Consider the following 57671-nt stretch of genomic DNA (forward strand, 5'->3'; position numbering starts at 1 on the left):
GCGCTGGTCAACAACGCGGGCATCGGTTTGCTAGCCCCGGTCGAAGGCCTTTCGTTGGCCACCGTGCGCGAGGTTTTCGAAACCAACACCGTCGGTACCCTGGCCATGACCCAGGCGGTATTGCCTGATTTCCGCCAGCGACGGGCGGGTGTGGTGGTGAACGTGACCTCCACCGTGACCTTGAAATCCTTGCCGTTGCTGGCGGTGTACACCGCCAGCAAGGCCGCGGTGAATGCCTTCACCGAATCGCTGGCGCTGGAACTGGAGCCTTTCGGTGTGCGGGTCCGGTTGGTGTTGCCGGGGCGGGCACCGGACACACGCTTCGGCGACAACGCGCGGCGTCTGATGGCCGCGGACATCCCTGAAGCGTACGTGGCGTTCCGCGATCAGGTCTTCGCCAGTGTCCGCGATACGAGTACGCCGGTCACCCATGCCCGGGATGTTGCGCAGGCTGTCTGGCGCGCAGTGACCGACCCTGCCGCACCGATGCGCATCCCTGCAGGTGCCGACGCCGTGGCCCTGAGCCAAGCCACCGGCCAGGCGTGATCTGGGAACCCCGATCGATCGCCATGGGCGTCGGCCCCTGGCCGTCAGCGCCAGCGCTTCATGCGTTCTCGTTGCCGGGGCGGGTGAAGGAGTAGCGGTCGATGTCCTGCCGCAACTGCCAGCCGCGGTTCAGCCAGTAACGGGCCGCGGCATCGTTGTCCTTGAGAACGTCCAGATGGCATTTGCCGATGCCCAGCGCCTCAAGGGCGGACAGGCACCGCTGAACCAGTGCGTCGGCAATGCCACGCCGCCTGAACGCGGGCAATACCAGCAGATGTTGCAAATAACCCCGCCGCCCATCGTGGCCGCACATCACACAGCCGCACAGCCCAGCCTCGGTTTCAGCGACGAAGCTCATGCCGGGGTTGCGTTGCAGATAACGTGCCGTGGCTTCGCGCGAGTCGGCATCCCGGATAGAAATGCCGGGTGTCTGGCGCATCAGGGCGAGGACAGCATCGTAATCGTCCAGGGTCATCACACGAATGTGGGTCATCAGAGCGAGCCTCTGTAGAGAAGGGTGGCAGCGTAACAGGGCGTGTAGGACAGGTCGCCCCGACAAAAACGAAGATTCCGACACTTTTTAATTGACGCCAAACATATGACTGAATAGGATCCAGTCCGCTTGATATCACCGTGCCATTGCAAGGATGCTCCGTGGGTTTTTCCGTTCGCCGAATCGCGCTCTTTTGTCTGCTGACTGCACCGCCACTGGTCGCCAATGCCGCACCCACACCGGGCGAACAAGACCTCATCCGCGACCGTCAGGAGCGCTTGCTTCAGGAGCAACAACGCCGGCTGGACGAACTGAAGAGTTTGCCCGGCCAGCCACCTGCACCTGCGCAGCCGAACCCGGTGCCCGACACCCGCTGTTTCACCATCAACACGATCGAGCTCAAAGGCGCCGATTCTCTTTCCGAGTCCGAGCGCAATCGTTTGACCCAGCCGTACCTCGGCCAATGCCTGGGCGTCTCGCAGCTTAACGAGCTGCTCAAAGTCATCACCAACCTGTACATCGAGAAAGGCCTGGTCACCAGCCGCGCCTATCTGCCCCAACAGGACCTGTCGCAAGGCCATCTGCAGGTGCTGGTGATAGAAGGGCGGCTGGAGAAACTTGGAGGCGATGCCGACAGCGGCTTGACCGAGCGTGAACTGGCCATGACGTTTCCCGGGCGGGAAGGGCAGTTGGTCAACCTGCGCGAGATCGAGCAGATGGTCGATCAGCTCAACCGTTTGCCCTCCAACCAGGCGCAAATGGAGCTGACGCCTGGCCAGCAGGTGGGGGGCAGCGATGTGGTGGTCAAAAACACGCCGCAGAAGCCTTGGCGCGTCAACCTGTCGCGCAACAACGACGGCCAGCGCAGCACGGGAGAACAGCAGTGGAACGCCGGCCTTGAGTGGGACAGCCCCTTGGGTCTGGCCGATCAACTGAGCCTGCGCGGTGGCCACGACGCCATGACCGATTCGGCCCACACCTCGCACAATGCTGCCCTGGCTTACAACGTGCTATGGGGCTGGTGGAACTTCAGTTACAGCTATAACGAAAGCGATTACCGCTCCGAAGGGCAAGCTGACGGCTTCACCTTCAAACAGACCGGCGACAGCCAGACCCATCAGGTGCGCGCCGAGCGCGTCGTCTACCGCGATGCGCTGAGCAAGACGTCGCTCAACATCGGCGTGTCGCACGTGCGCACCAACAACTATGTCGAAGACAGCCGCCTGGCGCTCAGTAGCAACCGCATCACCGAGTTGCAATACGGTATCAACCATGGCCGCCGCATCGGCGGGGCGTTTCTCAACGTTGACCTGGGCATGCAGCAAGGCATCGGCGCCTTGGGCGCTCAAGATAATAATCACCCGGACCCGGGCGAGCCTGACGCGCGCTACCGCAAATACACCGGCACGGTCAGTTACCTGCAGCCGTTCAAACTGTGGGGCGAGAGCCTGACCTTCACTAGCCTGGCGACCGGCCAGCGCAGCGAAGACGTGCTGTTCAGCCCGCAGCGCACCAGCCTGGGCGGCTCGGCGTCGGTGCGTGGCTACAAGGACCAGTTTCTCTCGGGTGACAGCGGCGGCTACTGGCGCAACGAGCTGCGCCTGACCCGTCCGGTGACCCTGGATTGGCTGCGCCCTGTGTTCAGCGACTACGGCGCTGCGGTCGGTTACGACCAAGGCGTCATCCGCAATGATCGCTACAACGGCGACGAACACGGTCGGCTGTCGAGCAACGCCTTCGAATTCTTCGCCCGCGGCCAGCACGTCGCGGCGAGTGCCACCTTTGCCCACTCTCTGGAACGTCCTGGCGGCGTGATCGAGCGCGAGTCGCCGATCTATTTTCGCCTCGACTTCTTCCTCTGACGCTTCGCCGGAATCCCTGACATGGACGTTCGCTTCTTTGATTTCCTCGCCCGCCAGCCTTCCGCGAAACTGACCGAGCGCAGCACTTTCTGCGGCCTGCCCAAGCGCGGCCTGGCGCTGATTCTGGCCAATGCGATGTTCTGGCAACCGCTGCTGGTCCAGGCCGATGGCATTGCCGTCAGTGGCACCACCAACACCACGCTGGGCCAGGCCGGCAACGGCGTGCCCATCGTCAACATCGCCGCACCCAACGCCAGCGGCCTGTCCCATAACCAATATCAGCAGTACAACGTCGGTGCTCAAGGCGTCATTCTCAACAACGCCACTAACCGTACCCAGAGCACGCAGTTGGGCGGCATCATCGTGGGCAACCAGAACCTCAATGGCCGCGCCGCCAGCACCATCCTCAATGAAGTAACCGGTGCCAACGCCACGCAGCTCAAGGGCTATACCGAAGTGGCAGGGCAGGCCGCCCGCGTCATCGTCGCCAACCCATACGGCATCAGTTGCAACGGATGCGGCTTCATCAATACGCCGCAAGTGACCTTGACCACGGGCAGACCCGTGTTCGACAGCGCAGGCGGGATTGACCGTTTCCACGTCGACGGCGGCAGCGTTTCCATCGACGGGCAAGGGCTGAACGCTGATAACGTCGATCGCTTCGACATCATCACCCGCAGCGCAAAAATCAACGCCGAGCTGCACGCCAAACAACTGAACATCGTCACCGGCCGCAACGACGTCAACGCCCAGACCCTGAAGGCCACCCCCCTGGCAGATGACGGCAGCGCCAAGCCGCAACTGGCCATCGACAGCTCGGCCCTCGGCGGGATGTACGCAGGCGCGATCCGCCTGGTGGGCACCGAAGCCGGTATTGGCGTAAAACTCGCGGGTAATCTGGCCGCCAGCGCAGGCGACATCCAGATCGACGCCAACGGCCAACTGAGCATGGCCCAGGTCGCCGCCAACGGCGCCGTCAACGTCAAGGCCGCCAGCGCCGAGGTGCAAGGCGCGATGTACGGTAGCAGCGTCGACGTGCAGGCCCGTGACGCGTTGAACATCCAGCAGAACATCGCCGCGCGTGATCGCATCAGCCTGAGCAGTAACGGGCAATTGACCAACAATGCGATCGTCGAGGCGGGCGTGAACGCCGACAACAGCCGCAATGCGGCGGGTGATGTGGCGCTGAATGCGCAGAACCTGCGCAACGCAGGCAGCGTCACGGCCAGCCGAGCATTGCAAGCCACTGTTGCCCAGACGCTCAATAACCAAGGCGGCACGCTGAGCAGTCAGGCGAGCCTGCAGGTCTCGGCTGCGGTCATGGACAATCGGCAGTCGGGTCGCATGCTGAGTCAGGGCAGCACCGGGGTGACAGCCGCTCAGGTGCTCAACGCTCAGAATGGCTTGATCAGCAGCACGGGCCTGACGATCAACGCGAATCTGTTTGACAACCGCCAGCAGGGCAAAGTCTTCAGCACCGCCGGGTTGTCAGCCACGATCACCGGGCAAATGCTCAACGGCTTGGGGCTGTTCACCGCCAATGGCAATCTGCAAATCAGTGCCGGGGAGCTGGACAACCGTGGCGGCACCGTGCGTGGTAATTCCGCGCTGAGCCTCAACGCGACCAACGTTGCCAACGACGGTGGCAGCTTGACCAGCGCGGGCTCGCTGAGCGTGACAGCAGCGAATGCCGTTTCCAACCAGGGGGGCGAATTGCTGTCGGATTCAGCGCTCGTGCTGAAAAGCCTTTCGCTCGACAACAGCACGGGCGGCCGCCTGGCAGGCGCCGGGGTCGCTGTCCAGACCGGTGCTTTCGACAACCACGCTGCCAGCTTGACCAGCAGCGGTCGCTTGCAACTGACCGCGCAGCAGGTCAACAACAGCCAAGCCGGACGTATTGCCAGCGCCTTGGGCCTGAGCGCGTTCGTCACCGGGCTGGACCAACGCAATGGCGGCCGGCTTTACGGCAACGGCGATGTCACCCTGGACCTCAATGGTGGTTTGCTGGATAACCGGGGCGGCCTCATCACGGCGCCAGGGCAGCTACTGCTCAAAAACCTGAACCAGGTGTCCAACCAGGCCGGAGAAATCTCCAGCGCCAAGGCGTTTTCCTTCACCGCGAGCGACCTGCAAAACGACGATGGCTCGCTGATCAGTGATCAGTCCCTGGTCGTGCGCGTGAATCGGCAGCTCAGCAACCTGAGAGGCGAGGTCTCGGCCAATGGCTTGGATGTGCACGCGGGCACATTGCTGAATGACGGTGGCCGCTTCAGCAGCCAGACCAACCTGGACGGGCTCGTTTATGGGGCCATGTCCAACCGCAATGGCGAATGGTCAGCCGCAGGCAATGCCACCCTCTCGGCGGCAAGCCTGGATAACGCCGGTGGCGACGTCGGCGCGGATCAACGCCTCTCACTGAACGTGAGCACGACCCTTGATAACCGGGGCGGGACCCTTGGTGCGGCCAAGGGCATTGCGCTGCAGGCTGCTAGCTTGAACAACGCCGAATCGGGCGCCGTGGTGACTGACGGCGATCTGGGCATCGTGCTAACCGGCGAGCTCGACAATCATGATGCAGGCAGCCTTCAAAGCAAAGGTGCACTGAGCGTGCAGAGCCTTTCTCTGGACAACCGCGCCGGTCGCTTGTCGACACAAGGGGCGTTGGCCTTGCGCAGTGGCAGTGTCGATAACCGTGCCGGTGTCGTACGTGCCGATCATGACATGCAGCTGTTCATCGACACCCTGACCAACAGCCAGCAAGGCTTGATCAGTGGCAAAGGCGGCATCGCGTTCATTGGCGAGCAGCTCAATAACCAAAGCGGCTTGATCAGCGCGTCTGGCCTCCTGCAATTGCAAGCCGCCAGCGTCCAGAACGATACGGGGCGCATCTCCAGCCAGAGCGACCTTACCGCTCGTATCGACAGTCTCACTCAACAGGGTGGCGAACTGGTCGCGCAAGGTGATCTGAACCTCACAGGCAGCTCGCTGAACAACGAAGCCGGGGGGCTGGTGGGTGCCAACGGCTCGTTGAACCTGAACGTGACGCGCATTGACAACCGTGGGGGTGAACTGTCCAGCCAGCGTGACGTGGTGGTCACCAGCGAGCAACTGGACAATAGCGACGCCGGCAAGGTCATCGCCGGAACGGGGCTGAGCTTGACCGTCGAACATCTGTTCAACCGTGCCAAAGGCTTGTTGTTCGGCGACATCGTGGACGTTGACGGGCAGTCGCTGGATAACTCGGCCGGCACCGTAGCTGGCCAAAACGGTGTGCGTCTGGACCTGTCCGGCGACTGGATCAACAAGGGTGGGGCCGTGAGCAGTGAGGCCGACCTGGAGGCCAGCACTGCGTCACTGGACAATGCCCTCGGCAGCGTTTCCAGCGCAGGCGCCGTGAAGGTCACGGCGGTGGGGGGCGTGAACAACCAAGGCGGCTCGATCAGCACAGACAGCACCTTGGATCTGACCAGTGCCAGCCTCGATAACCGCAACCAGGGGCTGATTTCCGCCAAGGGGGCCGTCGCGGTCACCACCGGCGATTTCGATAACAGCCACAGCGGACAACTGACCAGCACGGACCGCCTGACCCTTGAAACGGCGCAGCTCACCAATCGGGACGGTGCGCGCATCGCCGCAGCACGGGCCATCACGGCCAATGTCACGGGGCTGGATCAGCAGGGCGGGCAACTTTACAGCAACGGCACGCTGAGCCTCGATCTGAACCATGGGCTGCTCAACAACCAGAACGGCCTGATCAACTCGCCGGGTACCCTGCTGCTGAAAAATCTGTCCAGCGTCCAAAACCAGCACGGGGAAATATCTAGCGGCCAGGGCTTCAGCCTCATGGCTGACCACTTCGATAACAGCGGCGGGAAACTGATCAGCGATCAGGCGCTGATCGTTCGCGTGGCTCAGGCGCTCGACAACGTCAAAGGCGTGATCTCGGGGGCATCGCTGGATGCCGGTGCGGCTGACCTGGACAACACCCAAGGTTTGCTGAGCAGCCATGGCGATCTGTCGCTCACTGTCGACAACGCTCTGAATAACCACAACGCCACGCTGATCGCCGACGGCAAGTTGCTGCTGAACGCCGCGAGCGTGGACAACGGCCTGGGCCAGATCGCCAGTAAACAGGACCTGATCGCCAACATCGGCGGCTTGCAGCAACAGGGTGGTCAGTTCATCGCGCTGGGAAGTCTCAGCCTCACCGGTACCCAGCTCGACAACCGTCAGAATGGTCTGCTCAGCGCCAACGGCCTGCTGAACCTGAATGTCGCGAACGTCGACAACCGTGGCGGCGAGATCTCCACTCAGGACGCAATCAGCCTGACCGCCCAGCAACTCGACAACAGCGACGCGGGGCGCGTGGTCAGCCAGAAGCACTTGGCCCTGACGGTGGATCAACTGACCAACCGCAACGCCGGTGTGCTGTCTGGCAACACCGGCCTGAGCCTGACTGGCACACGGCTGGACAACAGCGGCGGCCACCTGCTCAGCCTGCAAAACGTTGACCTGCGCCTGAACGGCGACCTGCTGAACAACCTTGGTCTGCTCAGCAGCGAAGGCACACTGAGCGTGCGCAGCGCCACGCTGACGAACAACGGCGGGAGTCTGTCCAGTGCGGCCGCGTTGAATCTAGACACAACCGGGGCGATCACCAATCAGGGTGGCAAACTCGTCACCGACGGCAGCCTGAACCTCGACAGCGCCAGCCTCGACAATACGCTGAGTGGCAGCATCAGCGGCAAAGGCCCGGTGGCGATTCGTACCGGTGCTTTCGACAATAGCCACAACGGCCGCGTGAGCAGCGCCGACAGCCTTGAGCTGACAGCGGCGCAACTCAGCAACGGCAGCGGTGGCAGCATCGGCAGCAACAAGGCGCTGACGGCCGGCGTCAGCGGGCTCGATCAGCAAGGCGGCACGTTGTTCAGCAACGCCAGCCTGACGCTGGACCTCAACCATGGCCTACTGAACAACCAGGGCGGCCTGATCAACGCCCCCGGCGCCTTGCTGCTGAAAAACCTCGCAGCCGTGAATAACCGGAATGGCGAAATCTCCAGCGCTCAAGGGTTCGCATTCAACGCCGACAGCCTGGACAACAGCAACGGCAAGCTGCTGAGCAATCAGGCGCTGATCGTGCGCGTCGCTCAGGCCCTGACCAACGTCAAAGGCATGATCGCCGCTGCCAGCCTCGATGCACGCAGCGGCACTCTGGATAACAGCGCCGGCACCCTGACCAGCCGCGGCGACCTGACCCTCACTGTCGACGGTCTGCTGAACAACGGCAACGATGGACTGATCAACGCCGCGCAAACCCTCAACCTGCGAGCCACCGGCATCAACAACGTCGGCGGTACACTGCTGGGCACCGCCGCGCTGAACCTTGATCTGAACGGCGCGGACCTGGACAACAGCAACGGCCTTATCACCACCCAAAACCCGCTGACCGTCAGTCACCTGCGTGACCTGAAAAACGCCGGTGGTGAAATCTCCAGCAGCCAGAGCTACAGCCTCACAGCCCGTACGCTGGATAACAGCAACGGCAAGCTGATCAGCAACGGGACCCTGACCCTGACGGCGGATTCGTTGCTCAACCAGTCGGGGCTGATTTCCGGTTGGCAGGGACTGACTGTCAGTGGCGGCAGCCTCGACAACCGCAACGGCGGCACGCTCTCCAGCCGCAGCGGCGACCTTGGGGTCGCGCTGACCGGCGCCTTGCTCAATACTGCCAACGGCGCGCTGGTCAGCCAGAAGGCGCTCAACGTCACAGCCGCCAGCCTCGATAACCGCGGTGGGATTCTGTCCAGCGGAGCAGGGCAGACCTATACCGTCAGCGGCCTGCTGGACAACGGCCAGAACGGCCTTATCGACAGCGGCGCCGCCCTGACCATCAACGCGGATCAACTGGGTAACGCCGCAGGCACGATCAACGCGCAACAGGCATTGAGTTTCACGGGCACCGCTCTGGACAACAGCGCCGGTAGCATCGCGGGGAACGCAGGTGTTTCCCTTGACCTGCTTGGCAACCTGACCAACACCAATGGCAAGCTCGCCAGTGCGGGCGACCTGCTGATCAGCCGCGCAGCGCAGGTCAATAACCAAGGCGGCCAACTGGCGAGCCAACGGGCGCTCACCCTGTTCACCGGTGCGCTGGATAACCGCAATCGCGGCACTGTCGCCGCCAATGACAGCCTGCTACTCACCGCCAGCGGCGCAATCCAGAACGGCAACGACGGCCTGATCTACAGCAAGAACGCGGGCCTGACGGTGCAGGCCGCGAGCCTCGCCAACGGCCACGGCACCGTGCAAAGCCAAGGCGCACTGAACCTGACTGTCACCGGCGACATCGACAGCCAGGCCGGCAAGATCATCGCTCAAGGCGGCGATCTCAACCTCACCGCCAACAACGTCGACAACCGGGGCGGTGTGCTTTCCAGCCTGCAAAACGCCTTCACCGCCCGCATCACCGGGGTGTTGAAAAATGGTTACGACCTCGCGCGCAACGGCGGCATTACCCAGGCTCAGCGCCTCGACATTCGGGCGTTGGCAGGCATCGACAACTACGGCGGGCGGGTTTCTGCGCAAAGCGGCGACGCGTTGATCAACACAGGTAACGGCAATTTCGACAACCGCAACGGCGGGCTGTACGCCAAGCAGAAGATCAGCGTCACCGGCAATCATTTCGATAACAGCGGCGACAACGATGGCCAGATCGCCGGTCAGCAAATCGACCTTGACCTGGCCGGCGCCCTTAACAATCGCCTGGGCATCATCGAAAGCGACAGCACCCTCAGTATCAAAGCGGCCAGCGTCGACAACCAGACCGGCAAAATCCGCGCCTTGGGCACTGGCGGCGTTACCCAGTTCCAGATCGGCGGCCTGTTCGACAACCGTAACGGCACCCTGGAAACCGCCAACACCGACTTGGCGCTGGGCGTAGGCAACCTGCTCAACGCAGGCGGCAGTGTGCTGCATGTAGGCAGCGGCAACTTCGGTATTTCCACCGCCAACGTGATGAACGCTGGCGGCAGCTTCGTTACCCGCGGTGCGCTGACGCTCAATGCGGACAGTTGGACCAACAGCAGCGTGCTGCAGGCAGGGACGCTGAACGTCAACGTCAATAATTTTACGCAGACGGCGAGTGGGCAGTTGTTGGCGTCGACGGCGCTGACAGGATCGGGGGGCAACTGGAACAACGACGGCCTGATCGCCAGTGACGGCACGCTGAATCTGGCGCTTGGCGGTACCTACTCCGGCAACGGTCGGATGACCAGCCTTGGAGTGCTCGGCCTGGGCGCAGGCCAATTGGCACTGGGCAGCGCGGCCAGCATCGCCGGCGGTGCGCGCACCGACATCAATGTCTCGGGACAGGCGAACAACTATGGCCGCATGACGTCAGCGGCCGACATGGTGTTCAACGCCGGGGCCATTGCCAACTACGGAACACTGGGCGCCGCTCAGGCCCTGACCGTGACGACGCCGACGCTCAGCAACGCGCAAGGGCTGATCTTCAGCGGCGCGGACATGCAGTTGAACATTGCCAGCCTGAGCAACCTGACAGGTGATTTCTACAGTCTGCGTAACCTGACCGTCGGCGGATACGGCACTGCACGCGCCAACCAGGTCGCCAACGTGTCCGGTTCGATGGAAAGCGGCGGGGCATTCTCGATCAACGCCACCGCATTCGAGAACCGGACGCAAGGTTCGGATGGGGCACAGAACTTTGCGGTGGGGCGCACGCTGATTTCAGGGTTTATCGCAACGCAATGCCTGGATTGCAGTGGCGATCACTATTCCGTCAACTTCGTTGCAAGGGAGACGTTCAACGCAGGCGAAGACAGCGACACCAGCGCCTCAGCCTTGCTGACGGCGGGCAGCAATTTCTCCTTCACAGGCAGCAGTTTCCTCAATAGCAAAAGCACCCTCAGTGCTGGCGGCAACATCTCCATTCAAGCGGACAACGTTAAAAACATCGGAGCCGTCAGCGGGACCGTCGAGCGCACCCGGACGTACTTCTATGGCGGCGACGTCAACGGCCATGAAATTACAGACGGGGATGTCAATCGCTTCATGGCGAATGTGGTCGCTTATAACCAGCGTGATAACCCTAATTTTCCATACGTCTACTACGTCGCGCCTTCAGGGGAGTTGCGCCTGGCCAAAGTCACTTTTACTAACGGTCGAGAGCCAGGGCACGACGGCGGTTTGATACGAGTCACGAACGTCACAGATTTGCAGACCAACGCGAATGTCTCGAGTCTGACGCTTTCTGGTTACAGCTTCGGGTCTCAGCCAGCTTCACAATACGACCCGAACAACCTTCTGGCGTTACCTGCCGGGCTCAGCACAATGACCCTGGTCAGCGACGTAGAAGTGGCCAAGGACGGCACCAACAGCGCCGGGCGCAGTGCGGTGATTCAAGCGGGCGGCAACGTCTCCATCAGCGCTACCCAGGATTTGCAGAACAGCGTCATCCACGAAGATTACGCCTCGGCAGGCGGCACTAATAAAGTCGGCAGCACTCAGGCGGCGGGCACCGGCAAGACCGTCGTCGTTCGCCTCAATGCTCAACTGCCTCCCAACCTCGCCCAACAGCAAGTCGACCCGACCACCTTGCCGGGCTTCAGCCTGCCGACCGGCCAGAATGGTCTTTTTCGTCTGAGTACCCAAAGTGGAACCGATGCAGCGCCGATCGGGGCTGGGTCTGGTAGCTGGACCCTCACCGGCGCCAGCGTTTCGGCAGCGCAACGTGAACAGTCAGTTCCCAATGCGTCCATCAGCCCGCTACGCGTAGACGCTGTGGGCCAATCGGCCAGTACCTCACAGCAGGTCACAGCCCTCACGCGTGATGACACGGGCGTCAATGTCAGTACAGCCGCGCTGAACACCACCAGCCCAACCGAGGCAGGCAACGCGGGCGTCGTCCTGCCGGTCCGCACCTCCGAACCCGCCAGCGCGACCAGCGTCGGCGCTGTTCCTCGCGCCACGGCGAGCGATCAAGCGACCGCTGTGCTGCCGACCGTGGGCTCCACAACCACCCAAAGCATCGCCAAGGTCCAGGGTTTGCCAAGCTCCGCCGCCAAACCCAGCACCGGCAAATACCTCATCGAAACCAACCCCGTGCTCACCGACCTCAAGCAGTTCATGAGCTCGGACTACCTGCTGGCGGGCCTGGGGTACGACCCGGACACCAGCGCCAAGCGCCTGGGCGACGGCCTCTACGAACAACGCCTCGTACAACAGGCCGTCACCGCACGTACCGGCCAGGCCTTCATCGATGGACAGACCTCCAACGAGGATCAGTTCAAGTACCTGATGAACAACGCCATCGCCAGCAAGGAACAGCTCAACCTGTCCGTTGGCGTGTCGCTGACCTCCGAACAAGTCGCCGCGCTGACCCACGACATCGTCTGGCTTGAAGAGCACGAGGTAAATGGCGAAAAAGTGCTGGTGCCGGTGCTGTACCTGGCGCAAGCCGACAACCGCCTCGCACCCAACGGCGCGCTGATCGCCGGTAACGACGTCACCCTCATCGCCGGCGAAAACCTCGACAACGTCGGCACCCTCAAAGCCACCAACAACCTGTCGGCCATGGCAGGCAAGGACTTGGTCAACAGCGGGCTGATTCAGGCTGGCAACCGGCTGGATCTATTGGCGGGTAATGATCTGACCAACAAGGCAGGCGGCATCATCGCCGGTCGCGACGTGACGTTGACCGCCATCGGCGGCGACGTCACCAACGAGCGCACCCTCACCGCCCTCGACAGCGACGCCCGCGGCCAACTGCACAAGGATTACGTCGACAATGCCGCGCGCATCGAAGCCGCCAATGACTTGAGCATGTCCGCAGGTCGCGACATCAACAACATCGGCAGTGGGCTGCAAAGCGGGCGTGACATGACCCTGAACGCTGGGCGAGACGTCAACCTCGTTTCCAGTCAAGTGGTCAACAGCCTCGTGCTGGACAGCAAGCACACCAGCAGCGACATCACGCAGATCGGCTCAACGGTGAGCGCAGGGCGCGACCTGTCGGTCCAGGCGGGACGCGACGTCAACGCCATCGCCACGCAGATCGACGCCAAACGCGACATCGCCATCGCCGCGACCGAGAACGTCACCATCGCCTCGGCGGCGGACGAAGATCACTACCTGTCCAAGAGCAAGAAACTGACGATCCAAGAGGACCACGTCAGCCAGGTTTCGACCGATATCACCGCAGCCGGCAGCCTCGCCGTCAGCGCCGGGCAGAATCTGGCCGTCATCTCAAGCCGCATCACCGCAGGCGACGAAGCCTACCTGGTCGCGGGCGACAAGCTCGACATCCTGGCAGCCGAGGACAGCGACTACTCGCTCTACGACAAAAAGAAAAAAGGCTCCTTCGGCAAGAAAAAAACCAAACGCGATGAGGTGACCCAAGTCACCAACATTGGCAGCGAGATCACCTCCGGCGGCAACATGATGCTGGTCAGCGGAGGCGACCAGCACTATCAGGTGGCCAAGCTCGACAGCGGTAAAGACCTGACCTTGAACAGTGGCGGGGCCATTGATTTCGAGGGCGTGAAGGATCTGCATCAGGAGAGTCACGCGAAGAGCAACAGCAGCCTGGCGTGGAACTCGATGTCGGGTAAAGGCAGCACGGACGAAACCCTGCGCCAGAGCGAATTGATCGCCAAAGGCAACTTGGCGATCAAAGCCGTGGATGGCCTGCACATTGATGTGAAGCAGGTGAATCAGCAGACCGTCAGCGAAGCGATTGATGCGATGGTCCAGGCTGATCCCAATCTGGGGTGGTTGAAGGATGCGGAAAAGCGGGGGGATGTTGACTGGAAACTGATTAAAGAAACTCACGACGCCTATAAGTACAGCAACTCGAGCCTGGGCCAAGGCGCGATGTTGGCGATCATCATTATCACTACAGTATTGACTGCGGGAGCCGCGAGCGGCGCGATCGGAACATTGGCTGGGGCTCAGGCTGGCGCTGGAACGGCCATGGCGGCAGCCACCACTTCTGAAGCCCTGGCTGCCGGGGGCCAATTTTCAGCAGCTGGATGGGGTAATGCCATGGCGACCGCGGCATTGACCTCTATGGCCAGTACAGGCGCTGTCAATGTCATCAACAATAAGGGCAATTTAGGGGCTGCGCTAAAAGAAACATTCAGCAGTGAAGCATTAAAAAATGCGGCTATTTCGGGAATGGTCGCTGGATTTACTACCGGTGTCATCGACGCAAAGCTAGGAGGTACAACTAAGCCATTCAACAGCCTGACTAAAGGATTCGACCTAACAACAGTTGAAGGTGTTCGAGGCTTCGCACTTCATCTAGGCGCCCAAGGTGTAACGTCGGCAGTCATTGAAACGGCGGTTAAAGGCGGAAGCCTTAGTGATAACTTACTGGGAAATATTTCCAGTCAAGCCGGCGTTGTCGCTGCCGCTGTTGGATTCAGCCAGGTAGGTGACTTCGCCCAGAAACAGTACCTGACAGCGCTCGGAAATAACGACCCGGCTGGAATGGCTCTTTGGGGTGAAGGCGGTGCCGGTAGAGTCTTCTTACACGCGCTTATGGGTGGCGCAGTGTCAGCAGCAACGGGCGGGGACTTTGCGACCGGTGCTATAGCTGCAGGCGCCAGTCAAGCCTCGGCTGGTGCTTTGAAAGCAATGTTTGACAACAATCCGGAGTTGCGCCAGGGCATGGCTCAAATTGTGGGGCTTACAGCCGCGGGCCTGAGCGGCAACGATGTGAATAAGGCGGCTTGGATTTCATTAATGGCGGATCAATACAACCGCCAAATGCACCCGGATGAAATCCCGCTGATCAAAAAAGAAGCTGCCCAATTTGCTCAAGAGGCAAACATCAGCCCAGCGGAGGCTGAACAGAAACTTGCCAAGGCACTGGTGTACTACACCGATAGGAATTGGAATGGCCTGCTGACCCAGCAGGGAGAAGTGCCGAGCGAACTGACGCTGAAATATCTGGGAATAGCGCTGGCGCCTTTAGCGGGCACCTATGCTCCTCCTGGTGGAGACATACCATCGGTGGGGCCAGAGCGAACCTATTCATCGGCGGACACGATAGTGCTGCTCGCAAACTACCGAAGCAATCACGCGGCTGAGTATGCGGATAGCTCCATTAATTTACTGAATCTTCAAAGTATCTACTCCGGTGATCTCCTTGGCGAATACGCGGCGTTCTACAGGAACAATCTGGCCGTCACGCCCGATTTCTCTTCCGCCGCATCAAACGTGGCGAATTCGGCTAGCGGAGCCATCGCAGGTGCCAATGCTGGATTTACGGGCTCACTAGCGTCGGCCTGGGCAGCACTGATGAACCCTAGTGCCGTGACAAACGGCATCATGGGACTGTCCAAAAATCCGTTCGAGAGCTTGGGGGCAGCAGTAGAGACCAGTCAGACCAAGGAAGCGCTGGCGAAGTTGTACGACATGCAAGGGAATTATTTTGCGAGCGCCGAGATCAGGGCGCAAAGCGATGTAGAATTTGCGTTGAATTTTCTTCCAGCCAATCGTATAAAGACGCTAGCTGAATTAGGGGCTTTGACGAAAGCTGATGGCGCTTACTCAGCGTCGACAAGGTTTGAAGCGGCGGGTGGTGCAAAAGGGGGCGCTGTTAGCTCCGGCGCTGAAAATGCGGCCTTGTATCTACCGCTCAAGGATCAACTCTTACAAGAAAACCTGAGCAATATCGCGGCCCAAGACTCAAGGTTAGCTGCGGCCGTGAATGGCAGTGGAACGAGAAGTCTGAACTTTTCCATAGGTCAGGGCACATCTTACGAAGCTAATCAGTTAGGTAAAATCTGGGTTGGCGATGGTGCGATCAAAACAAGTGATGGACTTGGTTTGATTAGCGCAGACGGTACTCGCGTATATAGGCCGCCAACACCAAAAAATTCATCTTTTGCGACAACAGGCGTGCAGGCAAATTTTGAAACGTACAGCGTTAACTCTGTAACAGGTCAGCGCATAAAAGTAAGTAATGGCCATCTGAATGTGGCGGATTAGGAGGAGTGATGCGTGCTGTTATAAAAGGTATTTATAATGATATTTTTGATGTTGAGACTTACAGGCCTGAGAGTGTTGATAACTTTTCTTTGAGTCTTCGTATTCGGATTGGGCTTGATGGTACACAAGGAACAGATGATTTTGAGCTTTTTATCTGCACGCCGAAGTGGCTAGAAGAGACAGTGTGGGAGGCTCGTTGGGGGAGAGGTTTATTAATGGTTCGAGAATATGACTTTTCAACTATTGTTGGATTTGTTCATGATTATGTGAGTCGCTGCGAGGGAGATAGCTGGGAAACCATCGCGATGCAACTAGGAAAGGTGTTCATTTGGGAGTTTGATGATTACCAAATTTAGGAGAATCTTTTCGATGCTGGCGTCACGCTAGTGTTGTTTTTTGCTTGCTGGAAAGAGTTGCTAAGCAAACAGCTAACTCCTACACCAATTTTGGAAATGGGCATGTGGTTGTCTATGGTCCTGAGGGACGTGTACTATATGAAGTATTTAGCTCACGGATTAAGATCGTCGAATGGATCCAAGCACTGAATGTAATGTATTTTCCTAAAAAGGAAAATGACACAAAAGCTTTTGAGGGAAATGTTCTGCAGTCGGTTCTCGAGGATTTAAGATTGAACGATGAAAAGTTATCAGGGAAATATCTCAAAAAAATCTTTGAGTCTGTTTGTTTTGGATATTGGCTCTGAGGGGTTTTTTTTCGTATGTAGGTAACCTTGTTTCATTAGAGCAGGCAATTTCTGTTCTGGGTTTGCTTTCTCCCGATTTTATTGAGTTGGATGATCACGTTTTTTGGCTGCCTAATGCCCAGCAATTCGATCCGCAAAAATTTCATTTAGAGGGGCTGGTCGAAACCGAAGCTGGTCTATTGAAAAAAAAGCAGCTCGGGTAGGGATGTTGAACGATACAAAAATCTATTTTCAATAAATCAGTTCTTTTCAAAGTGGGCAGATGCACCAGATCGACCTTTGTTCAAGGTTGGTCTCTCGAAAGAGAATTATCGTCTTTGTTATTTATTTGCTGAGCAGATCGCAAAATATTGGGGGGTGCGCTTTATCAAGCAGTTTTCCAGAGAGAGCGTTTCAGTTTGAAATTGCTGATAATCTTCTGGATGAATATGGTGTATGTCTGACATTCTGCCAGCCGTAGTTTCGCCTTCTCTACATTGGCACAGGTACATCGGTTAAAGCGGGGTTCTTCCGATAAGGCCATAAAAAGTTTTGGAAAATCTTACAAGTGGAATTCTGTCATAAACACCTGCGTATTCCCAAGGCCATGATCATTAGGGGTTCGGTGGTAGAGGCCGCGCGTAGCGTTCGCTCTGTTCTAGTCAGTGCAGGTGAACCTCGTAGCGCCTTTGAAGCGGCCCTCCCTCAGCCGGCAGGGAGGTCACCCCCCACAATCCCCAGCAACCAAATCCCCTGAAAGATCCCCTCTATCACCCCCCAACACTCCGCCTATTAGATCTCTCCGCGATCAGTACTACGCTAGTTAGCGTCGGCGCGAGCCGCTGCGCTTGACCCTGATAAGGCGATAACAACAAGCACCCTGTGCGACTGTGCTCAGTCGCCTGTTCCCGGCCTGCTTTGCAGGGGCGACGGGAGGGTGGATCCGATCAAAGGTAGATCATCATGGCTAATGAATCGAAGTGCCCGTTCAACCACGCTGCTGGCGGTGGGACCACGAACCGCGACTGGTGGCCGAACCAGTTGAACCTGAACATTCTTCACCAGCATTCCTCGCTCTCAGACCCAATGGGCGAGGGCTTTGATTACGCGCAGGCGTACAAGAGCCTGGATTTTGCGGCGGTCAAGCGCGATTTGCAGGCGCTCATGACGGACTCCCAGGCATGGTGGCCTGCCGATTTCGGTCACTATGGGCCGCTGTTCATCCGCATGGCCTGGCACAGTGCCGGGACCTATCGCACCGGGGACGGGCGCGGCGGGGCGGGTTCGGGACAGCAGCGGTTTGCCCCGCTCAACAGTTGGCCGGACAACGTCAGCCTGGACAAGGCGCGGCGGTTGATCTGGCCGGTGAAGCAAAAGTACGGCAACAAGATTTCCTGGGCGGACCTGATCGTGCTCACCGGGAACGTTGCGCTCGAGTCCATGGGCTTCAAGACGTTCGGGTTTTCCGGGGGACGCGCGGACGTCTGGGAACCGGATCAGGACGTTTATTGGGGCTCGGAAACCACGTGGCTTGGCGGCGAAGAGCGCTACGGCGCGCACAAGGACATGGAGCAGCCGGGGCAGGGCGATCTGGTTGCCGAGCCTGCTAAACACGGCGAAGAGCAGAGCCGCACCGCGGGTGATCGGAATCTGGAAAAGCCGCTCGCTGCGGTGCAGATGGGCTTGATTTACGTCAACCCGGAAGGCCCTGATGGCCACCCGGATCCGGTCAAGTCGGCCATCGATATTCGCGAAACCTTCGGCCGCATGGCGATGAACGACGAGGAAACCGTTGCGTTGATCGCCGGCGGCCATGCGTTCGGTAAGACCCACGGCGCGGGCCCGGCGGACAATGTCGGGCCGGAGCCGGAGGCGGCGGGGCTGGAGGAGCAGGGTTTTGGCTGGCGCAATAAGTTCGGCACCGGCAAAGGGGGCGACACGATCACCAGCGGCCTGGAAGTCACGTGGACGTCAACCCCGACAAAATGGAGCAACCAGTACCTGGAGAACCTCTTCGATTTCGACTGGGAGCTGACCAAAAGCCCGGCAGGCGCTCATCAGTGGCGGCCCAAGGACGGCCGTGGCGCGAACACCGTGCCCCACGCCCATGATCCGAACAAGCGGCAGGAGCCGCGCATGCTGACGTCGGATCTGGCGCTGCGTTTCGATCCGGCCTACGAAAAGATTGCCCGTCGCTTCAAGGAGAACCCCGACCAACTGGCCGATGCGTTCGCCCGCGCCTGGTTCAAGCTCACGCATCGCGACATGGGCCCGTTGGCCCGTTATCTCGGTCCGGAAACACCCACCGAAGAACTGCTCTGGCAGGACCCGCTGCCCGCGCCGCAGGGTCCGTCGTTGGACGACAGCGACGTCACGGCCCTGAAAGAAAAGGTATTGGCATCGGGACTCAGCGTTTCTCAACTGGTGTCCACGGCCTGGGCAGCGGCCTCGACCTTCCGTGGTTCGGACAAGCGGGGTGGGGCCAACGGCGGGCGGCTGCGTCTGGCGCCGCAAAAGGACTGGCCGGTCAATCAGCCTGCGCAACTGGCGAGCGTGTTGCAAACCTTGGAGCGGATTCAGGGCGAGTTCAACGGCGGGCAGGGCAAGCACCTGTCCCTCGCTGATTTGGTTGTGATCGCCGGCAACGCGGCGGTCGAGCAGGCGGCCCAGGCGGCCGGTCAACAGGTGACCGTGCCGTTCGCGCCAGGCCGGGTGGACGCCTCGCAAGCGCAGACCGATGTGGAATCCTTCGGGTTTCTGGAGCCGATTGCCGATGGGTTCCGCAATTACCTCAAGGGCAAGTACAACGTGTCCGCCGAGAAGCTGTTGGTGGACAAAGCGCAGTTGTTGACCCTCACAGCGCCCGAGATGACGGTGCTGCTGGGTGGCCTGCGAGTGCTGGGTGCCAATGTGGACCAAAGCACACACGGCGTCTTCACCTCACGGCCCGGGGTGCTGACCAACGACTTCTTCAAGCATTTGCTGGACATGGGCGTGGAATGGAAACCTGTTTCGGCGAGCAACGATACCTTCGAGGGACGTGATCGCACGACTGGCGAAGTGAAATGGACGGGCACGCGGGTCGACCTGGTCTTCGGCTCACATGCCCAGTTGCGGGCCATTTCTGAGGTGTACGGCAGCGATGATGCCCACGGCAAATTCGTGAAGGATTTCGTCGCGGCCTGGACCAAAGTGATGAACCTGGACCGTTTCGATCTGCGCTGATCGCGCTTTGAGTGTGACGCCAATGAAAACGCCTCCGTTCGGAGGCGTTTTCGTAGGCGCTGATCAGACGCAGGACACCCCGTTACGGCGTGACGTTGGCGTCCAGGAAACGATGGATCTGATCGCCGATTTCGTCGACATGGGTCTCCAGCGCAAAGTGGCCGGTGTCGTAGAAATAGACCTGTGCCTTGGCGATGTCACGCTTGAACGCGGTGGCGCCCGGCGGCAGGAAGAACGGATCGTGCTCGCCCCACACCGCCAGCAACGGTGGCTGGTGCTTGCGGAAATACGCCTGGAACTCGGGGTAGCGTTTCACGTTGTTGGCGTAGTCCTTGAACAGGTCCAGCTGGATTTCATCGTTCCCTGGCCGGGCCACGAAAGCGGCATCCAGGGTGTAGGCCTCGGGGGCGACGCGGTCCGGGTCTTTGACGCCTTGGGTGTATTGCCATTTGATCGAGGGCGCGCTGAGGAAGTCGCGCAGCGCATCGCGATTGGCCTGGCTCGGATCGTTCCAGTAGCGTTGAATCGGGCTCCAGCCGCTGCTCAGGCCCTCTTCGTAGGCGTTGCCGTTCTGGCTGATGATGGCGCTGATGCGCTCAGGGTGCGCAACCGCCATGCGCCAGCCGACCGGTGCGCCGTAGTCGAACACTTCGAGGGCGTATCGCTTCAGGGAGAGTGCTTCGGTGAAGCCGTCCATGGTTTTGGCCAGGTTATCGAAGGTGTAGGCGTAGTGCGCGCGATCCGGGCTGTCCGAAAAGCCGAACCCTGGCATGTCGGGGGCCACCACGTGGTAACGGTCCGCCAGTTTGGGAATCAGCTCGCGGTACATGAAGGACGACGTTGGAAAGCCGTGCATCAGCAACACCGTCGGTTTGGCAGGGTCGCCAGCCTCGCGATAAAAGATCTTCACGCCTTGCACCTCCACAAAGTGATGGCTCACCTTCGGCTGCGGCGAGGGTTGGGGGGCGGCCTGGGCACTGGCGCCGGTCAGCATGGCGACGGTGAGCGTGGTGGAGGCCAGCAAGCGATTCAGTTTCATGGCGGTACTCCTGCAATTGGCTGTGCGGCCCAAGCCGCGTTATGGATGGAGCCGTTGGTGACTCGTTGAGGGCCATGTTGCAGCTTTCCAGGAATCAGCAGAATCCCTTAATCTTGGGAACCGACTTACCAGAAAATGGAAGGATGAATGGATCGCTTCGAATCAATGGCGATGCTCGTAGCAGCCATCGACAACGGCAGCCTCTCGGCGGCCGGGCGGGTAATGCATGTGCCGCTGCCCACGCTCAGCCGGAAAATCACCGAGCTGGAGGCTCGATTGGGGACCCGCTTACTGATTCGCGGGACCCGCAAGCTGACATTGACCGATGCTGGCGTGGCCTATGTCGCGGCGGCGCGGCGGATACTCGAGCAGGTGGACGACGCGGAACGGGAAGCCGCGGGAGAGTTTCAAACCCCCAAAGGCGAACTGGTGATCACTGCGCCTGTGTTCTTTGGCCGTTTGCATGTGCTGCCAGTGGTCACGGACTTCCTGACGCTGTACCCCGAAATCAACGTGCGGTTGCTGTTGGTCGATCACAACATGCACCTGATCGACGAGCACGTCGATATGGCGGTGCGCATCGGCAAACTGCCTGACAGCGCGCTGTACGCCACCTATGTCGGCCCGATGCGTTCAATGGTGTGTGCCAGCCCGCACCTGCTGGCGACCCATGGCGTACCGACGGTCCCTGACGATTTGCGCAGGTTTCCGATCGTCCGCGTCGTCATGCCCGTGCCGACGCCGGGTTGGCAGTTTCGCTCACCGGACGCTGGGGGTGTGGTCGACATTCCGGTTTCACCGCGACTGGCGGTGTCCACTGCTGAGGCCGCCGTGCAGGCCGCGATTCGTGGGGTCGGCGTGGTAAACCTGATGCGTTATCAAGTGCTTGAGGCGATCCAGGCCGGCCAACTGGAACCGTTGCTTGAGCCCTTCGAACTCGATCCATCGCCCATTCACCTGTTGCATGCCTCGCGAGGCCAAATGCCGTTGAAGATGCGCTGTTTTCTGGACTTTGCCCGACCCAGGCTACAAGCAATACTGGCATGAGCGCGCCGCATTCCCGTCGGGAATGCCCCCATGAAAAAGCCGAATTTCCCTTGCGCCGTGCATTCTCGTAGCGTGGCGGTTCCCCTGGATATGGAGTTCATGCCGTGAACGATGCCCCGCTGCGCCTGTACGTCGATGCCCGATTCACCAGTCCCTATGCGATGTCGGTGTTCGTGACGCTGACAGAAAAGGCAATCGACTTCGAACTGATCAAGGTCAACCTCGGCGCCCAAGAGCAATCGGCCCGGAGCTACGCCGAACTGTCGCTCACCCAGCGTGTGCCTACGCTGGTGCACGGCGAATTTGCGCTCTCGGAGTCGTCGGCGATCATTGAGTACCTCGACGAGTGTTTTCCAAGTGTGCCGGTCCTGCCTCGGGGGCTTGAAGACAAGGCCCGGGCACGGCAAATCCAGGCCTGGTTGCGCAGCGACCTGATGCCCATTCGAGAAGAACGCTCGACGCTGGTGATTTTCTACGCACAGGCAGCCGGGCCATTGTCCCCCGAGGGTCAGGCGGCCAAGGCCAAGCTGATCCATGCCGCGCAGGCCTTGTTGGCAGACGGGCGTCAGCATCTGTTCGGCGACTGGTCGATCGCTGATGTGGAGTTGGCAGTGATGCTGAACCGGTTGCTGCTCAACGGCGACGAGATGCCTGAGTCCTTGGGGCAATACGCCCGTCGTCAGTGGCTCCGGCCCAGTGTCCAGGCTTGGGTGAACGTGCAGCGTTCCTCGCTTTGAGCTGTCATCGGGGCTGGCGATGGAGTCAGCCTTGTTTTTAATGAAAGCCTCGGTCGGACTCATCTGATCTGTATTTTTATCGACTATCTGGCGCTGTATTGAAACAGATCCAGCCCCCACAATTACCGTCATCCCCGGTCACGATAATGGGACCGACCCACGCGAACGGGCGCCATGAACGCGTCTGTATCGCGCACATCGAGAGGTGATTTTCATGGGCAAGATGACGCTGTTTCTTCTGGGCTTTCTGGCGCTGACGATCTCCATCGGCCTGCTGGCCACCATCCCGCCGGGCTGATGGCGGAGCTCGGTACTTAACGCTGTGGTCCAAGAGAGCTCGTTTAAGCGGGCGCATCCTTGCTGAGCGATTCAACGATGCGTTCAACGCCATTCCATCCCCAGGCGCTTCAGGCGCGAGGCCAGTGTCGTCGGCTTGACCCCCAACAACTCCGCCGCGCCCCCTTTGCCGAACAGTTTGCCGTTGGCTGCCTGCAAGGCAGCCTGCAGGTTGCTGCGTTCCAACTCGTGCATTTGCGATTCCGTCAAAAAGCCGCCCGAGGGCAGGGGGGCGCTCGCTGACGGGCTGACGGCCTTGGGTTCGTCCGGCAAATCCAGGTTCAGGTCGGCACCGGTCGAGGTGATCAACCCCCGTTCGATCACGTTCTGCAACTCGCGGATATTGCCCGGCCAGGAGTAGTTCTGCAGCCGTTCGATATCGCTGTTGCGCAGTCGCCTGCCTGGCATATTCAGGCGTTTGCTCACTTGCTTGAGAAAATGCGCGGCCAGCGGGGCGATGTCCATCGGGCGGTCGCGCAGGGCTGGCGACTGAATAGGGAACACGTTGAGGCGGAAATACAGGTCTTCGCGGAAATGCCTGGCCCCCACTTCTTGCCGAAGATCCCGGTTGGTGGCGGCGATGATCCGCACGTCTACTTTGCGCGTGCGTTCCTCGCCGACACGTTCGAACTGGCCCTCCTGCAACACCCTGAGCAGCTTGCTCTGCAACTCCAGCGGTATTTCGCCGATCTCGTCAAGGAACAGCGTGCCGCCATCGGCCAGCTCGAAGCGCCCGACACGGTCCCTGACCGCACCGGTGAAGGCGCCCCGGATGTGGCCGAAAAATTCGCTCTCGAACAGCTCGGTGGGAATCGCAGCACAGTTGACCCGGATCAGCGGATGCGCGCTGCGCCGGCTGGCCTGATGAATGGCGCGGGCGATCAGTTCTTTACCCGTGCCCGACTCTCCGTTGATCAGCACGCTGGCGTCGGTGGGGGCGACCACGTCGATCTGTTTGATGATCTTCAGGATCGGTGCGCTCTGGCCCACGATCTCGCGGAAGTTGTGCTCGATGTGGATTTCTTCTTGCAGGTAGGCGTTCTGGTCCTCCAGCCGCTGTTTGAGGACCTTGAGCTCTTCCAGCGCGGTTTGCAGCCGGGCCTCGGTGGTGCGGCGCTCGGTGATGTCGCGAAACACCACCACCGCCCCGGCAATGCGACCGTCGGAGATCACCGGCGTGCTGGTGAACTCGACCGGAAAGAAACTGCCGTCCCGCCGCCAGAACACTTCCTGCCGGCCCTCATGCACCACGCCATCGTGTACGGCCTTGTAGATGGGGCAGTCTTCCACCGGATAGTGGCTGCCGTCCTCGTGGCTGTGGTGGTGAATACGGTGGATGTTCTTGCCGATCATGTCTTTGACTTCCCAGCCGAGCATGCGCGCGCCAGCCGGATTGACGAAGGTCGCCAGCCCCTGGCTGTCGATGGCGTAAATACCGTCGCCCACGGAACTGAGCAGCAACTGGTTGTCGCGTTCGGACTCCTGAAACAGGTTGAGGATGTTGCGCCATTCGATCAGCCCGCCACGCATCGTGCGCTCCGTGTGGGCCTGGTCCTGTTGGTAGCGCTGCTGGCTCGCTTCGCGCATCACCAGAATCAGCTGTGGCTTGCCCTTGACCTGCAGCGTGGTCGCGGAAATTTCCAGCTCGATGCGTTCGCCGGTCTTGATGTTGCAGCTCAAGTCATCCGTCCAGCCGCGACCCTTGTCCATCACCGCCTGGGTAAACACGATCAGGTCCGCCAATTGGTGCCCGAACAGTTTGCTGACCGGCATTTCCAGCAACGCCTGGCGCGGATGACCCATCAGCTTGCAGGCGGCAATGTTCAGGTCGCCGAAGTGGTCAGCGAAAGGGTCGAGCAGGGCGATGGCCTCGGCGCAATGCTCGAACACCATGTGCCGCGAGGAATAGGCCAGGTCGGCCCAGCCAATCAGCGAATCCGGTTCGTTCATGACTACGAAATCTCGTGGTTGGGCGGTACGAATAATCGTAGTTCTACGGGATTGCGTAGCCAGCGAAAAGCATCAGTAGGCGCCCAATTAACCGGATCAGATCGCGATTGTCTGCGAAATCAACAGGTTAGGCCGCTCGCTCGAACGGCGGATTTTTCTGGCACGGCGTTCGCTGTGGTCAGGGTGTCACCCGGTGATCGAAACAGACCACCGACACACCCTGAGAACGGAGCGACGACATGCCAAGCGTAGACATCAACCACTATCAAGACGGCGACTTTCTGGTCAATTACGAAGAGAAGGTGTTCGAGGACGTCAAAGCCGAACCGGGCGAAAAAGCCTTGCTGACCTTCCACACCATCGCCTTCGAAGGGTCGATCGGGCTGGTCAACATGCTCCAGGCCAAGCGCCTGCTGCGCAAGGGTTTCGAAACCAAAGTGCTGCTCTACGGACCGGGCGTGCAACTGGGTGTCCAGCGCGGCTTCCCGACCCTCGGCGCCGAGGCCTTTCCGGGCCACTTGGCCGTGAACAACCAGATCAAAGCGTTCATGGCTGAAGGGGGCGAGGTCTACGCCTGCCGTTTTGCTCTCCAGGCGCTGTATGGCCAGACCGAGAAAGCGCTGATCGAAGGCATCCGCCCAATCAACCCGCTGGACGTGATGGACCTGCGCCTGCTGATGCGTCGCGAAGGCGCGATGATCATCGATACCTGGACGGCGTAATGCGCTGATGATCGTTCCCACGCTCCGCATGGGAACGCATCCCGGGACGCTCCGCGTCCGTTGTGCCGGCGCAGAGCGCCTGGAGCGGCGTTCCCACGGGGACCGTGGGAACGATCAACACAAATCCGAGAGCCGCAGGAAATACCTGACATGACCACCATCCGCGCCGCCGCCGTTCAGTTCAGCCCTGTGCTGTACTCCCGCGAAGCCACCGTCGCCAAACTGTGCCGTACCCTGCTCGAATTGGGCCGCGAGGGGGTGCAGTTCGCGGTCTTCCCCGAAACCGTGGTGCCGTATTACCCCTATTTTTCCTTCGTCCAGCCGCCGTTCGCCATGGGCAAGGAGCACCTGCAGCTGCTGGAGCAATCCGTCACCGTGCCTTCCGATGTCACCCGCCAGATTGGCGAGGCGTGCCGAGAGGCGGGCATTGTCGCCTCAGTGGGCGTGAACGAGCGCGAAGGCGGCACGATCTACAACGCCCAGCTGTTGTTCGACGCGGACGGCAGCTTGATTCAACACCGACGCAAGATCACCCCCACCTATCACGAACGCATGGTCTGGGGGCAGGGCGACGGCGCTGGCCTGCGTGCCGTGGACAGCGCCGTCGGGCGCATTGGATCGCTGGCCTGCTGGGAGCATTACAACCCGCTGGCGCGCTACGCGCTGATGGCCGATGGCGAGCAAATCCACGTCGCGATGTTCCCCGGCTCCCTGGTTGGGGACATCTTCGCCGAACAGATCGAGGTCACCATTCGCCATCACGCGCTGGAATCCGGCTGCTTCGTGGTCAACGCCACCGCCTGGCTCGATGCCGATCAGCAGGGCCAGATCATGCAGGACACCGGCTGCGCGTTGGGTCCGATATCCGGCGGCTGTTTCACTGCGATCGTCTCGCCGGAAGGCAGGCTGCTGGGCGAGCCGTTGCGCAAGGGGGAGGGCTGGGTCATCGCCGATCTCGATTTGAAACTCATCGACAAACGCAAGCGCATGATGGATTCAGTGGGGCATTACAGCCGTCCCGAATTGCTCAGCCTGCTGATCGACCGCACCCCCACCGCCAAGCTGCACGAGCGCCATGCGCACCCCATGATGCCTGCCCGCGAGGAGCTCGATCATGCAGACCAGTGAATTGCTCGCCGAGCTGCAATGCCATGGCGTCCGCTGGCCGGCCGCCCAGAACGGCCTGTCGCGCAAGGGCGGTGCCGGGCCATCGGACCATAAGGCGCTGACGGTCGAGGGACGGACCATGATGGTGCCCATCCTCAATCAAGCCTCGCAGAATTCTCCCTATCAGGCGCAACCCAGCGCCGATGGCAGCCTGGCGCTGATCTTCCGCGAGGGCGTGCAAGTAGGCCAGGTGAAGATGCCGGGGGTGCCCAACTTCTACAGCCGCAGCACCGCTGACGGCATTCCCTACTGGAAAATCGCCACCTTGCACAGCGCCGATGTGCTGGCCACCACGGTGTTGCAGCACTGCATTCGGTTCAATGATCGCAGCACGTCCTGCCAGTTCTGCGCCATCGGCCAGTCGCTGGCGGCGGGCAAGACCATTGCCCGCAAGCGCCCGCAGCAACTGGCCGAAGTGGCCAAGGCGGCCGTCGAGTTGGACGGGGTGAAGCACATGGTCATGACCACCGGCACCCCCCAGACCCCGGATCGCGGTGCTGCGATTCTCTGCGAGTCGGCGGCCGCCGTGACGGCTGCGGTGGACCTGCCGATCCAGGCCCAATGCGAGCCGCCGGATGACGACCGCTGGTTCCAGCGGCTGGCCGACAGTGGCGTGGTATCGCTGGGCATGCACTTGGAAGCCGTCACCGAAGAGGTGCGCCAGCGGATCATGCCTGGCAAGGCCGAGGTGCCGCTGAGCCGGTATTTCGAGGCGTTCGAGGCGGCGGTCGAGGTGTTCGGGCGCGGCCAGGTCAGCACCTACATCCTGGCGGGCCTGGGTGACAGCGAAGAGGCGATCACCGACATGAGCGAGCGCCTGAGTGCCCTGGGCGTCTACCCCTTCGTGGTGCCTTTCGTGCCCATCGACGGCACGCCGCTGGCCCATCACCCCAAACCCGACAGCGCCATGATGGCCCGTCTCTACCCGCAGATCGGGGCCAGCCTGCGCCGCCACGGATTGCACTCGGACAACATCAACGCAGGCTGTGCGAAGTGCGGGGCGTGTTCGGCGTTGAAACATCATGAATAAAGGCGCGACCCATCGCTTTTTGTAGAAGCGCGCTTCTGCAGGCGGTATTCATTCCACGGGAGACGCATCATGAACAATCTGGCCTTTGCCCTCGTCGACAGCACGTTCGAACCCTTTCGTGCCGGCGAACTGGTGGTCAAGCCCGCCACGGAAAACTGGGAGAAGCAGGCCTACTTCGCACTGCGCCGTGCGGTGTTTTCCGATGAGCAGCAATTGCTGGCGCACGACAAGGACAGCCACGACTTCCAGGCGATTGCCATCGTCGCCTTGGCCGGCAACTGCGGAATGGCCGATCAAGTGGTCGGTGCCGTGCGCATTTATCCGTCCTCGGAGGAGACGGTGCCGAGCCTCTGGTTTGGCGGTCGACTGTGTGTCGCCCAGGCTTACCGACGGCACAGCATGATCGGCAAGGCGTTGGTCAACGAGGCGGTGTCGCGGGCCAAGGAACTGGGCTGCGAAACCTTTCGTGCCACCGTTCAAGCGCCCAATGAGGCGTACTTCCATGGCTTGCACTGGCGGACCCTCGACCGACTGGACGTGCTCGGCCAGCCTCACTGCCTGATGCAGGCAGACCTGGCGAGTTACCCGTTGATGCCGCGTCAGGTCTCGCTGCAGCCATTGAAGGGGGCGCGTCATGGCTGAGCTCATCGACCTCGGCGCACTGCTCGACACCCTCCGCCACACGCCGGCCATGGCGTCCAAACAGGCGATCCAGCAGCCTGCGCAGGCGATGGCCGCGGTTGACCAACCTTTGAGCCGTGAAGCGCTGTACGCGTTGCCCGGCGACGACACCGCGGCGATTGCCTGCGGCGACCAGTTTCAACTGCTGGCCATCGAAGGCATGTTGCCCGGTTTCGTCAGCGCCGCGCCCTGGTTCGCAGGCTGGTCGGCGGTGATGGCCAACGTCAGCGACATCACTGCCATGGGCGGTCGGCCCACGGCGGTGGTCAACGCTTACTGGCACCACGATCAGGCGCAGTCGCACGCCATCCTTGCCGGTATTCGCGCGGCGTGCGACGCCTACGGGCTGATCCTCGCGGGCGGGCACACCAGCCTGGCGGCCAATCACCCGGCCGCATTGGCGGTGGCGATCACCGGGACCGCCAGCCGATTGCTGTCGACCTTGCACGTCAAGCCGGGGCAAGTCATCGCCATGGCCGTCGACCTCGAAGGCGTCTGGCACGCCGACAGCACGTACTGGAAAGCCTTCGAAGGCGTACCCGCAGAACGCCTGCGCAGCAAGCTCGAAGTGCTGCCGCGGCTGGCAGAGGCGCAATGGCTGCAGGCGGCCAAGGACATCAGTAACGCGGGGGTACTGGGCAGTCTGCTGATGCTGCTTGAAACCACCGGCTGCGGGGCCGACGTCGACCTTCTGCGCCTGCCTTGCCCAGCCGACGGCGACCTGTTGCGCTGGCTTCAGGTGTTCCCCAGTTACGGCTTTCTCATGACCCTGAACGAGGCCGATTGGCCCAACGTTCAGGCCGCGTTCGCCTTCGAGGGCCTGCGCTGCGAACGCATCGGTCAGGTCACCGACAGCGCCGAATTGAGTGTCCAGCACGGCCTGCAGCGCCGTGTCTTCTGGAACCTCCACGAGCAGCCGTTCACCGGCTTCAGCTACGCCCACCTCGATCTTTCACCGTTGTTCGTACACAAGGAGCACTGACATGCCCGCCGTCAACTTCAGGATTCGCTGGCCCAATGGCAAAGAGGCCGCGTGCTATTCGCCCTCGACCGTGATCTACGACCATCTGCAAGAAGGCGCCAGCTACCCGTTGGCCGATTTTCTCCAGCGTGTGGAAGGTGGGTTGAACAACGCGTCGGAGCGGGTGAAACAAGTCAAAGGCTTTTACTGCAGCTCGGCGATGGACACCCTCGGCATGCTTAAAGGCCAGGCACAGGTGCAGGAGGACGGGGCGGTGGAGGTGCTCAGCATGAGGACAGAAGGCGGTGGCCGAGTGACTGGGGCCGGGTGGAGTTCTTTTTGATTAAACCCGGTTCCTCTGTCCTTCATTTCAACCACATATTCTTTGGAGCCATGACCATGCCCAGCTCGATCACCCCCCTCAAAACGCCGCACCACAGCGTGATTATCGTTGGCGGCGGGCAGGCCGGCCTGTCGGCCAGCTATTACCTGCAGCAGCAGAATGTCGACCATCTGGTGCTGGAAAAGCACAGCGTCACCCACACCTGGCGCGACCAGCGCTGGGATGCGTTCAGCCTGGTCACTCCCAACTGGCAATGCGCGCTGCCCGGCTACCGGTACAGCGAAGAGCACGGTGGGCAGGACCCTCACGGCTTCATGAAGAAAGACCAGATCAATGATTACCTCGCAGGCTTCGTCAGGGCGGTCAATGCGCCGGTTCGCGAAGGGGTAGCGGTCAAGCGCGTGACCCCTCGGCCAGCGGGAGGCTTCGACGTGCAGACGTCCCATGGGGACTTCACCGCCGATCAGGTGATCTGCGCCTCGGGTGGCTATCACACGCCGATCATTCCGCGTCTGGCCGAGCGCCTGCCGGCAGGCATCACGCAGATTCACTCCGAGCAGTACCGCAATCCGCAGGCGCTGCCGGAGGGCAATGTCCTGGTGGTCGGCTCCGGGCAGTCCGGGGCGCAGATCGCCGAGGACCTTCATCTGGCCGGTCGCAAGGTGTACCTGGCCGTGGGCGACGCCCCGCGATGCGCACGCTTCTACCGTGGCAAGGACGTGGTCGATTGGCTCGCCGAGATGGGCTATTACCAGATCGGCGTGGATACCCATCCTTTGCGCGAGGGGGTGCGGGACAACACCAACCATTACGTCACCGGTCGCGATGGCGGCCGGGACATCGATCTGCGCAAATTCGCACTGGAAGGGATGGCGTTGTTCGGTCGGCTGGACGGACTGGTAGGCGATGTGCTGCAGTTTTCGACGAACCTGGCCGACAGCCTCGACAAGGCCGACGCCGTCTACAACCGCATCAATGCCTCCATCGACGCGTACATTGCCGAGCAGGGCATCGAGGCGCCGGCGGGCGAGCGCTACGCGCCGGTTTGGGCCCCCTCGCAGGAACAGGCGCAATTGAGCCTGAGCGAAGCGGGCATCACCAGCATCATCTGGTGCATCGGTTTCACCCCGGATTTCAGCTGGGTCGATGCGCCTGTATTCAATGGCCGTGGCCATCCGGGCCATGTGCGTGGGGTCACGACGCAGCCGGGCTTGTATTTCCTCGGCTTGCCGTGGCTATACACCTGGGGTTCCGGCCGTTTCTCGGGCGTGGCGCGGGATGCGCAGTACCTGGTGGAGCACATCGCCCGGGTGCGGGCCAAGCACAAGGTGGCGTGAGCAGCCAGGGTGGGCGCGCCGGCAACGGTGCCGGGCACGCCCTATGCGGTGGATATCACAGGGGGAAGCTGAACTCGAAACTGGCGGCCAGATGGTCGGACGGGCCTGCTGCGCTCACGCGTCCCGTGGCCACCGGATCGATCGTTCCGTTGCTGACCGCGTAATCCAGCATGGAGGCGGGCTGCGTACTGGGGTGGGTCTCCGACGCCGGCAGGGCCAGTTGGGCAAGCTCGGGCGGCGAAATCCAGTTGCCTTGCGCCGTCGTGGGCCGCGGGTCTCTGTTGAAGTCGCCTGCCATCACGAAACGCGTCGGCGTGTGCCAACTGACCTCCCTGAGCATGCGCGGCGCGTTCGAGCCCCCGTTGGAAATGGCGTGGAAGTTAAAGGCGGTAACGGTGTGCCTTGGTGCGTTTCGCCAACGGATTTCGACGCCGAGCGCCGGTCGGTAGGAGGGGGCGTCGTTCGCCGTGGGCAAACCGTCGGAAACGACAACCGGGCTGACGGCTTCGATGTCGCTGCCACTGGCGACGAGGATGGCCAGATTCACCCGCAGCCGCTGAACGTCGAGAAAGAAGATCTGATATTGCTCGCCGCGTGTGGTACTGCCTGCTTGCCACAGGTAGTGACTGACCCTGAGCGTATTGCCGAACTGGTCCTGTGGGAAGTGGTCTGCGACGTGAGCCGCTGATGCGGGCGGCTGCCCGGCCTCTTGAAGCATGACGATGGCATTTTCTCGGGCCAGCGCCAGTACGAACGTGCGCCATTTGGTGTCGGTGGCTTCGGACGAACCTTGCATGTTCCACGTGGCCAGGCTCAGGGTTCTGGGCGTACCCGTGGACGAACGACCCACCTCGATGCGTGTGCCCTGAGCGTCGTTGATCACCCGCGCGTGGTGATAATCCCTCAACGCCCCTTGCAGCTGAATGCGCGACATCCACGGTCCGTAAGCTGCACCGACGATGATCTGCAGCATCCGCAACGCATCGGCGTGGTCCAGTGCCATCGGCCCGTGGGGCGCACGCAGGCCGTTCATGATGAAGCTGTGATGCAGGTGATAAAAACTGAGCAGTACCGGGAACGTGCCTTGGGGGCGGACACGGCTGATCAGGCTGATGAAACCCGCGTCGTTATAAAGCCGACTGAACAGCGAGGTGAGTGTCTGCGCGAGCTGGCATTGCATTGGCTCGTTGGCGCTGCGCATGTAGTGGAAGGACAAGGTGTAGGTCAGGTAGGCCGCGTTGTGGCGAGCGTCTTCCGGACTGGACGAAGCTAACTGGACAATGTCGGTGATCACCACTTCAAGCTGAGTTTCAAAGGAATTGAACCCGTCAAGCGTCAATAAGTGTTGATCGATGTAATCGCGGATAGTTGAGCGAATCGGCATGCTGGATCTCGCACTAAAGGGTTATCAGTGAATGCCTGTCGTTTATCGAGAGAACACGACATTGAGTTCGCCGTTATGCGAGGCAGCCGAAGGGCTGGCCGTGCTGCAGGTCAAGGAATGGCTCAACGCGGGCGGGCTGATCGCGTTGCCGTCATAGCCGTACAGTTCCAGCGCGCCGGTGTTTCCGGCAAATATCAGCTTGAGTAGGCCGTTATGAATCGTGATGCCGGGCGAATGCTCATACGCCTGGTCGATCAAAAGCACGCGCCGGCTCCATTTGAAGCCGTCGTATTTCATCATCCAGAAGCGTCGGTCTCTCCGGTCCCGGTAGAACAGGTGAATCATGTTTTGATAGGTGATCGCTACCGGGCTCAGGTGGGTCATCGCCGGGCCGTCGCTGCCGGTGGGGACGATCGAGGAGCGTGTCCATTCCATCATGTCCGATGACGACTTACGGAAGATGTTTTCGCTGTCGGGCACTGTGCAGAACATATGCATGACGCCGTTGAGCGCAGCGAAAGTCGGTGTTTCCGAGAGGTCGCCGAACAGGCGAGGAACAGCGACAAAGCGTTTCGAGACTTCATTGTAACGGCACACTTTCATGTGCTGCTTGTTGTTCGCGTAGATCAGGTACAACCCGTCGTTATGGCTCACCAGTGCAGGCACGATACTGCTGACAGCGTCGACTCCGTCTACAAAATCCCAACCCAGTGCGCCGCGCTTACTGATGACTTTAACGTTGCCGAGTTCTTCATCCAGGTAAGTGCAGTACATCAGCCCATGGTGCACGGCTGTTCGGCAGCCCCGATCGGAGGCCGAGTAGAGTTCAATTTCGTCGCTCAAGATGCCGTTGAGGTTATGGGTGTAATACAGGTGCATGAGGGTGTGATCCATCTATCAATGAGTGGGTCACGTAAACAGCCCCGTTGGCATCGGCCAATGGGCCATTTCTGCCGAGCAGGTCCGGCGTTCCGGACGGACAGCGAGGGAAATCCATGCAAGGTATGTAGGAACACGTCATCGACGTTCCACAAATGGATGGCGAACGCTAGCTGCCGGACGGCGCACGGCGGACCTTGACGAGCATCTGTAACGGAATGATACTTCGCTCAAATTCATATAGATGACTAGATAACTACAACAGCGAAGCCGCCATGAATCGTCTATCCAGTGATGTCCGCCTGCCGCTTTACCAACGTCTGCGTGATCAATTGGCCGAGCAGATTGCCAACAACCGCTGGCGCCCCGGTGAGGCCATTCCCACGGAGGCCGCGTTGTCCACCGAGTATTGCCTCTCCACTGGCACCGTGCGCAAAGCCATCGATATGCTGGTCAACGAGAATATTCTCGAACGCCAGCAGGGACGTGGGACCTTCATCCGCCGCCCTCAGTTCCAATCCTCGCTGTTCCGCTTCTTTCGCTTTCAAAGCATGGCCGGCGAGCGCCAGGTGCCGGAAAGCCGCATCTTGTCCATCGAGCCGGTGACTGCGCCTTCCGCCGTGTCGCAAGCGTTGGGCTTGCCGCTGGAGGCGCCCGTCATCCGCATGATCCGCCTGCGTCTGCTCGACGCCCAGCCGGTGCTCGCCGAAGAAATCTGGTTGCCTCAGGTGCAGTTCCAGGCCCTGCTCGAAAACGACCTGAGCAAAGAGGGCCCGCTGCTTTATCCGATCTACGAGACGCTGTGTGGCCAGGTGGTGGCCTACGCCGAAGAAACCCTCACCGCCGAGGCCGTAAACGACGTGCATGCGCGTCTGTTGCAAGTGCCCGAGGGCAGCCCCGTGGTGGTGATCGAACGCCTGGCCCGCAACTACGCCGGTCAGCCACTGGAGTGGCGGCGCTCGCGAGGGCATGCCAGCCATTTTCGATACAGCGTGGATATTCGCTGATTCAAAGATGCCTTGAGGGAAGGCGCCGCTCTTGCCCCAAAGGCCTCATGTTTGCCCTTGCTGTACAAGCCAAGCCTGTCACTCAGAACGGGCCCCACAACAACTGCCGCACCTACGTATAAGGACAACAAGCATGTTCAACTGGTATCGACAAGTCACCCCACGGGAGCGCAAGACGTTCTGGGCCTGTTTCGGCGGGTGGTCGCTGGACGCCCTGGAAGTCCAGATGTTCGGTCTGGCCATTCCGGCGCTGATCGCCGCATTTGCGTTGAGCAAGAGCGATGCCGGGCTGATCAGCGGTGTGACCCTGGTCACCTCCGCACTCGGTGGCTGGCTCGGCGGCACGCTGTCGGACCGTTACGGTCGCGTGCGGACGTTGCAGTGGATGATTCTCTGGTTTTCCTTCTTCACGTTCCTGTCGGCGTTCGTCACCGGCTTTCATTCGCTGTTGATCGTCAAGGCGCTGCAGGGCTTCGGCATCGGGGGCGAGTGGGCCGCGGGTGCGGTGCTGATGGCCGAAACCATCAATCCCAAATACCGCGGCAAGGTCATGGGCACGGTTCAAAGCGCCTGGGCGGTGGGCTGGGGCCTGGCGGTGGGTGTGTTCACGTTGATCTATTCCTTCGTGCCGGCGGATATCGCCTGGCGGGTGATGTTCCTGGTCGGCCTGTTGCCGTCCTTGCTAATCATCTGGGTGCGCCGCAACGTCGAAGAACCGGACAGCTTCCAGCGTCTGCAAAAAAACAACGCCACCGGTCAGAGTTTTTTCAAGTCCATGGCTGGTATCTTCCGACCTCAACTGCTGCGCGTAACCCTGCTGGGTGGCCTGCTGGGCCTGGGTGCCCACGGCGGTTACCACGCGGTGATGACCTGGCTGCCGACCTTCCTCAAGACCGAGCGCAACCTGTCGGTGCTCAACTCCGGCGGATACCTGGCCGTGATCATTTTCGCGTTCTGGTGCGGTTGTGTGGCCAGTGGCTTCATGATCGATCGTATCGGCCGCCGGATGAACATCGTGCTGTTCGCCCTGTGCTGCGTCATCACCGTGCAGTGCTACGTGTTTCTGCCACTGACCAACACGCAGATGCTGTTCCTGGGTTTCCCGCTGGGCTTCTTCGCCGCAGGCATCCCGGCCAGCCTCGGGGCGCTGTTCAACGAACTGTACCCGGCAGACGTGCGCGGGGCAGGCGTCGGCTTCTGCTACAACTTCGGTCGCGTGCTGTCGTCAGTGTTCCCTTTCCTGGTAGGGCACATGAGTGAGTCCATGTCCCTGGGTTCGGCCATCGGCATCGATGCCGGTATCGCCTATGGCGTTGCCGTGATCGCCGCGCTGTGCCTGCCGGAAACCCGCGGCCGCAGCCTTGAAAACAGCGCTGCTGACGCCACAGGCAGCGCGCCGCGCAGTGAAACCGCCAGCGCTTGATGTTTCCTTATGGCGGCGGGTTCGGTGACACCGCAACCTTCCGCCTCTTCCGATAGATGAGACCCATGTCCGACACCTTTCCCGCGTCGATCCTCGGTATCGACGGCCACGCACACGTATTCAGCAGCGAGCTGGATCTGACATCGGCACGACGCTACTCACCGGATTACGACGCCACGCTGGCGATGTATCAGCACACTCTGCACAGCCATGGCCTGAGCCACGGCGTGCTGGTGCAGCCGAGCTTCCTGGGCACCGATAACCGTTATTTGCTCGACGCATTGAAGCAAGCACCCGAGCAACTGCGCGGCGTGGCGGTGGTGGAGCGCGACATCGCTCGCGCCGAACTGGAGGAGATGGACCGCCAAGGCGTGGTCGGTATCCGCCTGAACCTCATGGGCAAGGCGCTTCCGGACTTTTCCGAGCCGCAATGGAAGGTCCTGTTCGGGCACGTCGCTGAACTCGGCTGGCACGTTGAACTGCATCGGCACGTGATGGACATCCCTACGCTGATCCATGGCCTGATGCCGTTTGGCGTGAAGATCGTCGTCGATCATTTCGGTCGCCCCGATGCGCGATCTGGCCTCGATCAGGCGGGCCTGCGTGAGATGCTGGAACTGGGCTTGAGTGGTCAGGTCTGGGCAAAGGTCTCTGGCATCTACCGGCTGGAAGGCACCCCTCAAGAAAACCTTGAGTTCGCTCGCGTGCTGCTACCCTTGCTGCTGCAAACCTTCGGCCCGCAGCGACTGGTGTGGGGCAGTGACTGGCCGCACACCCAGCATGAACAGCGGATCAGCTATGCCTCGGTGGTCGAGCAGTTGCAGGCGCTGGGCTGCACACCGCAGGTGATGCGCTCACTGCTGATCGAGTCGCCGCAGGTGCTGTTCGATTTCTCGGTGGTTGAGGCGTGAGACGCGGTCTGAAGGGCGTCGCTGAAGTGCTTCTGCCGAAGGCGTAGAAGCGCGCTTGGTCTGGGCCGCACTCGGACGATGGCGTCAATTCAGACACAGTGATGTTGAAGGATAGATCGCATTCGTCCGAGTGCGGCTCAGACCAAGCGCGCTCCTACTGGGGTGCTTAGCTACCTGATGTCCACCCCCCACCCAACGCCACCGCCAACCCGACGCTGGCCTGCAACCGACTAGTGTCCACTTCCTGCAACCTTCGCTGCGCCTGCAACGCATTGGTCTGCGCCGTCACCACGTCCAAATAATTCACAGCCCCCGCCTCATAGCTGCTGGTCGCCATGCGTTCGGCGCTTTGTGCAGCCTGCACGGCGGCTTGCTGGTCCTGGGATTCCTGCTCCAGGTCACGCAACTGGCCCAGGTTGTCTTCCACTTCACGCACGGCTTTGAGTACCTGACTGTGGTACTGCGCGGCGGCTTCTTCGAACTCAGCCTTCGCCTGGCGCTCGTTGGCGCTGCGGCGGCCGCCATCGAAGATCGGCAGGCTGACCAGCGGCCCCAGCGCCCAATAGCGGTTGGCCGCCGCCAGCAGGTTGCCGCTGCCTTGGGTCTGGCCGCCGAGCAGACCGGTCAGGCTGAAATCGGGATACCACGCCGCTTTTGCCACGCCAATGTTGGCGTTGGCGGCGAACACGCGACGCTCGGCGGCGGCGACGTCGGACCGTTGTTGCAACAGGCTGCCGGGGAGCGCCTGGGGGATGTCCGGCTGCTTCAAGGGTTCAGCATCATGGACGAGCGCGAAGTCGCTGGGCAGCACGCCCACCAATTCGGCGATGGCGTGTTCACTCAGGTTGCTCTGGGCCTTCACATCGTCCAGTTGCGCCCGGGCCTCGGCCAGTTGGCTTTGGGCACGGGTCAGGTCCAGCGCCGAGGCGATCTTGCCTTCATAGCGGTCGCGGGTCAGTTGCAGGGCCTGGGTGTAGTCGTTCAGTGAGGCTTGCAGAATTCGGCTTTGCGCATCCAGCCCACGGGCCTGAACGTAGAGCGTCGCCAGTTGCTTTTGCAGGCTCAGGCGCGCGACGGCCAGGTCGTCTGCGGAGGCTTGAGCCTGGGCGTCACCCGCTGCCACCTGGTTGCGAATCTTGCCCCATAGGTCCGGGTCGAAATTGAGGCTAAAACCGGTCGTGTCGCTGTTGTACACCGAAGGCTGAGCGTTGCCGCGCAGGGGCCTGCGGTCCGACTGCCGCTGACGCAACGGCGCCACACTGGCGTTCACCTGCGGGAACAGCCCGGCGTGCAACTGGCTGGCATAGGCCACCGACGCCTCGTAATGGGCAAGGGCCGCTTTCAAGTCGGGGTTAGCGTCCAGTAACCGGTGTTGCAGTCGATCGAGTTGTGCGTCCTGAAACACCGCCCACCATTGGCGTTGCAACTGATCGGCGGGTTTCGCCGGACGCCACGGCCCTGCGTCTTCCTTGAAGTGCTCAGGCATCGGGACGGCAGGGGGCGTGTAGTTCGGCGCCAACGAGCAGCCTTGCAAGGTCAGCGCGCCCACCATGGCCAGCGCGAGGTATTCAAGCCTTGGGCGCATGTGCACCTCCGGCGTCGGCCACTTGCACCGCGTCGTTTTCACGCAGGGCATCGGGCGGGTTGTCGATGACCTTGTCGGCGGCCTGCAGGCCTTGATCGATCACCAGCCGGTCGCCCAGGTCCATGGCGATGTGAATGTTGCGCAGGTGCACATGACCGCTGCTGTCCAGGGTCGCGGCCTGCGTGCCCTTGGCCCGGAAAATCAGTGCACTGGCCGGGATGCTCAGACCCTGGCTGCTTGCGGCGACGGGTAAGGTGGCATCGGCGTAATCGCCGGGGAGCAGCGCGCTATCGGGGTTATCGGCAACGAACTGTGCCAGCAGCGTACCGGAACGTGGATCGACCGCCGTGGAATCCCCCAATAGCGTGGCCTTGTAGGTCTGCCCCGGGTGTTCTGGCACGCTCAACTGCACCGACAGGCCGGGGTGGATGACACTGGCGTAGTTTTGCGGAATCGGCACGTAGAGGCGCAAGCGATGGGTGTCGGCCATGCTGAACAACGGCGTGCCGCCACCATCGTCGGCCTTGATCAACTGGCCTATGTCAGTGTTGCGTGCGGTGATCGTACCGGTGAATGGCGCCCGAATGATTTTGTACGCCGTCAGGTCATTCAGGCGTCGGTAATCCGCTTCAGCGGCCTGCACATCGGCTTTCGCAGCCGTGGCAGCAGCGACCTTTTCATCCACTTCCTGTTGCGACACCGAATGCGTCGCGAGCAGGTGTTGCCACCGTTCGGCAGTGGTTTGAGCGATGCGTGCGTTAGCCTGTTGCTGAGCCAGATGGGCGCGTGTCTGCACCAGTTGCTGGTCCAGTTCCGGGCTGTCGATGTGGGCCAGGACCTGACCGGCCTGTACCTGCGTGCCGATGTCAGCACTCCAGTCTTTCAGGTAGCCGCTGACCCGAGCGTTGATCGATGCCTTGCTCCAGGCCTCCAGCCGTGCTGGCAGTTGCAGGATGTCGCCCTGAGCCTTCCGTGATGGCGAGACCACGGTCACCACCGGCATGGACTGGCTTTCGGTCCAGGCCGCGACGTCATGGTCATGACGGGTGCGTGCTGCCAGGCCGTTGGCGACCAACAGCGCCGCCAGGGTCAGGCCGCCGACGCCGGTCAGCATCAGGCGTTTACGCGAAGGGGTGTTTTCAGACGACATGGGGTGTTTCTCCATCCAGTGCACGTGGGGCGGCAGCTTGAGGTTTCGAATGACGGTGCACGAGGCTGAACACCACGGGCACGAACAGCAGGGTGGCGGTGGTGGCGAGCATCAGCCCACCGATCACTGCACGGCCCAGCGGCGCGTTTTGTTCTTGAGAGAGGGCCAGCGGCAGCATGCCGATGATCATCGCCAGCGCAGTCATGCACACCGGCCGGAAGCGCGTGTAGCCACCTTCCAGCGCTGCGAGCAAGGCGTCGCCGTGTTCGGCCAGGCGTTCTCGGCAGAAGCTCACCACCAGAATCGAGTTGGCGGTCGCGACACCCATGCACAGGATCGCCCCGGTCAGCGCCGGCACCGACAGCGAAGTCCCGCTGAGAAACAGCATCCAGACAATACCGGCCAGCGCCGCCGGTAATGCCGTGATAATCACGAACGGATCGATCCAGGATTGGAAATTGATCACGATCAGCAAATAGATGAGCACCACGGCGCCGAGCAGACCGAAGCTCAGGCCGCTGAAGGCTTCATGCAGCGCGTCGATCTGGCCGTGCAGGCTGATCACCGCGCCTTTGGGGCGAAGGTGGGCCATGCCGTCGATGACCTTTTGTACATCCCGGGCCACGCCGCCGAGGTCGCGGCCTTGCACGTTGGCGAACAGGTCCAGGGTTGGCTGAATGTTGTAGTGGGTGACGACCGCCGGGCTGTCGACCCGTTTGATCGTGGCCAGGGCACCAAGAATCTGTGACTGGCCTGTGCTGCCGGTGATCGGCAGGGCTTCCAGCGCTGGCAGGCTGTCCAGCCGGTATTGCGGGGTCGCGGCGACCACCGAATAGGACACCCCGTTCTTCGGGTTGAGCCAGTAGGTCGGCGCCACTTGTGAGGTCCCGGCCAACGAGGCGCCGAGGCTGGTGGTCACGTCTTTTTCGGTGATGCCCAGTTGCTTGGCGCGCAGGCGATCGACATCCACCTGCATCGAGGGGTAACCGGTGGACTGCTGAATGCGCAGGTCGGTGATCCCCGCAACGTGTTGCAGCCGACGCTGCAACTCCAGCGCATAGGCGCGGTTGGCGGCATCGTCGCGGCCGGAGATTTTCACGTCCAGCGGCGCCGGGTTGCCGAAGTTGAGGATCTGGCTGCTGATGTCCGCCGGCAGAAACGCAAACTGACTGCCGGGAAAACTGCGTGGCAGGGCCTCGCGCAGGCGTTTGACGTAGTCCTCGGTCGGTGCGTGGTGCGCTTTCAACGTGACCTGAATGTCGCCATCCTGTGGGCCGATCGTGCCGCTGCTGCTGTAGGCCATGTCGATGCCACTCAGGGGGATGCCGATGTTATCGATCACCGTGTCCAGTTCGTCGGCCGGGATGATCTCGCGAATGCGTTGTTCGATACGGTCGAAGGCCGCAGCACTTTCTTCGATCCGCGTCCCCAGCGGCAGACGCACGTGCAGCGACAGGGCGCCCGCGTCGGTGGCCGGGAAGAAGTCTTCGCCCAGGCTCGGCAGCAGCGCGAAGCTGGCCAGCACGCAGGCGAGGAAGCCGAGCAGGAAGGCTTTACGGCGCTTCAGGGCCAGGCCCAGCAAGCCGTAATACACGTCGCGAACGTTCGAGAAACGCTGTTCGAACCCCTGTTGGAAGCGTAAGGCAGCACGCAGGATGGCGTGGCGCTGGCGGCCATGCTGGTCGCCTTCATGGTGGTTGATGAAGGCATCTTCCGGGTGGTGGCCTGGGCCGCTTTCCAGCCCGTGAGGTTTGAGCAGGAACATCGCCAGCGTTGGCACCAGGGTGCGCGACAGCAGAAACGAACTGCCCATGGCGAAGATCACCGCCAGCGCCATCGGGCGGAACAGGTAACCGGCAATGCCTTGCAGCATGAACATCGGCACGAAGACGATGCAGATACACAGCAGCGAGACGAACGCCGGGCCGACGATCTGCCGCGCGCCGTCCATGATCGCGTCTTTCACCGCCTTGCCTTGTTCCAGGTGCCAGTTGATGTTCTCGATGGTCACCGTGGCGTCGTCCACCAGAATCCCCACCGCCAGGGCCAGTCCGCCCAGAGTCATGACGTTGAGCGTCTGGCCGGTGAGCGCAAGCAGTGCGATCGCCGACAGCACCGCCAGCGGAATTGAGGCGGCGATGATCACCGTCGAACGCCAACTGCCAAGGAACAACAGGATCATCACGCTGGTCAGCAGCGCGGCAATGATGCCTTCCCGCGCCACGCTGCCCACCGACTCCTTGACGAACACCGAGGCGTCGCCCAGCAGTGAGGTTTTCAGCTCGGGCGGCAGGGTCTCGTTGATCAGCGGCAGCATGTTGCGGATGTCATCGACAATCGACAGGGTCGAAATGTTGCCGTTCTTCAAGGCGGGCATCAGCACCGCGCGACGCCCATCGACCCGGACGATGTTGGTCTGCGGCGGCGAGCCGTCGCGCACGTGGGCCACTTGGCCGATGGTGATCAGCGCGCCGTCGACGGTCTTGATCGGCAGGTCATTGAGTTCGTCGATGGCTTGCGGGCTGTTGTTGAGCAGCACCGTGTATTCATCGGTGCCCATTTTGGAGGTGCCCACCGGAATGATCTGGTTGCCCGCTGCCAGTGCATTGCCGACGTCTTGTGCCGACAAACCTTTCGCGGCCAGCGCCTGTGGGTCGAGGTCGAGGGTGATCTGGCGCTGCTTGCCGCCCATCGGCGTCGGCATGGCCAGGCCCGGCACGGCGCTCAGGGGCAGACGAATGCTGTTCTGCACCAAGTCGCGAATCCGCGCCTCCGACAGGGTCGGGCTGGAAAAGGCCATTTGCAGGATCGGCACCGTCGAGGCGCTGTAGTTGAGGATCAGCGGTGGGGTGATCCCGGCGGGCATCTGTTTGAGAACGGTTTGCGACACCGCCGTCACTTGCGCGTTGGCGGTGCGAATATCGACGCCGGGCTGAAAGAAGATCTTGACGATGCCCATGCCAGGCAGGGATTGCGACTCGATGTGTTGGATGTCGTTGACGGTGGTACTGAGCGAGCGCTCGTAGGTGTAAATCACCCGGCCGGCCATGGCATCCGGGGACAGTCCGGCGTACTGCCAGACCACCGCCACCACGGGAATGCCAATGTCGGGGAAGACGTCGGTGGGCGTCTTGAGGGCCGCCATCGGTCCGACAATACAGATAAGAATCGCCAACACGATGAACGTGTATGGCTTGAGCAACGCAGTCTTGACCAGCCCGAGCATGCCGGAAACCTCCCATTTCGACCCGTTCGAAAGAGAGGCAGTCTTGATGCAGGGACCTAACACGCCGCTTTCAGCCAGATGAACAAACCGTTAGGAAGGCGCGCAAGGAGCTTTCATGGGGCATTCATTTGTTGTTCATCCGGGCCAGGCGCAGGCTGATCTCATCGAAGTCCCCCCTGGACCACAGGGCGCTTTTCAACTCGCTGAGGATCGTGTCATGAACGCCAAATCATTATTGCTGGTACCTGCGTTGGGGCTGGTCGCTGCCTTGTCCGGGTGTGCGGGGCCGATGCCAAAAGCCGACCCCAATGAAGCCTGGATCGGTTTGCAGGAAGAACCTTCGGGGACGTTGCTGGCGGAAGACGTGGACGGCAAGCGCTTGAATGACGGGCGCTACTTCGACGTCAAGCCTGGCGCGCACACCCTGGATGTGGACCTGATCGTCGAAGGCACGGGTAATAACGATGACCAGATGAACTGTGAAGCGGGCATCACGTTCAGCCAGTTCAAGGCGGGAGAGCGCTACACACTCGTGGAATCGAGCCTTGGCGAAGAATACCGGGTCCGGTTGGAGGATGCCCAAGGCCATCAGCTGGGGCACACCAAGGACTTCACATGCATGCCCGGCTGAGCCGCCCCAGTTGATCCATGTTCTGTCGAGCCCAGGGTGCCAAGACCTTGGGCTTTTTTCTTGCGCGTTGAGCGGTTTTCGGCAACGGTCCCCGGCGGCGTGGCGTCTCGTGTTCACCCCAACGCCAGCACCTGTCGACACTCTAGCACCAGACTGGCGCCGCCCGACGGGCTGCTGCCGATGCGCAGTTTGAAGCCGTGCAGATTGACGATCGCTGCGACGATCGACAGGCCCAGCCCGAAACCACTCTGTTGGTTGCCGGTTTCGCTGCGATAGAAGCGCTTGAACACCGCTTCGCGCTCGGCGTCCGGGATGCCGGGGCCGGTGTCCTGAACTTCGATGAAGGGCGTTTCGCCCTCGGCCCGTGCAATCATCAGCACTTGGCCACCCGGCGGGGTGAATTTGATGGAGTTGCTCAGCAGGTTCGATAAGGCTTCGAACAGCAGTGCCCGGTCGCCCACCAGCGGGGGAAGGTCGTCGGCGATTTTGAGTTGCAATGAAATGCCGCCTTCTTCGGCCAGCGGCAGGTAAAAATCGAACAGCTCCTGCAGCAGTGACACCGGGTCGAGTTGGCCGAAAGCGGACCTTCGCTGGTGGTCTTCCAGCTCGGAAATGCGCAACAGCCCGCGAAACCGCGCCATGAGGGTGTCGGCGTCGGCGATGACCTGGGCCATCTGCTCCCCGTGGGGCGAATCCTCCGCCGATTGTTGCTGTATGCGGTAAAGCTGCGCACGCAAACGGGTCAGCGGGGTGCGCAGGTCGTGAGCGATGTTGTCGCAGACACCCTTGACCTCGTTCATCAGGCGCTCGATGCGGTCGAGCATGGCGTTGACGATGTCCGCCAGCATGTCGATTTCATCCCGACGGTCCGACACGGGCAAGCGCCGGGTCAGATCCCCCGTCACGATGGCTTCGGCGCTGGCTTGAATGGCGCCGATGCGCTGCAGGGGTTGTCGCCGTAGTAGGTGCCAGCCCAGCGCGCCGGGAATGATGGTCAAGGAGATGCCCCACAACAGCGCGCGAAGGATCAGGGTGGTCACGGCGAACAGCGAGCCGTTGTCCCGCACCAGTACCAGCCAGCGGTTGTCGAGGGTGTGAATGGCCACCGCATCGCAACTGGCCCTGGGCAGGTCCGGATCGTCCGATTGAATGCACGTGTCGAGTTCTTGAATCTGACCGTTGAGGGCCAGGCCTTCGGGGATGCTGTCGATCGGACCGCTGATGGGGTTGAGGTCATTGTCGAACAGCCCGTAGGCGTCCACGGTGCGGATGTCGAATTTGTCGCTGGTGCGCAGCGCATCGTCCAGTTGCTTGCCCTCGAAGCGCGAAAACAATTGCTGGCGCTGCATCAGCGAGTGGCGGGCGAGGGTGTTCAGGTAGTTGGTGACTTCCCAGTACAGCACCCCCAACAGAATGCTGCTCCAGGCCACGAAAAGGAAACTGTAGAGCGCCAGCAGACGGCTGCTGGAGGAGCGCCAGCCCTTAGACGGGTTCGGCAATGACATAACCTGAGCCTCGAACGGTACGTATCAGCGGCGTCAGGTTAGGGGGATCGATTTTCTTGCGCAAGCGGCCGATGTGCACGTCGATGAGGTTGGTGCCTGGGTCGAAGTGATAGCCCCAGACCTCTTCGAAGATCATCATGCGGGTGATGATTTGTCCGCTGTTGCGCATCAGGAATTCCAGCAGTTTGTATTCGGTCGGCAGCAGGTTGAGCTGCTGTCCGGCGCGGCTGGCTTCACGGGTGATGAGGTTGAGTTCCAGATCGCTGACCTTGAGCATGGTTTCCGCCTGGGTGACGGGGTTACTGCGGCGCAGCAGGACTTCCACCCGAGCGGCCATCTCATCGGAGGCGAAGGGTTTGGACAGGTAATCGTCACCGCCCGCGCGCAGGCCGCGAACGCGTTCGTCGACGTCGGACAGGGCACTGATCATCAGGATCGGTGTGGCGATACCCAGCGCGCGCATAGTGGTGACGATGGCCAGGCCGTCCACTTCAGGCAGCATGCGGTCCAGGGTGATCAGGTCATAATCGCCGCTGACGGCGCGCACCAGGCCCTCGCGGCCATTGTCGACCCAGTCGACGGACAGGCCGTGGCTGCTTAACTCGGCGACGATTTCCCGGGCGGTCACGGCATCGTCTTCGATGGTCAGAATTCGGGTCATTGGATTACCTGGAGCAGGTTGCAACGGAAGACTTCATTCTGCCTTTAAACGTAGCCGGTATTTCTTAAAAATAATTTAAGTACCGGGCGGTATCGATGGAGTGGGTACATCCGCCCTGTTGCAGCGCGGCGTGCTCCCGCTGCGCTGCAACAGCGTGGTCACACCTCGTTGGCTTTTGCCGAGCGCTTGGGCTTTTGGGCCGAAGGTGAGTCTTTCTTCGGCGCGTCGCTCTCGCTGCGAATCTGTGCATGGCTGAGCAAGGCGAAGATAAAGCTCCCCCCAATGATGTTCCCGGCCAGCGTCGGCCCGGCGAACACCTGCCAGAACTCACGCCAGCTCAATTCCCCGGCGAACACCAGATACGAGACCTCGGCCGAGCCCACGACGATGTGGGTGAAATCCCCCAGCGCCATGAGGTAGGTGATCATCAGAATGATCCACATCTTGGCGTTTTCCATGGAGGGAATCATCCACACCATGGTGGCGATCATCCACCCCGAGACAATGCCCTTGGCGAACATCTGGGTCACGCTGTTTTCCATGACCTTGCGGCCGATCTCCAGAAACGCTTCATCGGTCTTGCCGTCGAAAATCGGCAACTCCAGCATGACGTAGGCCACCAGCAGCGTGCCGCACAGGTTGCCGATCAGCACGGTGGTCCACAGGCGCAGTAACCGCCCGAAGTTGCCCAACGTCGGTTTGGTCATCACGGGAAGCACGGCAGTGAGGGTGTTCTCGGTGAACAGTTGCTGGCGGGCAAGGATCACCGCCAGAAACCCCGCGCTGTAGCCGACGCTGGCGATCACTTTGAAAGCTTCGCCGTCCGGCAATCGGGAATTGAGCAGCCCCATGGCCATCAGCGACAGGCCCATGGTCAGCCCGGCGGCCAGGGCCGACCAGAACAACGCTGCCACGTTTCGCTCCAGCTCCTGGTCGCCCTGCATGCGGATGGTTTCATGCAGGACCGCCGCGCGTGGCGGCTGGTTTTCATCGATGTCGCGTTCTTCTTCGGGGGTGAGCCCGGGGGTCTTGCCGTCTTCTTCGTCTGCCATGGCGCAATCTCGCGGAGTGTCGTGCTGCTGCTTCAGACACGCGGCGTCGATCGTCGTTCGCTGACAGGTCTCGTTAAGGCATGCGGAACGGTTGCGCGATCCGTTCAGGGGCAGGGGATGCCTGGCAACGCGCGACCGTCGATACCCAGAACGCTGCGTCGGGCGGTCAGCCTGCCAGGTCGGTGCTGTCGATGAGCGCCACCCCCGCTGCCGTCATGTCCCGCCACGCCTTTTCCAGCGATCCATCCAGGTCAATCGCTTTGCAGGCGTCGGCGATGACCCAGGTGTTGAACCCTGCAGCCCGCGCATCCAGCGCCGACCAGGCCACGCAGAAGTCCAGCGCCAGCCCGACCACGAACACGCTGTCGATGCCGCGCTCTTTCAGATAGCCTGCCAAGCCGGTCTGCGTGGTGCGGTCGGCTTCGACGAACGCCGAGTAGCTGTCGATGCCTGTGTTGCAGCCCTTGCGCAGAATCAGTTGCGCATGCGGCGCATCAAGCTCGGCATGCAGCGCGGCACCGTGGGTGCCTTGAACACAATGGTCCGGCCACAGGGTCTGCGCGCCGTAGGGCAGGGGAACGCTGTCGAACGGTGCCCGTCCGGGGTGAGAGGAGGCGAAGGAAATGTGCCCGGCCGGGTGCCAATCCTGGGTCAGCACCACGTTTCGGAACTGGGCGGCCAACTGATTGACCCGGGGCACCAGCGTATCGCCATCGGCCACCGCCAGCGCACCGCCGGGCATGAAGTCGTATTGCATGTCGATGACCACCAGGGCCGCACGTGGGTCGGAAGGCAGTCGGGAGAGGGGCATGGTCATCAGGCGAGCGTCCGGATCGGGGCACCGGCGTGCCAGGCTTGAATGTCTTCGATCATCTGGCTGAAGAACAGGCGGTAGTTGTTCTCCGTCACGTAACCGACATGGGGCGTGGCCAGCAGATTGGGCAACGTGCGGAACGGATGATCGGCGGGCAACGGCTCGATGCTGTACACGTCGAGTGCCGCGCCGGCGATTTTTTTCTGTTGGAGGACTTCGACCAGTGCGTCTTCATCGACGATCGGGCCCCGCGCGGTGTTGACCAGATACGCCGTTGGCTTCATGCGATTCAGCGATTCTGCGTCCACCAGCCCCCGGCTGCGGTCGCTGAGGACCAGGTTGACCGAGATGATGTCCGACTGTTCGAACAGCTCTGCCTTGCTGACATAGGTGGCGCCGTGTTCGGCCGCGCGTTCAGCCGTGAGGTTTTCGCTCCAGGCGATGACGTTCATGTCGAAGGCCTGAGCGTAGCGTGCGATCTTCTGGCCGATGCTGCCCAGGCCGACGATCCCCAGTGTCTTGCCATACAGGTCGCTGCCGATGCCGATCTGCCAATGGCCTGCGCGCAGTGAGTTGGCTTCCTCGACCAGGTTGCGGGTGACGCCCATGATCAATGCCCAGGTCAATTCGGGGGCCGCGTATTTATAGCTGTCGGTGCCGACGACCGTGATGCCCAGGCGTGCGGCAGCCTTGAGGTCCAGCGCCGCGTTGCGCATGCCGCCAGTGACCAGCAGCTTCAATCCAGGCAACCGGCTGAGCAATGCCTCATCGAACAGCGTGCGTTCGCGCATGACGCAGACCACGTCGAAGTCTTTGAGTCGCGTTGCCAGGGTGGCGGTATCGGCAGGGTAGTCATGAAGGAAGCTGACGCGGGCGATGGGCTCGAGGACGGTCCAGTCCGCTGCCGCCTGCGCAACGCCTTGCCAGTCATCGATCACTGCGACGTTCAGTGTGGAACCCTGGGTCATTTCGGTCAGCCCTCATGGTGTAAGCACATTGGAATTGTGGGCGCCAACATACGCCTCGCAGGCGCCAAGTGGAACCCCGATTCGGCGGGGGCAGCCGGTGGCAGGGCGGGTGGGCACGGCGTCGTCGGCCGCCTCAGTTGAACAAGCCCGCCGCGATATTGATGGAAAACCCGAGTATCGAGGTGTTGAACAGAAAGCCGATCAACGACTGCGCGAGGACCACCTTGCGCAAGCTGCGCGTGGCGACCCCAACGTCCGAGGTCTGCACGGCCACACTGATGGTGAAGGAGAAGTACAGGAAGTCCCAGTAATCGGGGTTCTGCTCGCCATCGGCAAAGCGCAGGGCCGCGTCTTCACCGCCCCAGGTATAAAACATCCGCGCATAGTGGAGGCTGAAAATCACCCCGATCAGCAGCCAGGACCCCACGATGGTCACGCCGGTGAAGGCGTAATGCAGCGCTTTGTCGCCGGACGGCATGTCCTTGATGCCGGACAGCTCAAGCACGATGGCGGCGAGGCTGGCAATCGCCGCCACGCACACCAGCACCAGCACCCAGCCGGCGTTTTCATCCTCGACTTCGGCAATGCGCCGCACGTCCTCGGCGTTGGACCTGGCCGTGCGCAGCATGATCAACGCCATGTAGATCCATCCGGCCACGTTCCAGGCAATCAGGAAGTCGCTGGTCAACGTCATGCCAGGGGCGAAGAGGGCGGAGGCAATACCGGCAGCGATGCCCAAGGCAACGGCCAGGGTCAGGCGAGGGTGGGTCTGGGTCAGGCGCGTCATGGGCGGGCTTCATGCACGGAGATGCGCAGAGCCTAGCACGGCGGCGCGGTAGCAGGCGCGGGCAGGGAACCACGCGCCGGCGGGACCAGGGGGCGAAGCACCGCGCGCTCAGCGAACCAGGCAGGGCTGCTTGTTGTTGAATTGCCAGTTGGGGATCAGGCACTGCATTGCCACGCTGTCGTCCCGGGCGCCCAGCCCCATGCTTTTGTACAGCGCGTGGGCCTTGTGCACCTGATCCAGATCGATCTCGATCCCCAGTCCCGGCTTTTCCGGCACCTTGATGTGGCCGCCGATGATCTGCAGCGGTGCCTTGGTCAGGCGCTGGCCGTCCTGCCAGATCCAATGGGTGTCGATGGCGGTGATCTGGCCCGGCGCAGCGGCCGCGGCATGGGTGAACATGGCCAGCGAGATATCGAAGTGGTTGTTCGAATGCGAGCCCCAGGTCAGGCCCAACTCGTTGCACATCTGCGCCACCCGCACCGAACCCTGGAGGGTCCAGAAGTGCGGATCGGCCAACGGAATGTCCACCGATTGCAACTGGATGGCATGGCCCATTTCCCGCCAGTCGGTGGCGATCATGTTGGTCGCGGTGCGCAGCCCGGTGGCGCGACGGAATTCGGCCATCACCTCACGGCCTGAGTAACCGTTTTCCGCGCCGCAGGGGTCTTCTGCATACGCCAGCACGCGGTGCTGATCGCGGCAAAGACGAATCGCTTCTTTCAACGACCACGCGCCGTTGGGGTCAAGGGTGATGCGTGCCTCTGGAAAACGCTCGGCCAGAGCCGTCACGGCCTCGATCTCGGCGTCTCCACTGAGCACCCCGCCTTTGAGTTTGAAATCCTCGAAGCCGTAACGCTCGAACGCAGCTTCGGCCAGGCGCACTACGCGCTCGGATGTCAGGGCCTCCTCGTGACGGAAGCGGAACCAATCATTGTCGGCCTCTTCTTCGGTGCGGTAGGGCAGGTTGGTTTTCTTCTGGTCGCCGACATAGAACAGGTACCCGAGCATTTTCACTTCGTCACGCTGCTGGCCTTCGCCGAGCAGGGCGGCCACAGGCACGTCCAGATGCTGCCCGAGCAAATCGAGCACGGCAGCCTCGATGCCGGTCACCGCGTGAATGGTGATGCGCAGGTCAAAGGTTTGCAGGCCGCGGCCGCCGGCGTCTCGCTCGCCGAAAGTCCGGCGCACCTGGTTGAGTATCTTCTGGTAGTTGCCCAGGGTGTTGCCGACCACCAGCGAGCGGGCATCTTCGAGGGTCTGGCGGATTTTTTCGCCGCCGGGAATTTCCCCGACACCGGTGTGGCCGGCGTTGTCTTTCAAAATGACGATGTTACGGGTGAAGTAGGGCCCGTGCGCGCCGCTCAGGTTGAGCAGCATGTCGTCGTGACCCGCCACGGGGATGACCTGCATCTCGGTAATGACGGGTGTGCTGCCGGTAGGGTGTAAGGACATGACTCGATCCTTGTATAGGCGAGGCGCCGCCAGGCGGCACCGTGGGTCGGTAAAAAGGTGATGGCTCAGGAATGGCTATGCGTGACGTCAGCGCTGGCCAGCGGCTCGCCACCCGGCTTGCGGGTAGTGCGCACCGTGAACACCAGGATCGCGGCGATGATCGAGGTCGCGGTCAGCCCATACAGGCCGCCTTGAATCGAACCGGTCTGTTGTTCGAGAAGGCCGAAAGCGGTTGGGGCGACGAAACCGCCCAGGTTGCCCAGTGAGTTGATCAGGGCAATCACCCCCGCCGCGATACGGGCGTCCAGATAGCCCTGGGGAATCGGCCAGAACAGCGACGACGCCGATTTGAATCCCAGCGCGGCAAAGCAGATGGCGATGAAAGCGAACACCGGCCCTCCCGTCGTGGACATGAACATGCCCGCCGCTGCAATGAGCAAGGCGCAAGCCACCCAGGCTTGCTGGTGCTTCCACTTGGCGGAGAGCGAGGCGAACCCGTACATGGCGACGATGGCAATGAACCAGGGGATCGAGTTGAACAGGCCAACCTGGAAGTCGCTCAGATCGCCCATCTTCTTGATGATGCTCGGTAACCAGAACGTCGCGGCATAGATCGTCAATTGGATGAAAAAGTACATCAGGCAAAACAGGATGATCTGCGGGTCCTTGAGCAACTGACCCATGGACAGCTTCACCGGACTGGCCGCTTCACGCGCGCGCTGCTCGTCGTCGATGGCCGTGGTCAGCGCGTCCTTTTCTGCCTGCGTCAACCAGTTGGCGTCTTGCGGCCGGGAATCCAGCCAGAACCAGACGAAGAAACACAGGCCCACCGAGAACATCCCCTCGATGAAGTACATCCATTGCCAGCCGTGCATGCCCAAGCCCTCGATCTGCAACAGCAGGCCGGAGAGGGGGCCGGAGATCAGCGACGCGAAGGCCGAACCGCTGAGGAAGATCGCGATCGCCTTCCCACGTTCGACGCCCGGCAGCCAGCGAGTGAAGTAATAGATCACGCCGGGGAAGAAACCGGCTTCTGCCACCCCGAGCAGGAACCGCAGGATATAAAAGTGGGTTTCGTTCTGGATAAAGGCCATCGCGGCGGCGACCAGCCCCCAGGTGAACATGATCCGGGTCAGCCAGAGACGCGCGCCGACTTTTTGCATGAGGATATTGGAGGGGACTTCGAACAACGCATAAGCGATGAAGAACAGCCCGGCGCCGAAGCCGTAGGCGGATGCGCCGATGCCCAGGTCATGTTCCATGTGGCTACGCACGAAACCGATGTTGACCCGGTCGATGTAGTTGACGATGAACATGATGACGAACAGCGGCAGCACATGGCGCTTGACTTTGGAGACGGCCGTCTGGAGGACGGAGGGCTCGGCATCATCCAGCGGGGATGAGGATGTGTTCACTGGCGTAACTCCCACTCATTATTGTTATGCGGGTTGTCGTGCAGGGCAGGGTGAGGCCCTGTTGCCAGTCATCATACAAGTAAAAGTACCGGCTGCAAGGCGAATTTGCTGGTCATTCTGCAAGTTGACCAGCAGACTAAGTCGGCTTGTATGACAAGTTGAACGACCACTGATGGCGCGTTACAAGCCCGGTACCGGCAGGGCTGCGTGGAGGTCTCGTTCAGCCATCGGAAGCCGATTACCCGAATTCCAGGCACGCTTTTTTCAGCAAAACAGACAAGTATTCACGCGTTGCAAAACGATCTTCGACAGCCAGGACCGCCGCCCATGCCAACACCTGCCCGACTTCCGAAACTCCGGCGACAGCACAGCCTGGCCACCGATCTGGTGACCGACCTGAGTCAGCGGATCCTTTCCGGGCATATCGCCGCAGGCGAAAAATTGCCCTCGGAACACGAGATGGTTCGCGAGCACGGCGTCAGCCGTACGGTGGTGCGTGAAGCGATCTTCAAATTGCAGGCGTCAGGATTGGTGGAAACCCATCAGGGCAAGGGCACCTTCGTTCTGCCACGGTCCGCGTCCGGCGGCCTGCACCTGAAGGTCGAAACCGTGTTTACCGTGCGCCACATCATCGAGCTGCGGATGGGGCTGGAGACCCAGGCCGTGGCACTGGCCGCTCAACGACGCACGCCTGACCACCTCGCTGCAATGCGACAGGCCCTGGATGACTACCAGGATTTGCTGGCCAAGGAAGACAGTTGCGTGGAGGCGGACCGTCGTTTTCACTTACTGATCGCCGAGGCGACGGGCAATCCTTACTTTCTCGACATCCTGCAGAACCTGGGACAGGCCATCATTCCGCGCAGCGGTATCGGCTCCAGCGAGCGGGCAGGCACTCGGCTGACCCACCATGCGTACCTGGCGAACCTGGAGCACGAAGCGATTCTCGCCGCGATCGGCCGCCAGGACCCGGACGCCGCCCGCGCCGCCATGTGGACGCACCTGAGCAACAGCCGCGAGCGCCTGGCCCCGGCGGATTAACCAGCGGGCCTAGTGGGGCATGCACGGTTAACGGGTGCTCTCCAATACCCCCATCAACACCCCCATCTGCCAATCGAAATAGGGATTGAACGTCAGCCTTGCGAAAACTTTCCCCGGTTCGCGATGCCCCCAGTCCGAATACCAGACCGGTTCTCCATCCAGGCATTTCTGCATGGCAGCGGCTTCTTGGCCATTCCAACAGATGCGCTGGCTGCCGTCCTTGCCGTAGAGCGGATCTTGCGGTGAAAACATCAGCCCCATGTGCGAGAACTGGGCGATCCGGTAGGCCGGGAGGTCGTCGGTGCGCACCTTGACCCGCGGGGTGCGGGCGGTCATGGCTGGGGAAGCGCCATACCAGATCAACCGACTGGCCGGATGGCTGAACCGGGTGTTGAAGCTGTCCAGTACATAGGCGGTGTCCAGCACGGAGTCGTGTTGGGTGATGGCCACGAACACCGGCTTCTCATAGTGGCGAGTTTCCAAACGTTCCTGGGCGAGCAGCGCACTGCGGTAGAACTGTGCAAAGCCGTTGGTGGGCACGTTCAGGTAGCGGACCGGTGTCTGCATCGGGCGGTTACCGTCGCTCGGGCTGGCCAGCCAGGGACGGAACCAGCCGATGTATTGGGTCAGCCAGGCGTAGGTGTTGGCAGGGCGGAACGCGGGAGAGAACAGCACCAGGCCGGCGATGTCCGAGCGGTCGTAGGCGTAATCCAGCACCAGGTTGGCCCCGGTCGAAAAACCACCCAGGTACACCGTCGACACCTCGCGCTGCAGGGCGGCGGTCTGTTCGCGGACCACCTGCTGCCACTGTTCGAGCGTCACATCGAGCATGTCCGACGGCTTGCTGCCGTGTCCCGGCAGCAGCACCGTACGCACCAGGAAGCCCTGATCGGCCAGCGCCTGGCCCACATCATGGAAGGACCAAGGCGAATCCCCCAGCCCATGCACCAACAGTATCCCGCGTTTGGCCACGCCATTCGGTCGCCACTCTTGGGGTGCATTCCATTCCAGTTCTGCCCCATGGTCGCGGGTCTGGAAGTCACGGTGCTGTTGGAGCCAGGCGACGGTTTGCTGGCGATACTCGGCGAAGCTCGCTTGGCCTAGGGGCACGTCATTGGACGCACAGGCGTGCAAAGCCAGGAACGAGAGAAGGGCGAGGGCGTGTCTGGGCAAGATGGCGTGATCTCATTGCAATTTCAGTGCTCTCCCTGCACTGTGCCATGACCTGGGCCCGGCAGGTAGCTTAACTGCCCGCAGACGTGTCGGAACCCGGTGTCCCCCTCAGGCAGACCCTGTGAATCAAGACCACGCCATGACTCAGACGCATCTTCAATCCCTGTATCGTCCGGACATCGCTCATGTTCGCCCTTGATCATGCCTTGGCCCAGGACATCGTCGACCGAGCGATGGCCATCCTGCCGTGCAACGTGAACGTGATGGATTACCTGGGCATCATCATCGGCAGCGGCGAGGCCGAGCGTCTGTACACGCGGCATGAAGGCGCGCAATTGGTGTTGGCCAATCGCCGGGTGGTGGAGATCGATTCCCATACCGCCAAGCGACTGAGCGGTGTGCGGCCGGGCGTCAACCTGCCGCTGATGCTGGACCGGCAACTGGTGGGCGTGCTGGGCATTACCGGTGAACCGGACCAGGTGCGGGTCTATGCCGAGCTGGTGAAGATGACCGCGGAAATGTTGATGGAGCATCGGCGCCAGCAGGCCGATCAGCAATGGCGACATCAGCGCAGTGAGGACCTGCTGGCGCGTCTTTTACTGGGCGACAACCCGGGGCATCTGATCGATGAAGCGGAGCAATTGGGGTTGCAACCTCATTTGACTCGCCAGGCCGTGGTGATCGAACTGCCTGACGGTGCCGGGTACGCCGGTCAATTGGCCGCTTGGCTGAATGGGCGTTACGCCAACAGTTGGTGCGTCTCTTGTGAACCCCAGCGCGTGCATTGGTGCAGGGCGGCAGGTAAAGACCGTGAGGACGCCTTGCTGCTCGAGCAGTTCGACGAGCAGGGCTGGCCGGTGGTGCGCATGGCGACGGCAGAGCCTTCTGCCGATTTGAGCGAGTTGCGCCATGCCTGTGCAGCCGCGCGGGACCTGCTGGAATACGCCCGCGTCGCACAACCTCAACAACGTCTGTTGCGGCTGGCCAGCCACCGTCTGGCGGTGCTGTTCTGGCGCCATCGTCACGATTGGCTGGCCGAGGGGGTGGCCGAACCCTTGAAGGGGCTGCAAGGCCATGCTCAATTGCTGGATACACTGCGTGCCTGGTTCGATTACAGCGGGGAAAGCCAGGCCTGTGCCGACGCCTTGGGGATTCACCGCAACAGCCTGCGCTACCGTCTGGAAAAAATTGCCGAGCTCAGCGGCTGTAACCCTTACCGCACCGATGAGTTGCTGCGTCTGTACGTCGGCATGCAGATGATGCCTCGCTAGCGTCAGCTCGGGCTTGCCGCTCAGGCCGCTGCAGGCTTGTCGACGAGCGCCGGTTCCCCTTCGGCCTCGCGCCAGGCATCCAGTCCACCCACCAGGGCCTTGCCACGGGTCAACCCCCGAGCACGCAGCCTTTCCGCCAGTAACGCCGCGGAAAGCTCGTTGGGGCAGGCGCAGTAGAACACCATGTCGACATCGGTCAGTTGTTCGACCCACGGGTCCAGCGGCTCTTCCAGGCTGATGGAAATCGCGCCAGGGATGCCGTCCACCACGTGGGTGTGGAAGGTAGGGCGCACATCGATGATGACCGGCGGCTCGTCTGTGTCGCGCAACGCTAACAGTTGCGGCACGGTGATGCGCGGGATTTTGGCCGTGCGCCGGGCCAGCCGACGACGCTTCCAGTACTTCCAGCCGATGAACAGGCCCAACGCGAGCAGCACGCCGCCAATGGCCACGGGCAGGTAGCCGGTCAGCCAACTCAGCACAGGAATGATGGCATCGGTGAAGAGCATGCCGAGCAGCAACGCGGACCCGGCCCAGATGAACGAGCCGGCCAGCGAATAGCGCATGAACAGCGCGAATGGCGTGGCGTTCATCCCTGCCACGGTGGTGACCAGGGCGCCGGCGCCCGGCAGGAATTTGGACAGCAACATCGCCCGTGGCCCGACGCGGTCGTAGACGTTGAGGCCTTGACGAATGCAGGTGTCTTGAGAGAGGGAGATCTTGCAGATGGATTTCAGCAGCACGGCGCCGTAGCGTTTGCCGGCCAGGTACCACAGCGAATCGGCAATCAGGCAGGCGAGCATGGCGATCAGCACGCCGGCGCCCAGCAGCGGTTTGCTTTGCATCGCCAGCGCACCGGTGACGATCAGGGTCGGATAGGCCGGCACCGGCAGGCCGATCTGCTCCAGCAATACGTTGACGAAGACCAATAGCAGGCCGTGGCTTTCATTCAATTGCTGCAGTTCGTTCATGGCGAAGACTCGGATCAACGAACGCCGCCGGGCAGCGTTCGAGGCAAAAGGGGCTTCATTAACGTGGACTGAAGCCCCTTTTGTGTCAACGCCGACGAGGCGTTATCCGCCGAGTTTCTCGATCGCGGCGGCGACGCCCGCGCCATACGCCGGGTCGGCCTTGGTGCAGTTGTCGATGTGGCGTTGCTTGACCAAGGCCGAGGCGCCATTGATGGCACGCGCGGTGTTGTCGAACAGCACCTGCTGTTGTTCGGCCGTCATCAGGCGGAACAGCGCGCGCGGTTGCGAGTAATAGTCATCGTCGTCTTGGCGGAAGTCCCAGTTGGCAGCCGCGCCATGCAATTGCAGCGGCGGCTCGGAGAAGTCCGGTTGTTCCACCCACGCCCCCTTGCTGTTCGGCTCGTAACCGATGGTGCCCCCCGCGTTGCTGTTGACCCGCATCTGGCCGTCGCGGTGGTAGCTGTTGACCGGGCACTTGGGCGTGTTGACCGGAATCTGATGGTGGTTGACCCCCAGCCGGTAGCGCTGGGCATCGCCATAGGAGAAGAGCCGCCCCTGGAGCATCTTGTCCGGGGAGAAGCTGATGCCGGGCACCACATTGGCCGGGTTGAACGCCGCCTGTTCGACATCGTGAAAGTAGTTGTCGGGGTTGCGGTTGAGCTCCAGCACGCCGACCTCGATCAGCGGGTAGTCGGCATGCGGCCAGACCTTGGTCAGGTCGAAGGGGTGGACCCGGTACGTGCTGGCGTCCTGTTCAGGCATGATTTGCACGAACAGTTTCCACTGCGGGAATTCGCCTTTTTCGATGGCTTCGTACAGGTCGCGCTGATGGGTTTCGCGATCATCGGCGACCAGGCTCGCTGCTTCCTGGTCGGTCAGGTTTTCGATGCCTTGCTGGGTTTTGAGGGTGAACTTGACCCAGAACCGTTCGTTGTTCGGGCTGATGAAGCTGAAGGTGTGGCTGCCGAAGCCGTGCATGTGGCGATAGGACTTGGGCAGGCCGCGATCGCTCATGACCACCGTCACCTGGTGCAACGCTTCAGGCAGTGAGCTCCAGAAATCCCAGTTGTTGTCGGCGCTGCGCATGTTGGTGCGCGGGTCACGTTTGATCGCGTGGTTCAGATCAGGGAATTTCAGCGGGTCGCGCAGGAAGAACACCGGCGTATTGTTGCCCACCAGGTCCCAATTGCCTT

39 protein-coding genes (2 of these 39 running past the window's edge) are annotated in these 57671 nt (G+C 61.5%); 20 read left to right on the forward strand and 19 right to left on the reverse strand.

What is annotated here, in order from left to right; translation table 11 throughout:
- Positions 1-546, forward strand: the 3' portion of a protein-coding gene (locus DBP26_RS16430; protein WP_108238583.1) for an SDR family oxidoreductase. 219 nt of this gene lie to the left of the window's left edge; 546 of the gene's 765 nt are visible here — the last part of the coding sequence; its start codon lies off the left edge, out of view; the stop codon is at positions 544-546.
- Between the two features lie 58 nt (positions 547-604).
- On the opposite strand, the gene DBP26_RS16435 is transcribed toward DBP26_RS16430, so the two are convergent.
- Complete coding sequence (locus tag DBP26_RS16435; protein WP_108238584.1) at positions 605-1039, reverse strand: GNAT family N-acetyltransferase; 435 nt, start codon at positions 1037-1039, stop codon at positions 605-607.
- A gap of 182 nt (positions 1040-1221) precedes the next feature.
- On the opposite strand from DBP26_RS16435, the gene DBP26_RS16440 reads away from it, so the two are divergent.
- The 4 genes from DBP26_RS16440 to katG all read left to right on the forward strand — a co-directional run bounded on the left by DBP26_RS16440 (position 1222) and on the right by katG (position 19822).
- Positions 1222-2901, forward strand: a complete 1680-nt coding sequence (locus tag DBP26_RS16440) for a ShlB/FhaC/HecB family hemolysin secretion/activation protein (RefSeq protein WP_177411068.1) — start codon at positions 1222-1224, stop codon at positions 2899-2901.
- Positions 2902-2922: 21 nt separating this feature from the next.
- A complete protein-coding gene (locus tag DBP26_RS16445; RefSeq protein ID WP_108238586.1) occupies positions 2923-15915 on the forward strand; it encodes a filamentous hemagglutinin N-terminal domain-containing protein in 12993 nt (4330 codons plus the stop codon).
- A gap of 8 nt (positions 15916-15923) precedes the next feature.
- Positions 15924-16271 (forward strand): immunity 8 family protein, encoded by a 348-nt coding sequence (locus tag DBP26_RS16450; RefSeq protein WP_108238587.1) that lies wholly within the window; start codon positions 15924-15926, stop codon positions 16269-16271.
- Positions 16272-17560: 1289 nt separating this feature from the next.
- Positions 17561-19822: a catalase/peroxidase HPI gene (katG, locus tag DBP26_RS16465; protein WP_108238588.1), complete on the forward strand. Its 2262-nt coding sequence runs from the start codon at positions 17561-17563 to the stop codon at positions 19820-19822.
- Positions 19823-19904: 82 nt separating this feature from the next.
- On the opposite strand, the gene DBP26_RS16470 is transcribed toward katG, so the two are convergent.
- Positions 19905-20861 (reverse strand): alpha/beta hydrolase, encoded by a 957-nt coding sequence (locus tag DBP26_RS16470; RefSeq protein ID WP_108238589.1) that lies wholly within the window; start codon positions 20859-20861, stop codon positions 19905-19907.
- 147 nt (positions 20862-21008) lie between these two features.
- On the opposite strand from DBP26_RS16470, the gene DBP26_RS16475 reads away from it, so the two are divergent.
- Both DBP26_RS16475 and yfcF read left to right on the forward strand, forming a co-directional pair.
- On the forward strand, positions 21009-21908 hold the full coding sequence (locus DBP26_RS16475) for a LysR family transcriptional regulator (RefSeq protein ID WP_108238590.1): 900 nt from the start codon (positions 21009-21011) through the stop codon (positions 21906-21908).
- Between the two features lie 104 nt (positions 21909-22012).
- A complete protein-coding gene (yfcF, locus tag DBP26_RS16480) occupies positions 22013-22645 on the forward strand; it encodes a glutathione transferase (RefSeq protein ID WP_108238591.1) in 633 nt (210 codons plus the stop codon).
- Positions 22646-23026: 381 nt separating this feature from the next.
- Here yfcF and DBP26_RS16485 read toward each other — a convergent pair whose 3' ends face one another.
- Positions 23027-24931, reverse strand: coding sequence for a sigma 54-interacting transcriptional regulator (locus DBP26_RS16485; protein ID WP_108238592.1), 1905 nt, complete (start codon positions 24929-24931; stop codon positions 23027-23029).
- A 239-nt stretch (positions 24932-25170) separates the two neighbouring features.
- On the opposite strand from DBP26_RS16485, the gene DBP26_RS16490 reads away from it, so the two are divergent.
- The 7 genes from DBP26_RS16490 to DBP26_RS16520 all read left to right on the forward strand — a co-directional run bounded on the left by DBP26_RS16490 (position 25171) and on the right by DBP26_RS16520 (position 31172).
- Positions 25171-25653: an MSMEG_0572/Sll0783 family nitrogen starvation response protein gene (locus DBP26_RS16490; RefSeq protein ID WP_062387355.1), complete on the forward strand. Its 483-nt coding sequence runs from the start codon at positions 25171-25173 to the stop codon at positions 25651-25653.
- A gap of 150 nt (positions 25654-25803) precedes the next feature.
- Positions 25804-26781: a Nit6803 family nitrilase gene (locus DBP26_RS16495; protein WP_108238593.1), complete on the forward strand. Its 978-nt coding sequence runs from the start codon at positions 25804-25806 to the stop codon at positions 26779-26781.
- The gene (locus DBP26_RS16500) at positions 26768-27850 is read left to right on the forward strand and encodes an MSMEG_0568 family radical SAM protein (protein WP_108238594.1); all 1083 of its coding nucleotides are present in this window, start codon (positions 26768-26770) and stop codon (positions 27848-27850) included. The genes DBP26_RS16495 and DBP26_RS16500 overlap by 14 nt, the downstream gene beginning before the upstream one ends.
- 69 nt (positions 27851-27919) lie before the next feature.
- On the forward strand, positions 27920-28492 hold the full coding sequence (locus DBP26_RS16505) for an MSMEG_0567/Sll0786 family nitrogen starvation N-acetyltransferase (RefSeq protein ID WP_108238595.1): 573 nt from the start codon (positions 27920-27922) through the stop codon (positions 28490-28492).
- Positions 28485-29513: a sll0787 family AIR synthase-like protein gene (locus DBP26_RS16510; protein WP_108238596.1), complete on the forward strand. Its 1029-nt coding sequence runs from the start codon at positions 28485-28487 to the stop codon at positions 29511-29513. Before DBP26_RS16505 ends, DBP26_RS16510 begins: the two co-directional genes overlap by 8 nt.
- 1 nt (position 29514) lies before the next feature.
- The gene (locus DBP26_RS16515) at positions 29515-29835 is read left to right on the forward strand and encodes an MSMEG_0570 family nitrogen starvation response protein (protein ID WP_108238597.1); all 321 of its coding nucleotides are present in this window, start codon (positions 29515-29517) and stop codon (positions 29833-29835) included.
- A gap of 56 nt (positions 29836-29891) precedes the next feature.
- Complete coding sequence (locus DBP26_RS16520; protein WP_108238598.1) at positions 29892-31172, forward strand: MSMEG_0569 family flavin-dependent oxidoreductase; 1281 nt, start codon at positions 29892-29894, stop codon at positions 31170-31172.
- A 55-nt stretch (positions 31173-31227) separates the two neighbouring features.
- On the opposite strand, the gene DBP26_RS16525 is transcribed toward DBP26_RS16520, so the two are convergent.
- Both DBP26_RS16525 and DBP26_RS16530 read right to left on the reverse strand, forming a co-directional pair.
- The gene (locus DBP26_RS16525; RefSeq protein WP_108238599.1) at positions 31228-32556 is read right to left on the reverse strand and encodes an endonuclease/exonuclease/phosphatase family protein; all 1329 of its coding nucleotides are present in this window, start codon (positions 32554-32556) and stop codon (positions 31228-31230) included.
- A gap of 42 nt (positions 32557-32598) precedes the next feature.
- Positions 32599-33435 (reverse strand): hypothetical protein, encoded by an 837-nt coding sequence (locus tag DBP26_RS16530; RefSeq protein WP_108238600.1) that lies wholly within the window; start codon positions 33433-33435, stop codon positions 32599-32601.
- Positions 33436-33710: 275 nt separating this feature from the next.
- Between DBP26_RS16530 and DBP26_RS16535 the strand changes: the two genes are divergently transcribed.
- From DBP26_RS16535 to DBP26_RS16545, 3 genes are all read left to right on the forward strand, one after another.
- Positions 33711-34442, forward strand: a complete 732-nt coding sequence (locus tag DBP26_RS16535) for a GntR family transcriptional regulator (RefSeq protein WP_108238601.1) — start codon at positions 33711-33713, stop codon at positions 34440-34442.
- A gap of 133 nt (positions 34443-34575) precedes the next feature.
- The gene (locus DBP26_RS16540) at positions 34576-35865 is read left to right on the forward strand and encodes an MFS transporter (protein ID WP_108238602.1); all 1290 of its coding nucleotides are present in this window, start codon (positions 34576-34578) and stop codon (positions 35863-35865) included.
- 65 nt (positions 35866-35930) lie between these two features.
- The gene (locus DBP26_RS16545) at positions 35931-36776 is read left to right on the forward strand and encodes an amidohydrolase family protein (protein WP_108238603.1); all 846 of its coding nucleotides are present in this window, start codon (positions 35931-35933) and stop codon (positions 36774-36776) included.
- A gap of 166 nt (positions 36777-36942) precedes the next feature.
- Here DBP26_RS16545 and DBP26_RS16550 read toward each other — a convergent pair whose 3' ends face one another.
- Genes DBP26_RS16550 through DBP26_RS16560 form a run of 3 tightly spaced genes read right to left on the reverse strand, consistent with a single transcriptional unit; the run spans position 36943 to position 42737 of the window.
- The gene (locus DBP26_RS16550; protein ID WP_108238604.1) at positions 36943-38361 is read right to left on the reverse strand and encodes an efflux transporter outer membrane subunit; all 1419 of its coding nucleotides are present in this window, start codon (positions 38359-38361) and stop codon (positions 36943-36945) included.
- Positions 38345-39511 carry an efflux RND transporter periplasmic adaptor subunit gene (locus tag DBP26_RS16555; protein ID WP_108238605.1) on the reverse strand — a complete coding sequence of 389 codons (1167 nt, stop codon included), beginning with the start codon at positions 39509-39511 and terminating at the stop codon, positions 38345-38347. The genes DBP26_RS16550 and DBP26_RS16555 overlap by 17 nt, the downstream gene beginning before the upstream one ends.
- On the reverse strand, positions 39501-42737 hold the full coding sequence (locus tag DBP26_RS16560) for an efflux RND transporter permease subunit (RefSeq protein ID WP_108238606.1): 3237 nt from the start codon (positions 42735-42737) through the stop codon (positions 39501-39503). Before DBP26_RS16560 ends, DBP26_RS16555 begins: the two co-directional genes overlap by 11 nt.
- A gap of 217 nt (positions 42738-42954) precedes the next feature.
- On the opposite strand from DBP26_RS16560, the gene DBP26_RS16565 reads away from it, so the two are divergent.
- Entirely contained in the window at positions 42955-43368 is a 414-nt protein-coding gene (locus DBP26_RS16565) for a hypothetical protein (protein WP_108238640.1), read from the forward strand.
- Positions 43369-43481: 113 nt separating this feature from the next.
- Here the strand turns inward: DBP26_RS16565 and DBP26_RS16570 are convergent, their stop codons facing one another.
- From DBP26_RS16570 to DBP26_RS16605, 8 genes are all read right to left on the reverse strand, one after another.
- Complete coding sequence (locus tag DBP26_RS16570; protein WP_108238607.1) at positions 43482-44873, reverse strand: HAMP domain-containing sensor histidine kinase; 1392 nt, start codon at positions 44871-44873, stop codon at positions 43482-43484.
- Positions 44851-45534, reverse strand: a complete 684-nt coding sequence (locus tag DBP26_RS16575) for a response regulator transcription factor (protein WP_108238608.1) — start codon at positions 45532-45534, stop codon at positions 44851-44853. Before DBP26_RS16575 ends, DBP26_RS16570 begins: the two co-directional genes overlap by 23 nt.
- Before the next feature lie 158 nt (positions 45535-45692).
- Positions 45693-46586 (reverse strand): formate/nitrite transporter family protein, encoded by an 894-nt coding sequence (locus tag DBP26_RS16580; protein WP_108238609.1) that lies wholly within the window; start codon positions 46584-46586, stop codon positions 45693-45695.
- 166 nt (positions 46587-46752) lie between these two features.
- A complete protein-coding gene (pncA, locus tag DBP26_RS16585; protein WP_108238641.1) occupies positions 46753-47397 on the reverse strand; it encodes a bifunctional nicotinamidase/pyrazinamidase in 645 nt (214 codons plus the stop codon).
- A 5-nt stretch (positions 47398-47402) separates the two neighbouring features.
- Positions 47403-48368 (reverse strand): D-2-hydroxyacid dehydrogenase family protein, encoded by a 966-nt coding sequence (locus tag DBP26_RS16590; RefSeq protein ID WP_108238610.1) that lies wholly within the window; start codon positions 48366-48368, stop codon positions 47403-47405.
- A gap of 133 nt (positions 48369-48501) precedes the next feature.
- On the reverse strand, positions 48502-49155 hold the full coding sequence (locus tag DBP26_RS16595; RefSeq protein WP_108238611.1) for a DUF1345 domain-containing protein: 654 nt from the start codon (positions 49153-49155) through the stop codon (positions 48502-48504).
- A gap of 108 nt (positions 49156-49263) precedes the next feature.
- A complete protein-coding gene (gene gudD / locus DBP26_RS16600; RefSeq protein ID WP_108238612.1) occupies positions 49264-50607 on the reverse strand; it encodes a glucarate dehydratase in 1344 nt (447 codons plus the stop codon).
- A gap of 65 nt (positions 50608-50672) precedes the next feature.
- Entirely contained in the window at positions 50673-52022 is a 1350-nt protein-coding gene (locus DBP26_RS16605; RefSeq protein WP_256600783.1) for an MFS transporter, read from the reverse strand.
- A gap of 327 nt (positions 52023-52349) precedes the next feature.
- Here DBP26_RS16605 and DBP26_RS16610 point away from each other — a divergent pair, with 327 nt between their 5' ends.
- Positions 52350-53063, forward strand: a complete 714-nt coding sequence (locus DBP26_RS16610; RefSeq protein ID WP_108238613.1) for a FadR/GntR family transcriptional regulator — start codon at positions 52350-52352, stop codon at positions 53061-53063.
- A gap of 27 nt (positions 53064-53090) precedes the next feature.
- On the opposite strand, the gene DBP26_RS16615 is transcribed toward DBP26_RS16610, so the two are convergent.
- Complete coding sequence (locus tag DBP26_RS16615; protein WP_256600868.1) at positions 53091-54203, reverse strand: alpha/beta fold hydrolase; 1113 nt, start codon at positions 54201-54203, stop codon at positions 53091-53093.
- 218 nt (positions 54204-54421) lie between these two features.
- Between DBP26_RS16615 and DBP26_RS16620 the strand changes: the two genes are divergently transcribed.
- Entirely contained in the window at positions 54422-55507 is a 1086-nt protein-coding gene (locus DBP26_RS16620) for a sugar diacid recognition domain-containing protein (RefSeq protein ID WP_108238615.1), read from the forward strand.
- Positions 55508-55527: 20 nt separating this feature from the next.
- On the opposite strand, the gene DBP26_RS16625 is transcribed toward DBP26_RS16620, so the two are convergent.
- Together DBP26_RS16625 and DBP26_RS16630 are read right to left on the reverse strand one after the other, a co-directional pair.
- The gene (locus tag DBP26_RS16625) at positions 55528-56478 is read right to left on the reverse strand and encodes a VTT domain-containing protein (protein WP_108238616.1); all 951 of its coding nucleotides are present in this window, start codon (positions 56476-56478) and stop codon (positions 55528-55530) included.
- Positions 56479-56580: 102 nt separating this feature from the next.
- On the reverse strand, positions 56581-57671 hold the 3' portion of the coding sequence (locus tag DBP26_RS16630; RefSeq protein ID WP_108238617.1) for a catalase. The gene runs 349 nt beyond the window's last position; the window shows 1091 of its 1440 coding nt (coding positions 350-1440); its start codon lies off the right edge, out of view; its stop codon occupies positions 56581-56583.

The organism is Pseudomonas sp. RIT409 (assembly GCF_003052515.2).
In the GTDB taxonomy this organism is placed as follows: domain Bacteria; phylum Pseudomonadota; class Gammaproteobacteria; order Pseudomonadales; family Pseudomonadaceae; genus Aquipseudomonas.

What these genes read in the sequence shown, in the direction of transcription:
- DBP26_RS16575 (WP_108238608.1), bottom strand. Translation starts at nt 45,534, where the DNA reads ATGACCCGAATTCTGACCATCGAAGACGATGCCGTGACCGCCCGGGAA.
- katG (WP_108238588.1), top strand. Translation starts at nt 17,561, where the DNA reads ATGGCTAATGAATCGAAGTGCCCGTTCAACCACGCTGCTGGCGGTGGG.
- DBP26_RS16610 (WP_108238613.1), top strand. Translation starts at nt 52,350, where the DNA reads ATGCCAACACCTGCCCGACTTCCGAAACTCCGGCGACAGCACAGCCTG.
- DBP26_RS16515 (WP_108238597.1), top strand. Translation starts at nt 29,515, where the DNA reads ATGCCCGCCGTCAACTTCAGGATTCGCTGGCCCAATGGCAAAGAGGCC.
- DBP26_RS16540 (WP_108238602.1), top strand. Translation starts at nt 34,576, where the DNA reads ATGTTCAACTGGTATCGACAAGTCACCCCACGGGAGCGCAAGACGTTC.
- DBP26_RS16595 (WP_108238611.1), bottom strand. Translation starts at nt 49,155, where the DNA reads ATGACGCGCCTGACCCAGACCCACCCTCGCCTGACCCTGGCCGTTGCC.
- DBP26_RS16505 (WP_108238595.1), top strand. Translation starts at nt 27,920, where the DNA reads ATGAACAATCTGGCCTTTGCCCTCGTCGACAGCACGTTCGAACCCTTT.
- DBP26_RS16475 (WP_108238590.1), top strand. Translation starts at nt 21,009, where the DNA reads ATGGATCGCTTCGAATCAATGGCGATGCTCGTAGCAGCCATCGACAAC.
- DBP26_RS16625 (WP_108238616.1), bottom strand. Translation starts at nt 56,478, where the DNA reads ATGAACGAACTGCAGCAATTGAATGAAAGCCACGGCCTGCTATTGGTC.
- gudD (WP_108238612.1), bottom strand. Translation starts at nt 50,607, where the DNA reads ATGTCCTTACACCCTACCGGCAGCACACCCGTCATTACCGAGATGCAG.
- DBP26_RS16450 (WP_108238587.1), top strand. Translation starts at nt 15,924, where the DNA reads ATGCGTGCTGTTATAAAAGGTATTTATAATGATATTTTTGATGTTGAG.
- DBP26_RS16485 (WP_108238592.1), bottom strand. Translation starts at nt 24,931, where the DNA reads ATGAACGAACCGGATTCGCTGATTGGCTGGGCCGACCTGGCCTATTCC.
- pncA (WP_108238641.1), bottom strand. Translation starts at nt 47,397, where the DNA reads ATGCCCCTCTCCCGACTGCCTTCCGACCCACGTGCGGCCCTGGTGGTC.
- DBP26_RS16560 (WP_108238606.1), bottom strand. Translation starts at nt 42,737, where the DNA reads ATGCTCGGGCTGGTCAAGACTGCGTTGCTCAAGCCATACACGTTCATC.
- DBP26_RS16535 (WP_108238601.1), top strand. Translation starts at nt 33,711, where the DNA reads ATGAATCGTCTATCCAGTGATGTCCGCCTGCCGCTTTACCAACGTCTG.
- DBP26_RS16525 (WP_108238599.1), bottom strand. Translation starts at nt 32,556, where the DNA reads ATGCCGATTCGCTCAACTATCCGCGATTACATCGATCAACACTTATTG.
- DBP26_RS16445 (WP_108238586.1), top strand. Translation starts at nt 2,923, where the DNA reads ATGGACGTTCGCTTCTTTGATTTCCTCGCCCGCCAGCCTTCCGCGAAA.
- DBP26_RS16620 (WP_108238615.1), top strand. Translation starts at nt 54,422, where the DNA reads ATGTTCGCCCTTGATCATGCCTTGGCCCAGGACATCGTCGACCGAGCG.
- DBP26_RS16570 (WP_108238607.1), bottom strand. Translation starts at nt 44,873, where the DNA reads ATGTCATTGCCGAACCCGTCTAAGGGCTGGCGCTCCTCCAGCAGCCGT.
- DBP26_RS16545 (WP_108238603.1), top strand. Translation starts at nt 35,931, where the DNA reads ATGTCCGACACCTTTCCCGCGTCGATCCTCGGTATCGACGGCCACGCA.
- DBP26_RS16530 (WP_108238600.1), bottom strand. Translation starts at nt 33,435, where the DNA reads ATGCACCTGTATTACACCCATAACCTCAACGGCATCTTGAGCGACGAA.
- DBP26_RS16580 (WP_108238609.1), bottom strand. Translation starts at nt 46,586, where the DNA reads ATGGCAGACGAAGAAGACGGCAAGACCCCCGGGCTCACCCCCGAAGAA.
- DBP26_RS16520 (WP_108238598.1), top strand. Translation starts at nt 29,892, where the DNA reads ATGCCCAGCTCGATCACCCCCCTCAAAACGCCGCACCACAGCGTGATT.
- DBP26_RS16435 (WP_108238584.1), bottom strand. Translation starts at nt 1,039, where the DNA reads ATGACCCACATTCGTGTGATGACCCTGGACGATTACGATGCTGTCCTC.
- DBP26_RS16495 (WP_108238593.1), top strand. Translation starts at nt 25,804, where the DNA reads ATGACCACCATCCGCGCCGCCGCCGTTCAGTTCAGCCCTGTGCTGTAC.
- DBP26_RS16555 (WP_108238605.1), bottom strand. Translation starts at nt 39,511, where the DNA reads ATGTCGTCTGAAAACACCCCTTCGCGTAAACGCCTGATGCTGACCGGC.
- DBP26_RS16470 (WP_108238589.1), bottom strand. Translation starts at nt 20,861, where the DNA reads ATGAAACTGAATCGCTTGCTGGCCTCCACCACGCTCACCGTCGCCATG.
- DBP26_RS16565 (WP_108238640.1), top strand. Translation starts at nt 42,955, where the DNA reads ATGAACGCCAAATCATTATTGCTGGTACCTGCGTTGGGGCTGGTCGCT.
- DBP26_RS16490 (WP_062387355.1), top strand. Translation starts at nt 25,171, where the DNA reads ATGCCAAGCGTAGACATCAACCACTATCAAGACGGCGACTTTCTGGTC.
- DBP26_RS16500 (WP_108238594.1), top strand. Translation starts at nt 26,768, where the DNA reads ATGCAGACCAGTGAATTGCTCGCCGAGCTGCAATGCCATGGCGTCCGC.
- DBP26_RS16590 (WP_108238610.1), bottom strand. Translation starts at nt 48,368, where the DNA reads ATGACCCAGGGTTCCACACTGAACGTCGCAGTGATCGATGACTGGCAA.
- DBP26_RS16550 (WP_108238604.1), bottom strand. Translation starts at nt 38,361, where the DNA reads ATGCGCCCAAGGCTTGAATACCTCGCGCTGGCCATGGTGGGCGCGCTG.
- DBP26_RS16510 (WP_108238596.1), top strand. Translation starts at nt 28,485, where the DNA reads ATGGCTGAGCTCATCGACCTCGGCGCACTGCTCGACACCCTCCGCCAC.